This window comes from Achromobacter sp. FW305-C-30-7 (genome assembly GCF_058783105.1).
This window is the reverse complement of record NZ_JBYSYI010000012.1, coordinates 56,169-108,855: the sequence shown is the minus strand read 5'-3', so window position 1 is coordinate 108,855 and position 52,687 is coordinate 56,169. Positions and strand designations below refer to the sequence as shown.

The window sequence follows — 52,687 nt, the reverse complement described above, 5'->3', positions numbered from 1 at the left end:
AGCAGCAGGCGCGTCAGCAACAGCAGCGCGACCAGCAGGCACAGCAGCAGGCGCGTCAGCAACAGCAGCGCGACCAGCAGGCACAGCAGCAGGCGCGTCAGCAACAGCAGCGCGACCAGCCGCGCGGGGATGGAAACGGCAATGGCCGCGGCGGGCCCGGGCGTGACTAGCCCCGGCCGCGGCCGCCAGGCCGCGCGCTGGACCCTCGCCGCTCACAGGGCTACAGTAGGCCTGTTGCCGCCCGGCCCCTGAAACTCTGGAGATTCCGATGAAGCGCATTGCCCCCTGGTTACTGCTCTGCGGCCTGCTGGCCGGCCCTACGGCCCAGGCCGCGCTGGACGTGGGCGCCCCTGCGCCGGAATTCAGCACCGAGGCTTCGCTGGGCGGCAAGGTCTATACGTTCTCGTTGAGCGAGGCGCTCAAGCAAGGTCCGGTGGTCCTGTATTTCTTTCCCGCCGCATTCACCCAGGGCTGCACGATAGAAGCGCACAACTTCGCCGAAGCCACGGACGAATACAAGTCCCTGGGCGCCACCGTCATCGGCGTGTCGACCGACAACATTGATACGCTGAACAAGTTCTCGGTCAGCGAGTGCCGCGGCAAATTCGCGGTGGCGGCCGACGGCGACGGCAAGATCATGAAGGCCTACGACGCCGTCCACGACAAGCGCCCGGAATACGCGCAACGCATCTCCTACGTGATCTCGCCGCAAGGCAAGATCCTGTACGAATACACCGACATGAATCCGGATTCCCACGTGGCCAACACCATGCGCGCCCTGCGCGACTGGAAGGCCAGGCAGTAGGCGGCGCCGGCAGGCAGCGCGGCGCCAAGGCATACGCCGGGACCAGCCTGGCCAGAGCCTACGTGACTGTCTTGGCCGTCATGGCTGCGGCGGGGTGATGGCGCGTGACGCGAATTTCACGCGGACGGTCTTGCCCGGATCCGCCGCCACTGTCCTGGCGGTCAGCACCGCAGTACCGGCGGAAGTAGGCGCGCGCAGTTGAACCGTGGCCATACCGCGAGCATTGGTGCTGCTGGTGGCCGCGGCCAGGGTGCCGCGGTTGGTCGTCCAGTTGACGATGATGCCCGCATCCTCCAGATTGCCGTTGGCATCCTTCACGGTCGCAATGAGGGTCACGGTATCAGTCCCGTTGGCCCGCCCGGAGTTCTTGCTGGCGGTCAGGGAGGCAACCCCGGGGGATAGCGGGTCGGCCGTCAGAGTCACGCTAACGGTCGCGCCCGAATCCCCCGCTCCCGCCGTGGCGGTCACCGAGGCCAGGCCGGCGACGGTCCCTGCCGTCAGCACGGCCGTGGCTGCGCCGTTGGCGTTGGTTTTGCTGGTAGCACCATCCAGGGTGCCGAGGTCGGAACTCCAATTGACGACGAGGCCCTCGCCCCAAGGATTGCCATTGCCGTCCTGCACCATCGCCGTGAAGATCACGGAGTCGCGGCCATTGGCCACGATGCGGGTCTTGCTGGTGGCAGCACTGCCGACGCGAGGAGAGGATGGGCTGTGTTTGAAAGTCACCACGGCGAAACTGTTGTTCTCATCGTTGGCTCCCGCCTTGGCACTCACCGACACCTCGCCCGCCACGGTCGGCGCGGTCAGCACGATGCGGGCTGCGCCGGCGGCATCGGTCATGCTCGTGGGCGCGGCCAAGGTACCTCCCGTCGTCGTCCAGTGCACGGTGATGCCGGCGCCCACCGGGTCGTTAAACTGGTTGCGCACGACAGCCGTGAAGATAGTGGTGCCGATGCCGTCGGCCACGCCCGTATTCTTGTTGGCGTTCAAGATATTGACGTAATCCCGGGACGGGTCCGCCACGTAGTTCATGACTAGGGTCTTGCCCGGATCCCCCGCTACGGCCTGGGCCTTCACCAAGACTGCGCCGGCCGAGAAATGCGTTACGGTGTTGGTAGCCGTTCCGTCCTGAGAAGTCGTGCTGGTAGCCTGATCGAAAGTGGCGGCGTCGCTGCTCCAAGTGATGGTGACACCCGCGCCGACAGGATTGCCATAGGCGTCTTGCACGGTCGCTCTCAGATTGACCCAAACGCCAGCCGGAAAGGTGGTGCTGGTGCTGCGCAAGGGAAGGAGCGAAACCACGCGGGCGGTGGACACATCGGCCGTGAAGGTGACGGAGGCGGTCTTGCCGGCATCCCCGCTTGCCGCCTTGGCAAGGATGGACGCCACGCCGGCCGCCGTCGGCGCGGTCAGCACGATCGTGGCCTGGCTGCTGGCGTTGGTCACGCTGGTCGCGCCCGCGAGGGCACCCATGGTGGCGCCCCAGTTGACCGCGACGCCCGCGCCCACCGGATTGCCCCCCGCGTCCGTAACCGTGGCCGTGAACGTCACGGTATCCCTGCCGTTGGCCACGCCGGTGGTCTTGCTCGGGCTGAGCTCGATGACGTGCGCGCTGGACGTGTCGACGGTGAAGGCGATGGCAGCGGTCTTGCCAGGATCGCTGCCCAGGCTCCTCCCCTGCCGGACAGGCGCGCACTTGGCGGTGACGGTCGCCTGACCAATCATGGTCGGCGCCGTCAGGACGACCGTAGCCTGGCTGCTGGCGTTGGTGACGCTGGCGGCGGCAATGGTGCCCCGATCGGTGGTCCAATTGACGGCGACGCCCGCCCCCACCGGACTGCCGCGGCCATCATCGACTGTGGCCGTGAGCGTGACGGTGTCGGTGCCATTGGCCAAGCCGCTGGTCTTGCTTGGCGTCAGGACGGCCACGCGCGCCCTCAGCACGTCGGCGGCGAAGACGGCCGAGGCCGTCTTGCCAGCATCGCCATCCGCAGCCTTGGCAGTAATGGTCGCCATGCCGGGGACGATGGGCGCGGTCAGCAGCACCGTTGCCTGACTATTGGCGTTGGTGACGCTGGCGGAGGCGATGACGCCCAGATTGGCGGTCCAATTGACGGTGATGCCGGCGCCGACCGGATTGCCACGGCCATCTTCAACCGTGGCCGTGAAAACCAGGGCATCCGTGCCATTGGCCACGCCACTGGCCTCGCCGGGCGTAAGCAGGACCACACGGGCGCTTGAGGGATCTACCACGAAGGCGATCGCAGCAGCCTTGCCCGCATCGCCGCTTGCGCCCCTGGCGCTGATGGCCGCCACGCCCGCCACGGTGGGCGCTGTCAGCACGATCATGGCCTGGCTATTTGCATCGGTGCTGCTGGAGGCGGCGCTCAGTGTGCCGAGGCTGGCGCCCCAATTGACGGCGATGCCCGCGCCCACCGGATTGCCCCGGCCGTCGGCAACGGTGGCTGTGAGAGTCACGGTGTCAATACCGTTGGCCAGGGCTGTGGTCTTGGCGGACGTGAGCAGCACGACCTTCGCATCGGATGCGTCGAGCAGAAAATCCACGGACCTCGTCTTCCCCGGATCGTCGACCCCAGCCTTGGCGGTGATGTCCGAGGTGCCCGGAACGTTGGCGGAAAGCAGTTCCGCCACCGCCACGCCGCTCGCATCGGTATTGCTGCTGCCGCTGGAAAGCCGGCCGCCGGTGGCCGTCCAATTGACCGCCACCCCCGCGCCTACCGCGTTGCCCTTGCCATCCTTGACTGTCGCCGTAAGCACGGTCTTGTCCCGGCCGTTTGCAAGGATGGACACTGGAGTCACATCGAGCTGCGCGACGTTCGCCGAACTTGTCGCTGCAAGGAATTCGGCCTCGCTGCGGCCCTTGAAGCCTTGAGCTTCCGTTGCCTCGACTTCGACCATGGCGGCGACCTGGCTGCTGACCATGACGAACGCCAGTCCGTCCGCATCGGTCCGGTCCGAAGACTCCTTGATGGCGCCGGGCCCGTGCAAGGTCCAGGCAATGGCGCGCCCGGCCATGGGTTCCGCCTGGACGCCGCGGACCTGGGCCGTAAACCTGACGCTGTCCATGCCGTCGGCCAGAGCCACGGCTTTCGAGCGCGCGACGCTGAGGCTGAGCGGATTGACGCTTACCTCCATGACGTTCGAACTGATTTTCCGTCCGTGCGCATCGATGGCCGTTGCCGTCAGGCGATAGGTGTTGACGCCGCCGATGTTGTAGGCAGGCAGCGTCATCGCCCCTGACGCGCCGCCGCCATAGGGCATGGTAAAAGCCGCCGCCGAACCGGACCATTCGACCGTGGGTGCCTCCCCGGCCCCCACGATGGTCACCGGAAAACTGAGCACCGTCTGCGGATAGCCTCTGGTGGCCGCTGGCAGCTGGATCGTCAGCGGGGCGTTTTTCTTGTATTCCAGGACGATTTCGTTATTGCGCTCGACCAAGTCCATGTGCATGCCAGCCAATTGGCGGCTGCTCGCGACGCCGCCCGGCTCCAGCTGCTTGGCCAAGGGCACGCCTATCGCGTACTTCACGCCCAGCTTGAAGCTCGTGTCGGACTTTCCGCCCTGCCCCATGCGATGGTCCAATCCCAAGGTGACGGCCGGCGCCGGCGTATACGACACGCCCAGGGTCCAGGCACGGGGATTCTTCTGCCGGTTGCTGGCGCCGAACAGGCCGACATCATCGCCGTAGTACTTCTCGAACATCAGCTTGCCGCCCAACTGCGGATACCAAGGCAAATAGCCTTCGGTCCTGATATCCCAACCGCTGGCCGGGCGTTCCTGGTAGCCGCGCTCATCGGGCGAACGCTTCCAGTCGCTCAGGCGGAAGTAGCCGTTCAGGCTGAGCTTGAGATAATCCGCCCACCATTCACCGCCCAGGCCCAGCCGCCGATGGCCGCGCGAAACGTCCTGATCCAGGAAGGCGTTGCCGCCCACCATGAAGCCGTCGGCGAAATGGCGGTATCCCAGGCCAAGGTTGACCGTGGTCCGATAGGACTCTTGCAGCAGGTTGGTCCGGCGCGCGCCGAACTGCGAAAAAATCAGACCGGTCCCGGCATCGTGTAGCGGGAACAGCATGTCCAGGGCGCCCCCATGGAAGCTGCCCAGCAGGTCCAGCCTGGCGGTGCCGAACTGGCCCAGCCAGCTTTCGGCCGCCCGCTTTGCTACGCCGGTGGCCTTGCCGCTGGCCAGCGATCTGGCGTCGGCACTCGCCATTTGATTGGGATTGGCCGGCAAGGGACGGCCTTCCAGATCGGGCGCGGGATCCAGCGTGCCCGCGGCCCGGCTCCGCGCCTGCGCGGCATCCGGGTCCGGCGTTTCGCCGGCGGCTTCGGCCCTGGCCGTCATGGGTGGAGCGTTGCGTTCGGAACTGGGTAGCGGCTTGCGCAGCTCGCCGGCTAGCGGCGCTGCGCATCCCTGGAACAGCAGGAAAACCGAAAGCGCGATGCAAAACGCCCTTCTGGCTTGGCCTGCAGCCGATCTCCGCCAAGCAAATGACTTGGTTGGTTTCAGCATCGTCATGACCTTGTCTCAAAGAATCCCGCGGGCCGGGTGCGCCGGCCGGACAAAGTCGCCAAGCTACTGAATGGCGGCATCGGCGAATCCGTTCTGGTTCAGATCCAGGACGGAATTACATGCGCGCTCGCAGCGAGCCTTGCCCGAGGGATTCGTATAGTTATTTAAAAAATGACAAAATATGACGACATGCTATTTATATGACTGTTGATATCAATATGTAATTTATTGAATCGCCAACAGAAAACCTGAATACCAGATCAATCCGCGTACAACGGAAGCCAGACAGGACTGGCGGGGAAAACGCGATGGAGGCGGTTCAGGCGTGGCTGAACGCTGGAAACGCGGGCCGTGTCGAACAGACAACGCCCAGCGGGCCGTGTTGCGGCGCTTGGATCAAAGTGGGACGGAACCGCAGAAACATCCACGGTCCGAAGAGGCCGCCCGCCCCCGGGGCAAGCGCCTCATGGCGCGCTGACGCGCGCCCGTGGCCCTAGTTGAACGGCCAGACCGGGGGATGGGTGCCCGGCGGGCTGGATGGACGCGTCCACCGGGCCGGGGTTTCCGAAAACTGCGCGGCGTGGCGCAATGCCACCAGCTCACCGAAACCGGAGGGCTCGGTTTCCAGCAAGCCTTCGAAGCCCGGCATCGGACAGGCCAGGCCGCCCTCGACCCGGCCCAGGCCGCGCAGCCAATGCGCGGTTTGCGCCAGCGACACGCGCACATGCCAACTGCCGCCTTCGGTCGCCTGCCGCGCCAGCGCGACCTGCGCGCCGAAGGCCATCAGGTAGCCCGAGACGTGATCCAGGATCTGCAAGGGCATGGGCTTGGGCTCGTCCTGGCCCGCAGCCTGCGCCTCGGCATGATTGAAGCCGGTGGCGGTCTGCACCAAGGAATCGAAACCGCGGCGACCGGCCCAGGGACCTTTGTCGCCATAGGCCGACAGCGACACGTAGACAATGCCAGGGCGGATGCGCGCCGCGTCCTGCGGGCCGAAGCCCAGCGCGGCCATGGCGCCGGGGCGGTAGCCCTGTACAAACACGTGCGCGCTGCGCAACAGGTTGCCCAGCGCGATGCGGCCGTCGGCCGTGTCCAGGTCAGCCTGCACGGACAGCTTGCCGCGGCTGGTGTCGATGATGTTGTCGATGTTGGGCAGGTGCGGCGAGTTCAGCAGCATCACGTCGGCGCCATACGCCGCCAGCGCCCGGCCGCAGACCGGCCCGGCAATGATGCGCGTCAGGTCCAGCACGCGGATGTCCTTGAGCGGCCGGGCGCCATTGCCGTACTTGGGCAAGGGCCGAGGATCGGCCTCGCCGATGCGCTCGATGGTCAGCAAGGGTTGCGCGGCCACCGCCGTGGCTTGCGGATGGCGGTCCCATTCGTCGAAGCTGCGCATGGCCGCCACCGGCAAGCCCGCATCGGCAGCCACCTGTTCGAAGTCCAGGGCCTTCCAGCGGCTCAGGGCGCGTTCCACCGTTGCGCGGGAGGTGTCTTCACCGACAGGACAGCCCAAAAGCGCTAGGGCGCCATCGCGGTGATGGGCGAAATTGGCGTGTATGCGGACCCAGCCGCCGTCGCCGCAGCGGTACAGGCCGGTGATGGGGTCCCAGGGATTGGGGGTAACGCCGTTGATGGTGTAGTGGCTGCGGCACTCCTGCGCCGCATGCAGCATGTCGACGCCGACTTGCTGCCTGGCGCCGCCGCGCAAATTCCAGATTTCGGCCGCGGCCAGCGCGGCCGCAGCCATGCTGGTCTGCGCCGCCGTGCCAACGGCGAAAGACGAGGGAAGTACCGGGTCGGCGCCAGTCAACACCACGTGGTCCAGCGATTCATCGGGCAGATCCACCGAGCGCCAGAGCTTTTGCAAAACGTCGCGGGACGCATTGCCTGCGGGTGTGCGGCCCCTCAGAAAAGACGGGCGTAGGTCCATCAGATTTCCCATAGCGTTCATCTTGCTCTAGTCGTTTACTTGAATTACATGGCGGGGCCCAGGCCGCGTCAATATGCCCAGCGCGCCAGCGTGTTTCATGGTTTGACCGCAAAGCGCCGCGATTGGGCCGCGCCGCGCGAATTCCCCTGCGAGGCCCGCTGCGCGGGCCTGTGCAGGCAAGGACACATCTACTCGTAGTTTTTACATCGTCTTCCAAGCCCGCGCCGTCCGTGCGCCCGCGCAGCGGACGCAATATAGAATGCCAGCCTCGCCGCCTCCTGCCTTGGACCGCCCATGAACACGCTGCTCTGGCTGCGCACCGACCTGCGCGCGCACGACAATCCCGCCCTGGCTGCGGCTGCCGAAGCCGGCACGGTCACCGCCCTGTTTCTGGCCGCGCCCGGCCAATGGCGGCTGCACGGCGATGCGCCGACCAAGGTCGATTTCTGGCTGCGCAATCTGCGCGAACTATCGCGGGAACTCGGCCGCCTGGGTATTCCGCTGCGACTGTTGACCGTGCCTGACTGGAGCAATGCGCCGGACGCGCTGGCCGATTTCTGCCGCACCCACGCCATCGGCCAGGTCCACGCCAACGCCGAATGGGCCGTCAATGAACGCCGCCGCGATGCCGCGGTCGCCGCCCGTCTGCAGGCCCTGGGCGTGGACTGGACGCTGCATCACGGCGCCTCGCTGCTGCGGCCCGGCACCGTGCTGACCGGCAAGGGCGAGTGCTACCGCGTCTATACGCCATACGCGCGGGCCTGCCGCGAACGCCTGCGCACGGCGCCTCTGCGGGCGCTGCCCGCGCCGCGCGCCCAGACGCCGCCGCCGTGGCCGGCGGACCCGCTGCCCGCGGCTTTCGAGGGTTTCGAGGCGCCCGCCGACCCCGTGCGCGCACTATGGCCCGCTGGCGAGGACGCCGCCAGCGAACGGCTCGAAGCCTTTGCCGATGGCGTCATCGATGCCTACCAGGAGCAACGCGACTTTCCCTCGCTGCCCGCCACCAGCTGCCTGTCGCCCTATCTGGCGGCGGGCGTGCTGTCGCCGGGGCAGGCCCTGCGCGCGGCGCTGGCGGCCAATCACGGCGAGGTGGACGGCGGCAAGCGCGGCGCGGCCACCTGGATCAACGAGCTGCTGTGGCGCGAGTTCTACCAGCATCTGCTGGCCGCCCACCCCAGCCTGTCGATGCACCAGCCCATGAAGCCGGAGACCGCCGCCGTGCCCTGGCGCGACGCGCCGGATGACCTGCGCGCCTGGCAGCAAGGCCAGACCGGCATTCCCATCGTCGACGCGGCGATGCGCCAACTGCTGGCGCTGGGCTGGATGCACAACCGTCTGCGCATGGTGACGGCCATGTTCCTGTCCAAGAACCTGCTGATCGATTGGCGGCTGGGCGAAGCCTGGTTCATGGCGCAGCTGGTGGACGGCGACCTCGCCGCCAACAACGGCGGCTGGCAATGGAGCGCGTCCACGGGCGCGGACGCAGTACCCTACTTCCGCATCTTCAATCCGCTGTCGCAGTCGCGCAAATTCGACCCCGACGGCGTGTTCCTGCGCGAATGGCTGCCGGAATTGGCGCATCTGGACAGCCGCGCCATCCACGATCCCAGCCCGATGGAGCGCGCGCAGGCCGGCTATCCGCTGGCCATCGTCGATCTGGCCCAGAGCCGGCTGCGCGCGCTGGAGGCGTTTGGCGGCCTGCCACCCGCCTGAGGGGCGACCGGCCGCGGCGGCACGCGGGAACGGCTTGGGCGCCGCTTGACCTAGGTCAACGCCGATTCCTGCCGCGTCCCGGATGATCGGTCTGCGACTCCCCGCCAACGCCGATCGCAGGACGACACAGCATGCGCGACCATCCGCAGGTCCACGACCAGGAATACACGCTGCACGACGAGCAGTGCCTCATCACGCGCACCGACGCGCGCGGCCGCATCATCTATGCCAACCCCGCGTTCCTGGAGGTCAGCGGCTACACGCAAGCGGACCTGATGGGCAAAGGCCATGACACCATGCGCCATCCCGACATGCCGCTGGCCGCCTACGACGACCTGTGGCGCACCATACAACGCGGCAAGTCCTGGACCGGCGTGATCAAGAACCGGCGCAAGCATGGCGGCCACTATTGGTCGCTGGCCAGCATCACTCCCGTGGTGGAACGGGGTGTGACCGTCTGCTATGCCTGCGTGCGCGTCAAGCCGACGCGCGCCCAGATCGAGACCGCCGACAACGCCTACCGGCGCCTGCGCACCGGCATTACCGGCGGCTTGCGGCTGAACGCCGGACGGATTCTTCCGGGAGGCCTGCTGGCGCGCCTGCGCCACTGGCCGGTGGCCGGCATACGCACTCGCATGCTGGCTTGGGCCGGGCTGTCGTCCGCGTTGTTCCTGGCCGCAGGCGGCTTCGCGCTGCATGGCTTGGCGGCCAACCTGGACGCCGAGCAACTGGCCCTGGCGGCCGCCGTGCTGGCCGGCGGCGCCAGCCTGATCTTCGCATCGGGCTGGGCCTACGCCCGCACGCTTTCCGGCTTGTTGGCCACCGCCACCGACTTCACGCGGCAGATCGCCGCCGGCAATCTGGGCACGCCGCTGGCGCCCGGCAATCCCGATGATGAAACCGGCGCGCTGCGGTTTTCGCTGGAGGCCACGCGCAGGAACCTGGTCGGCCTGGCCCGCGATGTGCACAGCGGCATTGCGGACGCGCCTGGCGCGGCGCCGGAGCGCGGCGCGCAGCCAGCCGGGACCGAAGACTTGCGCCATGCCATCGAGGTATTTCGGCTCGCGCGCGCCCAACCACTGCCCGCGCGTCAGGCCAGCTAGGTCTGTTGCGGGAATGGCCCCGCGCAGGGCTTGCCGCGCCGCGCGCTTCAGCCGCCGGCCGCGGCTTCCTTGTCCAGACGCTTGATGAACACCTGCAATTCCTTCACCACCTGTTGATCGCCGCGCGCCTGCGCGGCCTGCAGGCCCGACTCCCAGGCGGCGCGCGCGCCGCTCTTGTCGCCCTGCCCCAGGCAGGCCTTGCCCAGCCATTTCCAGGCCACCGAATAGGCGGGATCGAACGCCAGCGCCGCGCGCAGATGGGGCTCGGCGTCGGCGAAACAATCCTGTTCCGCATAGGCCTTGCCCAAGGAAAAGCGCAGCAGCATGTTGTCCGTGCCCTTGGCCAGCATCGCTTCCAGGCGTTCGATCATTCCTTCCATTGCCAATTCCTCCTGCACGCGCGCGCATTTCTATCCGATGCCGTCATGATAGGACGAGCGCGCGCGAATTCCGGCAATGGCCCCGCGCGGCGCAAGCCCTTGCCGGTGTGGCGGACAACGTTCGACGTGCGCTGACTTCGCCTCAAAAATCCGGGTATACCCTTATTTGCAATAGGGCCTTCCGCAAGCGTCCACGCGACGCTGTCCTAGAATTCCGCCCTTGCCTTTTCTTTGCCGCCGGACCTTCCCTCAAGCGCCGGCCCCCGCTCCCATGCCCCTGCACCTCATCGCGCTGGCCGCTGCCGCTTTCGGCATCGGCACCAGCGAGTTCGTCATCATGGGCCTGCTGCCCAACGTCGCCGCGGACTTGCAGGTCAGCATCGACGTCGCCGGCCTGCTGATCACCGGTTACGCGATGGGCGTGGTGATCGGCGCGCCCATCATGGCCATCGTCACCGCCAGGCTGCCGCGCAAGGCCACGCTGATCGGGCTGGCCAGCACCTTCGTGGTCGGCAATCTGCTGTGCGCGCTGGCGCCAAACTATGGGCTGCTGATGGCCGCGCGCGTGTTCACCGCGTTCTGCCATGGCGCTTTCTTCGGCCTGGGCGCCGTGGTGGCCGCGGACCTGGTGCCGCGCAACCAGCGCGCCAGCGCCATCGCGCTGATGTTCACCGGACTGACGCTGGCCAATGTGCTGGGCGTGCCTCTGGGCACGGCGCTGGGCCAGGTGGCCGGATGGCGCTCGACCTTCTGGGTGGTCAGCGGCATCGGCCTGGCGGCCGTGGCGGCGCTGGCCGCCTGGCTGCCGGCGCGCATCCCCATGCAGCCCGGCAACATCCTGCGCGAATTCAAGGTGCTGCGCGACGTGCGCGTGGTCTGGCCGCTGGCCGCCAGCGTGCTGGCGTCCGCCGCGCTGTTCTGTGTGCTGACCTACATCGCGCCGCTCTTGCGCGAAGTGACCGGCGTGTCCGAGCGCGGCGTGACCGGCGTATTGCTGCTCTTCGGCGTGGCGCTGACAGTGGGCAGCACCTTGGGCGGCAAGCTGGGCGACCGCAACCTGGAAGTGTCGCTGCGCCGCATCTTCCTCGGCCTGCTGCTGGTGTTCCTGGCGCTGAGCCAGGCCATCCACGCCTTGGCGCCCATGCTGGCCGTGACCTTCATCTGGGGCGTGCTGGGCTTTGCCGTGGTGCCGTTGTTGCAGATGCTGATCGTGGACCAGGCAGCCGACGCGCCCAATCTGGCCTCGACCCTGAACCAGGGCGCGTTCAACCTCGGCAATGCGGGCGGCGCCTGGCTGGGCAGCGTGGCGCTGGGCCATGGCCTGCCGCTGACGGACCTGCCCTGGATGTCGGCCGGCATCACCGCCGCCGTCCTGCTGCTGACCTTGTGGGGCACGCGCTACTACGGCCGCGGCGCCGGGGCTACACTCGCTGGACAACAAGCCGACGCGCTGACGCCCTCGCGTTCGGACGCCTGATCCAAGGAGCACGCATGAGCACCCTCTACGATTTCTCCGCCCGCGCCATCGACGGCACGGAACAGTCCTTGGACACCTACCGCGGCCGCGTGCTGCTGGTGGTGAACGTGGCCTCCAAGTGCGGCTTCACGCCGCAATACACCGGCCTAGAAGAGCTCTACCGCTCGTTCCACGACGACGGCTTCGCCGTGCTGGGCTTTCCCTGCGACCAGTTCGGCCACCAGGAACCCGGCGACGAAGCCGAGATCCGCAATTTCTGCAGCACGCAGTACGACATCACCTTCCCGCTCTACGCCAAGATCGACGTCAACGGCGACGGCGCCCATCCGCTGTACCGCTGGCTCAAGGGCGAAAAGCCCGGCGTCTTCGGCACCGAGGGCATCAAGTGGAACTTCACCAAATTCCTGGTGGGCCGCGACGGCCAAGTCATCAAGCGCTACGCGCCCACCGACACGCCGGCCGGCATCCGGGACGACATCGAAAAGGCGCTGTCCGCGCCAGTCTGAGCGGGTTTCATCGCAACGGCGGCAGCCGGCGGCGCACCGTGTGCGCCTTGACGATGGCGGTGTTGGTTTCCGCGAACTCGGTCACGCGCTCCAGGATGCCGTCCAGGTGCGAGATCGAGCGCAGCACCACCCGGGCGATGAAGCAGTCGTCGCCCGTGACTTTGTCGCACTCGACGAATTCCGGAATCTGCTGGATCAGGCCTTCCACGTGGCGCAACTGCCCGGGCAAGGGACGGATGCGGACGATGGCCTCCAGCGTGTAGCCCAGCGCCACCGGGTCCACGTCCAAGGTGTAGGCACGGATCACCCCCGATTCTTCAAGCCTGCGCAGGCGGTCCGCCACACTGGGCGCGGACATCCCGACCTGGCGCGCCAGGTCGGCCGTGGTGGTGCGCGCGTTGGCCGTCAGCGTCTCCACCAGACGACGATCGATACCATCCAGGACCGGGTTTTCACTTTTTAGGTCGTTTTGCATAAATTCCACCTAAACAAAGGTTTCGGAATCGATTCACCACATCATGATCATATAACCAGCTTGATCCGCCTGGGATAATTTCTCCATCGAATATCGTGGCCGCGAGGCCCCTGGAGAACCCTCATGAACCCCTCATCAGAACGCGTGGGCCTGGCCCAGATGGCCGCCGCGATGACCTTGTCCGGCACCCTTGGGGTGTTCGTGCTGGAGTCGGGCCAGAGCGCCTGGAACGTGGTTTTCTTCCGCTGCGTGTTCGGCGCCCTGTCGCTGTTCCTGTATTGCTGGGCGCGCGGCCTGCTCAAGCCCGGCCTGTTCACCGTCCGCACGCTGGCACTGGCCCTGGCGGCCGGCGCCGCGCTGGTGCTGAACTGGGTGCTGCTGTTTTCCGCCTACCGGCTGGCGTCCATTTCGCTGGCCACCGCGGTCTACAACGTGCAGCCCTTCTTCCTGATCGGCCTGGGCGTGCTGTTCCTGGGCGAACGGCCCACGCGCGGCAAGCTGGCCTGGTCGGTGCTGGCCTTTGCCGGCCTGATGCTGGTGTTGCGCCTGTCCGAAGCCGGCGGCGCGGACAGCCGCGCCTATTTGTCGGGACTGATGCTGGGGCTGGGCGCGGCGGCGCTGTATGGCGTCACCGCCATCATCGTCAAGCGGCTCAAGCACATTCCGCCGCAGGTGTTGGCGCTGGTGCAGGTCACGCTGGGCGCCGTGATGCTGCTGCCCATGGCGGACTTCAACGCCCTGCCCGCCGCGCCGCTGCAATGGGGCTATCTGGTTGCGCTGGGGCTGATCCATACCTGCCTGATGTACATCCTCATGTACTCGGCCATCCAGAAGCTGCCGACCACGTCCACCGCCGCATTGAGCTTCATCTATCCTGCCGTGGCCATCCTGCTGGACTTCGTGGCCTACGGGCACCGCATGGACGCCACGCAGATCGCCGGCGTGGCCATGATCTTCGTGGCGGCGGCGGGCGTCAGCCTGAACTGGACCTGGCGCATGCCTGGCCGGCCGCGCGCCGGCGCGGCCTGAAAATCGGCTGACAGGCCGGGGGACGCCCAAGGGACAAATCCGTACCCGCCCCCCGGTTATTGGGGCCGGCGCGAACCCGGCCCCGCTATCATGGCTTTTCCCTGCGCCGGCCGCCGCCGGCGCAACGCACAGGACATCCCATGATCGATCTCTATTACTGGACCACCCCCAACGGCCACAAGATCACGCTGTTCCTCGAAGAAACCGGCCTGCCCTACAAGATCCATCCGGTGAACATCGGCCGCGGCGATCAGTTCAAGCCCGAGTTCCTGGCCATCGCCCCCAACAACCGCATTCCGGCCATCGTCGACCAGGCCCCGGCCGGCGGCGGCGCGCCGATTTCCTTGTTCGAGTCGGGCGCCATCCTGCTGTATCTCGCCGAGAAGACCGGCCGCTTCCTGCCCGCCGACCTGCGCGGCCGCGCCGAAGTGTCGCAGTGGCTCTTCTGGCAGATGGGCGGCCTGGGCCCCATGGCCGGCCAGAACCACCATTTCTCGGGCTATGCGCAGGAGCGTATCGCCTACGCCATCGACCGCTACGTCAAGGAAACCAACCGCCTCTACGGCGTGCTGAACAAGCGCCTGGCGGACCGCGAGTTCGTCGCCGGCGACTATTCCATCGCCGACATGGCGGCCTATCCCTGGATCGTGCCGCACGCCAAGCAGGGCCAGGACCTGAACGACTTCCCGCATCTGAAGCGCTGGTTCGACGCCATCGCGGCGCGCCCCGCCACGCAGCGCGCCTATGCGCTGGCCGACACCATCAATACCGCCCCGTCCATCAGCGACGATGAATCGCGCCGCATCCTGTTCGGCCAGACCGCCCAGAACGTCGCGCGCTGAAGGAGCCGCCATGCCCGAACCGCAACTGGTTTTCCGCCGCGCGCGACTGGGGGATCTGCCTGGCATCGTCGCCCTGCTGGCCGACGACGAACTCGGCGCCACGCGCGAGAATCCCGCGCTGCCGCTGGACCCGCGCTATGCTGCCGCCTTTGCCGCAATCGGCCAGGATTCCAATCAATTCCTGGCCGTGGTCGAACAGGGTTCCAACCTGGTCGGCTGTTTGCAGTTATCGTTCATACCCGGCCTGTCGCGGCTGGGCCAGTGGCGCGGGCAGATCGAGAGCGTGCGCATCGCCTCGTCGTCGCGCGGCGCCGGCCTCGGACGCAAGATGTTCGAATGGGCGATCGAGCAATGCCGCATCCAGGGCTGCAGCCTGGTGCAACTGACCACCGACCGCGCCCGGCCCGATGCGCGCAGGTTCTATGAAAGCCTGGGCTTCAAGGCCAGCCACGACGGCATGAAGCTCAGCCTGTAGTTTTTGGCACTGATACAGCAAGGAGCGCCCATGCATGGCGAATACAAAGTCCCCGGCGGCAAACTGGTCGTCGCGGATCTGGAAGTGCGCGATGGCCGCCTGGCCGACGTGCGCATCAGCGGCGATTTTTTTCTTGAGCCGCCCGAGGCCCTGGACGCCATCAATAGCGGCCTGAACGGCCTGCCGGCCGACGCCGGCGAACTGGAACTGGCGCTGGCCGTGCAGTCGGCCCTGCCCGCCGATGCCGAAATGTTCGGATTCTCGGCCGAAGCCGTCGCCGTGGTGCTGCGGAGGGCGCTGGCATGACGCGCACCGACTGGAACGACTACGACTGGCAACTGATCCATGAAGGGCCGCAAGACCCGGTGCTGCACATGGCGCTGGACGCCGTCATCACCGACGAGGTCGGCGCCGGCCTGCGCCCGCCTACCCTGCGCATCTGGGAATGGGCCGCGCCCGCGGTCGTGATCGGCCGCTTCCAATCGCTCAAGAACGAAGTCGACCCCGAAGGCGCGCGCCGCCACGGCATCCAGGTCGTGCGCCGCGTCAGCGGCGGCGGCGCCATGTTCATGGAACCCGGCAACTCCATCACCTATTCGCTCAGCGCGCCTCAGGCGCTGGTCCACGGCATGAGCTTCCAGGAGTCCTACGCCTTCCTGGACGCCTGGGTGCTGACCGCCTTGCAGGGACTGGGCATCAAGGCCTGGTACCAGCCGCTCAACGACATTGCCTCCGACATCGGCAAGATCGGCGGCGCTGCGCAAGCCCGCCGCGGCGGCGCGGTGCTGCATCACGTCACCATGTCCTACGACATCGACGCGGATAAAATGGTCGAAGTCCTGCGCATCGGCCGCGAGAAGCTGTCGGACAAAGGCACCACCAGCGCCAAGAAGCGCGTCGACCCTTTGCGCACCCAGACCGGGCTATCGCGCGAAGTCATCATCGACCGCATGGTGGAAACTTTTGCCGGCCTGCACCGTCTCACCCCCGGGCAGATAGGCAGCGACACCCTGGCCCGCGCGCAGGCGCAGGCGGCCGAGAAGTTCGCCACGCCCGAATGGACCGGCGTGGTGCCTTGAACCGCCCGGCACCGATTTTCTGGAGGTAGTTTCAATGCGTCGCACATTCACGCCGCAAGGCGCGATAAGCGGTCTCATCCTGGGCGCGGCCCTGCTGGCGCTGGCGGGCTGCAGCAGCACGCCGCCGGCCGACATCACGCTGGCCACGCAGGGCCCGGCCTCGGCATCCACGCCGGAAAAAGTCGGCGACCTGTCCACCGAGCGCATCAAGTGGGCGTCTAGCAAACCGGGCTGCGAGGGCGACTGCCCGCGCATCGAAATCGACAGCGTCGCCTTCCCGGGCATCCCCAAGCTCACCGCGCTGGTGGACCACGTGCTGGCCTACATGACCGGCACCGATGCCAACCGCCGCGGCCCCTACGACACGCTGTCCGAGTACACGCAGTACTTCTGGTCGGTGGCGCGCGCGCGCGACGCCACCTATTTCAAGGCCAGCGTGAAGGACACGGTCGGCGACATCGTGGCGGTCGAACTGCATACCGAACAGTTCCTGACCGGCGCCGCGCATGGCATCCCCGCCACCCAGTACCTGAACTGGGAGCGCAGCCATGGCCGCGTGATGAGCCTGGAGGAAGCGCTGATACCCGGACGCCATCCGCAGTATGTGGCCGCGTTGCGGCAGGCGCATGCCAAATGGCTGGCCAGCAATCCCGATGCGCGCCGCGATCCGGCGGCCTACAACAAGATGTGGCCGTTCCAGGAAAGCGACAACTACGCGCTGACGCGCGACGGCATCGTGGTCAAGTACGACGCCTATTCCATCGCGCCATACTCCCATGGCGAACCCGAGCTGAGCATTCCCTATTCGGAACTGCGCGGGATCCTGAAGCCTGAACTGCTGCCTGCCGCATAAGCCGCATGCGGGAACGCCCGCGGTCTACGCGGGCGTTCGATACGGCATCAAACCGGGGTTCGGTTGAGCGGACTGAGGATGGAGCTAGGGAGGTGGCCGCTTTTTTCGCGTCTGTGGCCGGGTAAGACGCCCAGTCCGCTCAGTGCAACCGCGGCGGCAGGGCGACGCTGACGCGCCGCCCTTGCGCGCCTTTCGTCTTAGAAGCGGTGACGCACGCCCACCATGGCCACGGTGCTCTTCACGCCGTCGGTGAACGCGAAGTTGGTGGCATACGAACCCAAGGCGTACAGATTGGTGCGCTTGGACAGGTTGTAGGTGTAGCCCAGGCTGTAGATGTTCATGGTGGCGTCGTCGCCGGTCAGCTTGGTGCTGTCCGTATCGGCGCGCTGCCACGAAGCCAGGATGTTGCTGGCGCCGCCGATCGGCACGCTCAGGCCCACCAGGTAGGAATTGGCCTTGAAGCCCGACACCGCCACGTTGGTGCCGAAGCCCTTGGCTTCGGGGCTGCCGCTGCCGAAGGCGTTGGCGCCCTGGCCGGTGAACCAGCCGTCGCGCGTCTGGCCGTAGGCCAGCGCCAGCTTCAGCACTTCGAAGTCGTACGAGCCGCCGATCATCCACGACTTGGGCGTGGCGTCGTTGTTCAACTGGTTCGCGGGGTTCAGCTGGTCATAGGTCAGCGCCACGTTCACCGGGCCGCTGACATAGCGCAGGCCGGCCGTAATGGCGCGGGTGTTGTCGGCGGTCTTGAAGCCGGTTTGCGCGGTGGTCGTGTCGGCGGCGTTGAACGAGTAGCCGATGCCGAACTGCACGCCGCTGAACGACGGCGTCGAGTACTGCACCATGTTGTCGTAGCGGACCGTGTTGGCGGCACTGAAGGCTACGCCAATGTTGGCCTGGCCGTAGCTGCCGCCGAACGGATCGATCGCGGCGAAGTACTTCGAAGCGATGTTGGTCTGACGGCCCAGTTCCAACAGGCCCCACGAGGTGCTCTTCAGGCCGATGGTGGCTTGGCGGCCGAACAGGCGGCTGCTCTGGCCCGACGTGCCGTTGGCCGAGTTGAAGCCGCTTTCCAGCGTGAACACGGCGCTCAGGCCGTCGCCCAGGTCCTCGGCGCCGCGCAGGCCCCAGCGCGAACCGCTGGACACGCCGTTGACCATGCCAACCTTGGACTCATGGTAGCCATCACCCTTGATGCGCTGGTAGCCGATACCGGTGTCGATCAAGCCGTACAGCGTCACCGAGGTTTCCGCCTGCGCCGTTGCGCCGAACGCGGCCAGCATGGCGGTGACGAACAAAGTCTTTTTCATTGCAAATTCCCATTGATTGAACAGACATGCGCATCCGGGCTGGCACGCATCGCGTGCGGCGCGCCCGGCGCATGGCAGGAACGAATTCTAGGGACGCAATGTGTCAGTTCTGGTTACGCAAGCTGGGAAATTCCCTAGGCCATGAAAAAGGCGCGGAATGTCGCGCCTTGCCGACAACCCGCAAGCGCGGGCGCGGCCCGCGCAGGCCTGCAACGTCGATGTGCTATTCATGCGCGGTGCGCGCACGGACGCGCAAATGGAAATCGCCCCTTGCGGGGCGATCTCCGTTTTTGCCACCGGCCATGCCGGACAGGCGCGGCCGGGGCGGTTCTTGTCTCCCTGCCCTCCTCGGCGCGGCGTCCAGGGACGCCTCGCCGTATCGGGTATCAGGGGTACAGGCCGCGCACCTGGCGCGCTTGCAGAATGCGCGTGCAAGCGACGATGAACGCCGCCGTGCGCAGCGTGACCTTGTGCTCCTTGGCCACTTGCGACACCGCCGCGTAGGCTTCGCGCATGAGGCGCTCCAGGCGCTGGTTGATCTCGTCCTCGCTCCAGAAGAAGCTGGAGAAGTCCTGCACCCATTCGAAGTAGCTGACGGTCACGCCGCCGGCGTTGGCCAGCACGTCCGGCACCACGTACACGCCGTGTTCGGCCAGGATGTCGTCCGCTTCGGGGGTGGTCGGGCCGTTGGCGCCTTCCACCACGATCTTCGCGCGCACCTTGGCGGCGTTGGCGGCGGTGATCTGGCTTTCCAGGGCGGCCGGGATCAGGAACTCGGTTTCCAGGGTCCAGAACTCAGCCTTGTCCATGGCCTGGCCGCCGGAGAAGCCGCCCACGCCGCCATGCTGCGACACGTAGGACAGCAGCTTGTGCACGTCCAGCCCTTCGGCGTTGTGGACGGTGCCGGTGTGGTCCTGCGCGGCGATGACCTTGGCGCCGGCTTCATGGAACAGGCGGGCGGCGGTGCCGCCCACGTTGCCGAAGCCCTGCACCACCACGCGCGCCTTGGAGACGTCGATGTTCAGGTCGCGCGCGGCTTCGCAGCCCACCACGAACACGCCGCGGCCGGTGGCCTCGACGCGGCCCAGGCTGCCGCCCAGCGCGATCGGCTTGCCGGTGACCACGCCGGTGGCGGTGGCGCCTTCGTTCATGGAGTACGTGTCCATCATCCAGGCCATGGTCTGGGCGTTGGTGTTCACGTCAGGAGCCGGGATGTCCTTGGAGGGTCCGATGATGACGCCGATTTCCGAAGTGTAGCGGCGCGTCATGCGCTCGAGTTCGGAAGCGGACAGCTTGCGCGGGTCGACCCGCACGCCGCCCTTGGCGCCGCCGTAGGGCAGGTTCACCGCGGCGTTCTTGATCGACATCCAGGCCGCCAGCGCCATCACTTCGGACAACGTGACGTCCTGGTGGAAGCGCACGCCGCCCTTGCCGGGACCGCGCGAGGTGTTGTGCTGGACGCGGTAGCCCTCGAAGTGGGCGATGCTGCCGTTGTCGAGTTCGATCGGCACGTCGACGATCAGCGAGCGCTTCGGGCGCTTCAGGGTCTCGACCCAACGCGCCAGCGAACCAAGATACGGGGTGACCCGGTCGACTTGCTGCAGGTAGTTGCCCCAGGGGCCGAGGTCCTCGGCGTTCAGATAAGACGGCAATGCGTGGGTGGGAGTTTGAGACATGAGCTGGCTCTCCTGACAAAGTTGCGCCATTTTATCCACGAAAGTTATAACGTCCCCATTTAAAACAAAAATATTTTAATTAGGGACGCATAACTGTTGCGGCTATTGAACGGGCCGCAAACCGAAGCCTGATGCTGCCCTTATCCTAAGCCGCCAAGCCGGCAGCGTCCAGCCTGCCAGCCGTAAGCCGCAAGCCCTGCCACCCGCCATACGGGGGATGAAAAACGGGGCGGTTTCCTGCCAGGAAACCGCCCCGCCTGATCCTGCCCCCCACCCGAAGGATGAAGGCGGGTCCGCTCAATCGCTCAACAACTGCCACGCCAGGCGCGCCGCCGCCCGTGCGCCATGACCGTCCTGGTCGTAGCGCGGATTGAACTCGGCCATGTCGGCCAGGCGCAGCTTGCCGCTGGCCTTGACCCGCAGCACGATTTCCTCGATCACCGTCAGCGGCACGCCATAGGGCGCCGGCGCCGACACGCCGGGCATGACCGCCGCCGGCAGCACGTCCAGGTCTATGGTCAGGTAGACGTGCCGCGCCCGCGCCAGCAAGGCGTCGACGTTGGCCAGGCGCGCCGCCAGGTGGCGCTCCTGCATGTCGCGGTCCTCGACCCAGATGGCGCCGACTTCGGCGGCGCGCGCGTACAGCGCCGGCGTGTTGGCCAGCCGCGATACGCCAAGGCAGGCGTATTGCAGGGCCCGGCCGCGTTCCTCGCAGTAACGCGAGATCTGGTCGAACGGCGTGCCGGAACTGCCGGGCCGCCCGGTGCGCAGGTCGAAGTGCGCGTCCAGGTTCAGCACCAGCACCGGTTCCGTGTCGCCGCGGGCATCCAGCCAGCGCGCCAGGCCCTGGAAACTGCCCCAGGCGATCTCATGGCCGCCACCCAGCACCAGCGGCCGGGCGCCCTGTTCCATCAGTTCCGCCACGCGCAGGCCCAGTTGCTCCTGGGCGTCCTCGAGCCGGTCGCCCTCGCAGGCCACGTCGCCGGCGTCCAGCAGGCGCGTGAGGCCGTGCGCCGGAAGGCCCGCCAGGAACTTGCGGATGACTTGCGGGCCTTCGGCCGCGCCGATGCGGCCCTGGTTGCGGGCCACGCCGGCGTCGCAGGCAAAGCCCAGCAGCACCGCCTCGCCCTTGCGGGCCTGGCCCGCGGCCGCTTCGACGATATGCGCCAGGCGGCGCGTATCGCCTTGTTCGGCGCTGTCGTCGCGGGCCTTCCACAGGCTTTTGTCGAATTGCGCGGCGTTCATGCAGCCCCCTGCCCCGCGCTCAGCACCGCTTGCAGGAACTCGCGGGTGCGCGCCTCGCGCGGCTGGGTAAAGATCACGTCGGGCGAACCGGACTCCAGGATCACACCGCCGTCCATCACCGCCACCATGTCGGCCACGTCGCGGGCAAAGCCCATTTCGTGCGTGACCACCATCATGGTCATGCCTTCGCGGGCCAGCAGCTTCATGACCTGCAGCACTTCGCCCACCAGCTCCGGATCCAGCGCCGAGGTCGGCTCGTCGAACAGCATGACCTTGGGCTGCATGGCCAGGGCGCGGGCGATGGCCACACGCTGCTTCTGCCCGCCCGACAGGCTGGCCGGCATGGCCGACATCTTCTGGCCCAGGCCAACCTTGTCCAGCAGGTCCGCGGCCAGGGCATGGGCTTCTTCGCGGCCCATGCCGCGCAGCTTGCGCGGACCGACCGTGACGTTGTCCAGCACGGACAGGTGCGGGAACAGGTTGAAGCCCTGGAACACCATGCCCACCTGCATGCGCAGCTGGTTGAGTTCGGCTTCGGGCAGCAGCTTGCCGTGGTCCAGCAAGGTCTGGCCGCAGATGTCGATGGTGCCGGCTTGCGCCACTTCCAGGCCGTTGCAGCAGCGCAGCAAGGTGCTCTTGCCCGAGCCGCTGGGCCCGATCACCACCACCACCTGGGACGGCAGCACGTCGAAGTCGATGCCGCTCAGGACCTCGTGGTCGCCGTAGGATTTGCGCAGGCCGCGGATGCGGATCATTTCTTGCGGGTCCGCGGCCCGGGCCGCAGCGGAGTTCATTGCGGAGTTCATTGCACCATCCCCCCCGCGCGCAGGCGGTGTTCAACCTTGCGCAGCACCAGCATGGTGGCCGTGGTCAGGATCAGATAAATCAGCGCCACCACCAGATAGGTTTCCAGCGAGCGATAGGACACGCTGATGATCTTCTGGCCTTCATGCATCAGGTCGTGGATCGTCAAGAGCGACACCAGGGCCGAGTTCTTGATCAGCGCGATGAATTCGTTGCCCAGCGGCGGGATCATGCGCACCACTGCCTGCGGCAGCACGATGATGCGCATGGCCTGGCCGGACGACATGCCGAGCGAGCGCGCCGCCTCGGTCTGGCCGCGGTCCACCGACTGGATCGCGCCGCGCACGATTTCCGACACGTAGGCGCCGGAGTACATGCCCAGGCCCAGCACGCCGCAGGCGAACGCCGGCAAGGTGATGCCGAAGTGCGGCAGGCCAAAGAACCAGATGAACAGCTGCACCAGCAAGGGCGTGCCGCGGAACAGCAGCAGATAGACGCTGCACAGGTTGTAGATGACGTAGCGCTTCGGGTTGAGGCGCCCCACGCCCACCAGCAGGCCGATGACGCAGGCCAGCAGCAAGGCGCCCGCGGTCACCTCGACGGTGACCACGGCGCCATTGATCAGCGCGCCGAAGTCGGCAAAGACGGGAGAAAAATCCAGGTTCATTTCGCAGGAGCCTCGAACCACTTGTTGACGATGGCCTGGTAGCTGCCGTCGGCCTTGAGCTTCTGCAGCGCCGCGTTCAGCTCACGGGTCAGCTCGGGCTTGTTCTTCGGCACGGCGATGCCGTAGTCCTCGGTGGTGATCTGGTCGTTCAGCACCGTCAGGTCCGGCGTGCTCTGGGCGAACAGCTTGGCGGCGGGCTTGCCCGTCACCGCGGCTTCGGCGCGGCCGATCTGCACCAGGTTGAACATCTCCTGGTTCTTCTCGACTTCCACGCGCTGCACCGCCGGGTAGTGTTCCTTCAGGTAGTTGACCGACTTGGTGCCCACCTGCACCGACACCTTGCGGCCGTCCAGGTCCTTCAGCGTCTTGACCGGGCCGTCCTTCTTGGTCATCACGACCAGGCCGCCCGCGTAGTACGGATCGGTGAAGTCCACGACCTTGGCGCGCTCAGGCGTGATGTAGATGGCGGACACGGCGATGTCGGCGCGGCCGGCCTGCAGGGCGGGAATCAGGCCCTTGAAGTCGATGTCGATCCATTCGACCTTCTTGCCCATGGCGCCGGCCAAGGCTTCCACCAGTTCGATGTCGAAGCCGGTGCGCTTGCCGTCCTTGACGAACTCCATCGGCGGGAAAGTCGCGTCGGTCACGGCGCGGATGGTTTCCTGGGCGAACGCCGGACCGGCGCTCCAGGCGAGGCCCAGCGTCAGGGCGGCGGTCAGCAGTGTGCGGCGAGTGGTCATGGTGGGTCCTCTAAGGAATGTGGGTACGGCGGTCGGTGGGTACGGTGGAGCGTGGAAGAAAAAAAGTGCTCTCAATGAGCCTGCAACTTCGCCGAGATGCGCCGGGCCGCGGCCACGGCCATTTCGGTCAATGCCTCGGGCCGCTGCGCGGCCCGGGTCGAAGGCGCCATCAGCGTGATCGAGGCCACGGCCTGATTGGCGCGTTGAAAGATCGGCACGCTCACGCCCCAGACGCCAGCGTCGACCTCGCTGTCGGTCATGGCGTAGCCCTGGGCGCGGATGGTTTCCAGCTCGTGTCCGAGTCGATCGGCGTCCACGCCGGCCTCGGCCGCCAGATAGGCCAGCGCGGCCTGCAGGCGGGCCAACGGCATGAAGGCCAGCAGCGACTTGGCGGAGGCTCCGCGCGCCAGCGGCAGGCCGCGCCCCTTGGTGAAGGAGCAGCGCAGCGGATGCTGGCTTTCGATCATGTCCAGGCACACCGCCTGGTCCTTGACCGCCACCAGCAAGCCTATGGTTTCGCCGGAGGCGGCGGCCAGCGCGGCCATGTCGGGCTGCGCTTCGTGGATCAGGAACGAGGACTGGTCAAAGCCCCAGGCCAGTTGCACGCACAGCGGGCCGGGGCCGTATTCGCCGTCATGCTCGGCGACGAAGCCCCAGCGCTTGAGCAGCGCCACCTGGCGGTACAGAGTGCTTTGCGCCAGGCCGGTCTGCTCGGCCAAAGCGGCGATGCTGAGGGGGCCGTCATGCCTGGCCAGGGTGGCCAGCACATACAGCACGCGATCCGCACCTGCCCCGACTGAGTGATCCGCTTTCAACATTTGGCTCCAAGCTAACGGAGCGCAGATTATCAATTTATGGTTCTTTCACTGCTTTTTATTCCCGAATATTGAGAATTACTCGGGAAAACCCCAGAGCGCAGACGCAAAAAAGGCGCCCGAAGGCGCCGAAGAATCCGCCGCGCCCCGGCGGCGCGCAGCGGATCAAACCCGGCGAGAGCCCGGTCAGGCCTGGTGCGCGGTGGACCCGAGGATGCGCTCCGCGCAACGCGCCCAGTACAGCAGGCGCGCGTCCTCCTTGACGAAACCGACCATCTGGAAGCCCAGCGGCAGGCCGTTGGGGCCGCGCGCCACGGGCAAGGTGATGGACGGGTTGTGCAGCAACGACCAGATGCGGATGAAAGCCGAACTGCCGGTGGAGCTGGCCGGCGGCGCTTCGCCCAGCGTGGAAGGCATGGCCACCGCGTCGACTTCGCGCGCGACGTCGTAGAAGGCGCGGCGGCAGGCGTCGGCGGCGTCCAGCGCCCCCGCGTAATCGGCCGCGGACAGCCCTTCGCCCATGGTCAGGTACTCGATCAGGCCCGGATCGCACAGCGCCGCGTGGTCGCGCTTGATGGCGGCGTACTCGCGCGCCAGGTCGTAGGCCATGATCACGTCCTGCGCCTCGCCCATGGTGTCGAAGGCCGGCGGCATGGCCAGTTCAGTCACCTTCACGCCGGCGGCCGACAGTGCGCGCAGATTGGCTTCGAAGCTATCGCGCATGCAGGGCTCCGTGTCCGCCCAGTCCTTGGGACGCCACACGCCCAGGCGGAAATCGCTGCGCAGCGAAGACGCAGGATCAAAACGGGGATCACCCGTGAAGGCGCGCATGAATAGCGCCGCGTCGGCGACCGAGCGCGAGATCGGTCCGATCACGTCCAATACCCGCGAATAGCGCCGGATCGACACGTAGGGGATGGCGTCCAGCGTGGGCTTGAAGCCCACCGCCCCGCAAAAGGCCGACGGCCGCAGGATGGAGCCCGCCGTCTGCGTGCCGATGGACAGCGGCGCCATGAAGTCGGCCACGGCGGCCGCCGACCCCGCCGAGGACGCGGCCGGCGTGCGGCTCAGGTCGTGAGGATTGCGCGCCGGACCGGGCAACATGATGGCGTGGCGCGACACGGTGTTCTTGCCCAGCAGGTTGAAGCCCAACTCCTGCGCCTGCGTCACCACGGGCGCGTCGGCCTCGGGCTGGCGGCCCGGAAAGATTTCGGGGTCGCCCAGTTCGGTCGGCATGGCCGCCGTGTCGATGGTGTCCTTGATGCCCAGCGGCACGCCGTCCAGCGCCCGCCGCCGGCCATGGCGGTCCCATTCGCGGGCGCGGGCCAGCGCGCCTTCGGCGTCCACCCGGACCCAGGCCTTGACGCCGCCGTTGCGTTCCTCGATGCGGTCCAGGCAGGCGCGCGCCCAGGCCTCGCAGGTCAGTTTGCCCTGCTCCAGCGCGGCCAGGCCCTCGGTGGCGGTAAGGGCGGCGATGGCGCCGGGCGCGGGGCGGCGCGCAGCGGATGCCGGGGAAACCATGGTTTCGGAAGTAGGCAAGGAAGTAGGCAAAGTACGGCTCCTGCAAAGAATCATGGAAAAGTAGACTTGCCATCCGCGCCAGCAGCCGCCGGCGGGACGGTCCAATCGGTTTCAGGCGGGAGCATTGCCAGCGGACGAACGAGCGCCCCCAGCGTGGCCGCCCCCCGCATGCCCTCCCCGCCCGATATACAGATCGCTCATATGCTGGTTGGCCAGCAGCGCCTGCCCCGTATCGGTCAGCACGATACGGCCGGAATCCAGGATGTAGCCGCGGTCGCTGAACGCCAGCGCCTGGCGCGCGCGCTGCTCCACCATCAGCACGCCCACGCCGATCTGCGGCAGGCGCCGCACTTCGGCGAACACCTGCTCGGTCAGCGCCGGCGACAAGGCGGCCGAGGGCTCGTCCAGCACCATCAGGCGCGGCGAGGACATCAGCGCGCGGGCGAAGGCCAGCTGCTGGCGCTCGCCGCCGGACAGGTTCTCCGCATGCGTCTTGCGCCGCCCGGCCAGCGCGGGAAACAGCTCGAACATGTCGCGGATGCGCTTTTCGCGCGCCTGCACGTGTTCGACCACTTGCAGGTTCTCCAGCACGGTCAGCGCGCCGAACACATTGCGTACCTGCGGCACGTAGGAAATGCCGATGCGCACCCGCTCCTCGACCGGCAGCGCGAGCAGGTCGCGGCCGTCGAAGGTCATGGTGCCGGCGATGCGCGGCAACAGCCCCATCACCGCCTTGACCAGCGTCGACTTGCCCGCGCCATTGGTGCCGGCGATGGTGACGATCTCGCGCGGTGCGACGTGCATGTCGATGCCGCTGACGATATCGACCTCGCCGTAGCCGCCGGACAGGCCTTGCATGACGAGTTGGCTCATATCACTCCCCCCATGTACGCTTCGCGCACCTGTTCATTGGCCAGGACGCTGTCGGGCGTCCCTTCGGCGATGACGCGGCCGCGGTCCATGACGTACATGCGCGGCACGATGCGCGACAGCTCTTCCAGGTTGTGCTCGATGATGGCGACGGTCAGGCCGCGCTGGTTCAGCTCCACGATGCGCGCCGACAGTTCTTCGATCAGCACCGGATTGACGCCCGCGAACGGTTCGTCCAGCAGGATGCAGCGCGGCTCCAGCATCAGCAGCCGCCCCAGTTCCAGCAGCTTCTTCTGGCCACCCGACAGTTTCCCGGCCGGCTCATCGGCCACGCGGGTCAGGTTCAGGAACGCCAGCAATTCGTGCACGCGTTCGGCGTTGCGCGCTTCCTCGCGCGCCACCTCGCGGCGGGCGAACACCAGCGCCGCCAGCTTTTCGCCGCGCTGGTCCGGCGCGGCGGCCATCATGTTGTCGAAGACCGTCAGCTGGCTGAACTCGCGCGGCACCTGGAACGTGCGGGCCAGGCCCCGGCGCACGCGCTGGTGCACGGCCACGCCCGTGATGTCCTCGTCCGCAAAACGCACGGACCCGGAACTGGGCGGGATGTAGCCCGTGACCACCGAAAACAGCGTGCTCTTGCCCGCGCCGTTGGTGCCGATCACCCCGACCATTTCGCCCTTGCGCACTTCCAGCGACACGTCGTCAAGCGCCTTGAAACCGCCGAAGCTGGCGCTCAGCCCTTTGATGGAAAGCAGCGTCATCCCTTATCTCCTGCGCGTGGCCGAGGTGTTGCCGAAAATGCCCTGAGGCCGGTACAGCACCACGCAAATGAGCGCCAGGCCGATGACGCCGATGCGCACGCTGGCCATCTGTACCTCCGAGATGCCGCCGACGAAGTCGCGCACGAAACGCGATCCTTCCAGAAAGCCGACCAGCAGCACCGTGCCCGCCACCACGCCGCTCAACCGCCCCACTCCGCCCAGGATGATGGCGATCCAGATGTAGAAGGTGATCAACGGCACGAACTGCTCGGGGCTGATGAAGGTCAGGTAGTGCGCCTGGAAGGCGCCCGCCAGGCCGGCCAGGCCCGCGCCCAGCATCAGCGAACGGGTCTTGAAGCGGGCCGGATCCTTGCCCAGCGCCCGCACCGCCACCTCGTTGTCCCGCACCGCTTCGATCACGCGCCCGAACGGGCTGCGTATCACCAGATGGATCAGCAGCAGCGCCCCGGCGTTGACCGCCACCAGCAGCAGCATGATCCACAGGTCCACGGTCTGCGGCGAGGCCCAGCCCGCGAACAACCGCGGGATGCCCGGCAGGCCGTGCATCCCACGCGTCAGCCATTCCTCGGTCTGCAGCATCATGCGCACCGACTCCGAGAAGCCCAAGGTCACGATGGCCAGGTAGTCACTGCCCAATCGCAAGGCGATCATGCCCAGCGGCCAGGCCGCCAAGGCAGCGACTGCGGCGGCTGCCACCATGGATATCGGTATCGGCACCCCCTTGAGCGACAGCAGCGCCGAGGTGTAGGCGCCGATGGCGAAGAAGCCGACGTGGCCGAAGTTGATCAGTCCGGTGAACCCGTAGTGCAGCGACAGGCCGAAGGCCAGCAGCATGTAGATCAGGATCCCGATGGCGATAGCAATCAGATAGGCTTCCATGACTCACCTCGCCGCCATCGGACGGCCGAAGATTCCCTGGGGACGCAGCAGCAGCACGCACAGCAGCACCGCGAAGGCGAATACGATCTTGTAGGCCGGCCCGACCACCAGGCTGGCGACTTCCTGCGCAATGCTGAACACCATGATCCCGACGATGGCGCCCACCGGATTGCCGATGCCGCCCAGGATCACGGCCGCGAACATGGGCATCAGCAGTTCCCAGCCCAGTTCGGGGATCACCACCGCCTTGATGCCCAGCAGCACGCCCCCCAGCCCGCAATACGCGCCGGCGATGCTCCACAGTGTGATCATCACGCGCCGTCCGCGTATGCCGCTGGCCGCGGCCAGCTCGGGGTTGTCCGCCACCGCCCGCATGCGCCGCCCGGTGGGCGTCATGTGCATCAGCGCGAACACCAGCGCCAACGCCGCCACCGCCGTGCCGACGATGTACAGGTCGGTGGGCAGGATGCGCACGCCGCCGAAATTCCAGGCGCGCGTCAAGGGCATGTCGAAGGTGTACTGATCCTGCCCGGCGAAGAAGGTGATCGTGCTGCGCAGCGCGAAGGCCACGCCGATGGACGCGATCAGGCGCGACACGTTGGAGCGCGACTCCAGCGGCCGGAATACCCAGGCATAGAAAAACAGGCTGACCAGGGTGGTGCCGGCGACGGCCGCCAGGCCGCCCGCCAGCATCGAGCCGCCGGCCAGCGCCTGGGTGAAGACGGCGGCGTAGGCGCCCAACGTCATGTAGTCGCCGCTGGCGGCGTTGGGAAAGCGGGCGATGCCAAACACCAGCGTGATCGCCAGTGCCGGCAAGGCCAGCAGCATCCCGATCACAACGCCGTTGATCGCGGCGTTGATGACGGTGATTCCATCCATACTTGTGTTCCCCTAGTGTTTTTATCGTCAGACCTGGCCGGCGATGACTTCATTCAGCACCAGCTTGCCGTCGCGGATGTCGAAGACGCCAAAGTCCGGCACGGTCTCGCCCTGCTTGCCGAAGTCCAGGCGCGAGGACGCGCCGTCGTAGTCCACCGGCTTGCCGGCGCGCAGCAGCGCCTGGCCTTGCGCGAAACCGTTGACCTTTTCGCCGCCGCCCTGCGCGGTCACGGCGCGGATCTTGCCGTTGATGGCGGCCACGTCCGCGGTCGGCCCGGCCGCCTCGATGGCGAGCGCCAGCGTGATCACCATGTCATAGGACTGCGAAGCAAAGATGTCCGGTTCGCGCTTGGTGCGCTTGCGGAATTCGGCGGCGAAGGTCTTGTAGGCCTGGTGCTCGTGGGCGGCCACGTTGGAGATCGAGATGATCCCCTCGGTGGCTTCCTTGCCCAGCGCCTTCACCAGGTCTTCGTTGGCGGTCCAGCCCGGCATGATGAACTTGCAGTCCTGGCCGGTCTGGAACCATTCCTTGAGGATGATGGTGGCGTCGGGCCGGTAGGCGCTCAGCGAGATCACGTCGGGCTTGGAGGCCAGCACCTTGGTCAGTTCGGTGCGGTAGGTGGTCTGGTTGGGTTCATAGATGGTGAAGGCGCTGACCTTGCCGCCCTTCTCCTGCCAGGCATCACGGAAGTAGTTAGCCTGCCCTACGAAGGTGGAGTTGTTGAAGGCCATGACCGCCGGCCGCTTGAAGCCGCGCTGCCGCGCCACTTCGGCGAAAGCGCGGCCGAACACCGCGTTGGAGGCCTGGAACATCCAGGCCAGCCCCTGCTTGTTCTCGGTCAGCATTTCCGGCGCGCCGCAGGTGTTCATGGTGATGAGGCCCGCGGCATTGGTGATGGGCATGGCGGCCAGGCCCACCGACGACGGCCAGATGCCGACCACCGCCTCGACCTTGTTGATCTCGATCAGCTTCTTCACCGCCAGCACGGCGGCGTCGGGCTTGGTCTGGTCGTCTTCGGCATAGAGCTGGATCTTGCGGCCGGCAGCGCCGCCGGCGGCGTTGACCTCGTCGATGGCGATCTTGATGGCTTCCAGCATGGCCGGGCCATAGGGGCCGCCGACGCCGGTGATGGAATTGAGCGCCCCCAGCCGGAACGGCTGGGCCGATTGCGCCCGGACCAGGGAGGGAACGGCGCCGCAAGCGGCCAGCGCGGCGCTGGCCGCGATGAAGCCGCGGCGGGAAAGATGGATGGGCTGTGTCATGAAGGTTCCTTGCGGCGTGAACATCTTTGTTCAACTTCGAATAGCCGCCGGCGTGCGTGACGCCGGCGTCCCCTTGTAGCTTGGATGCGACTTCGATACTGCCTGCTGCGGTTGGTCTGTTACGCGATGACTCCTCGGGCGCGCATGCCTGCAATGCTGTCCTCCGCCACCCCGAAACGGCGCAGCACCTCGTCCGTGTGCTGGCCCATCAGCGGCGCGGCCGTGCGCAAGGCGCCAGGCGTCCTGGAAAACTTGGTCGGGATGCCTATGGTCTTCATCTTGCCCAGCGCGGGATGGTCCAGTTCCTGCACCATGCCGCGCGCCAGGTAATGCGGGTCCTGCATGGCCTGGCCGAAGTCGTTGATCGGGCCGCAGGGCACGGAGGCCTTCTCGCAGCGCGCTATCCATTCGGCCGCGTCGGCGCGCGCGAATTCCGCTTCCAGCAAGGGTTCCAGTTCGGCGATATTGGCCAGCCGGTCAGAGTTGGTGATGAAGCGCGGATCGGTGATGAGTTCGGGGCGCTCCAGCACGTCGGCGCACAGGCGCTCCCAGGTGCGCTGGTTGGCGGCGCCTATCATGATGAAGCCCTGGCGCGTGCCGAAGGCCTGGTACGGAGCCGACACGCGGTGGCGGCTGCCGGTGCCTTCCGGCACCGTGCCGTCGGCGAAGTAGGCGGCGGCTTCCCAGACGAACCAGGGCAATCCGCATTCGGCCAGCGCGATGTCGATGTGCTGGCCCTCGCCCGTCTTCATCTGGTGGATGCAGGCGGCCAGGATGGCATAGACCGCCGTCAGGCCCGCCCCCACGTCATAGATGGCGATGCCCGACTTCAAGGGCCGCCCGCCGGGCTCGCCGGTCATGCTCATGATGCCGCTCATGCCCTGAGCCACCAGGTCGAAGCCGCCCTTGCCCGCGTAGGGGCCGGTATGGCCATAGCCGGAGATCGAGCAATACACCAGGCGCGGATTGATGCGCGACAGCGTTTCGTAGTCCACGCCCAGCGACTTGGTCACGCCGACGCGGTAGTTCTCCACCACCACGTCGGCCCAGCGCGCCAGCTCGTACAGCACCTCGCGGGCCTCGGGATCCTTCAGGTTCAGCGCCACGCCCTGCTTGTTGCGGTTGATCTGGGCGAAACAGGTGGACTCGCCGTTCACATAGGGGCCCATTTCGCGGGAGTCGTCGCCGGTGCCTGTCTTCTCGACCTTGATGACCTCGGCGCCCAGGTCGGCCAGCACCATGGTGCAGTACGGCCCGGCCATGATCTGCGAAAGGTCCAGGATCTTGATGCCTGCCAGGGGGGATGCAGCTTGCGTCATATGCAGTCCGTCTCGGGTCGGTGGCCGCTTCAGCGGCCGATGAATTCGGGGATGCGCTTGGCGGCGAAGGCTGCGCGGCCGCGCCGGTAGTCCTCGGTGCCGAAGCATTCATAGGCTTCGCTGCGCTCTTGCGCGCTTAACGCGCGCCCTTCCCGCAGCTGGCCTACGAAGCGTTTGTGCCAGCGGTTGACCAAGGGCGCGGCCGCGGCGATGCGGCGGGCGGTGGCGTAGGCCTGCTCGGCCACGCGCTCGTCGTCCACTACGCGGCTCAAGAGGCCCTTGGACATGGCTTCGTCGGCGCCGAATATGTTCCCTTCCAGCAGGATTTCCAGCACCCGCGCGGCGCCGACCACGCGGATCAGGTCGGCCAGTTCCTGGTGGTCCACGGTCAGCCCGATGCGGTTCACCGGGATGCCGTAGCGGCTGTTGCGCCCGCCGATGCGGATGTCGCACAAGGCGGCCAGTTCCAGCCCGCCGCCCACGCACACGCCTTCGATGCAGGCCACCGTGGGATGGCGCAGATGCTTGAGCGTGTCGGTCATGGACAAGGTGAAAAGCGCGTACTCGGCCGCCTGCGCCGCGCCATCGCGGTCCTCCTCGAAGCCGCCGATGTCGCTGCCGGCGCAGAAGGCGCCGCCGGCGCCGCGCAGCACCACGCAGCGCACCGCGTCGTCGGCGTCGAGTTCGCGCATGACCCGGCCGAACTCCCGGTACATGTCCAGCGTGAACGCGTTGCGCTTTTCCGGGCGGTTCATCAGCACGGTGGCCACGCCGTCGGCGTCGCGGCTCAGGTCTATGCTCATGCCGCTTCCTCCAGGCGCAGTTCGGTGCCTTGCAGCACCACCCTGCCGTCCAGTTCCAGCGTCGCGTCGGTAACGATGGTGTCGTAGTGCGCCGCAGCCTTGACCGTGCCGCCAATGTAGGCGCTGGTGCCCAGCGCCAGCTGGATCGAGCCGTAGACCGATTCATCGGACAGCATGGTGCCGTCCAATTGGCAGCGCGGGTTCATGCCCACGCCCAGTTCGCCCAGGTTGTAGACCAGGGGGTCGTTGAAGCTGGCCAGCAGGTCGCGGAACTGCCGCGCCACCGCCCCGCCCTCGATCGCCACCGCCATGCCCTTCTCCATATGGATGCGCACCGGCTCGTCGCGGATCAGCGAGACGCCAGGGATGCTGGCGTTGACCACGATCACGCCTTCGGCCGTGCCTTCGACCGGCGCCAGGCTGGACTCCAGGCAATAACCCGCCGAAATATCGGTGGTGTTGGCAAAGCCGTGCAGCGCGCGGCCCTGGCGGCCGGCGATGCTCATGGTCACGTCGGTGCCGAGTTCGCTGGTGACGCGGGCCGTGTCGGCGCGGGTCAGCGCGTCGGCCAGGCCCTGGATCTGCGGACGCAGCGCGTCGAAGTCGCAGTCCCAGCCTTCGGCCAGGAAGAAATCGGGCAGATGGGATTCGGGCAGTACGATCACGCCGACCCCGGCGCGCGTGGCCTGCTGGCGCGCATCGGTATGCGCGGCGTTGGCCCGCGTCAGGGCGATGACCAGGTCGGCCCCCTGCATGGCCTGGGCCACCACCGGCGACAACTGCCGGCCGTGGCGCGCGGAACCCGCGATCTGCAGCAGGTGCAGGCCGGCGCCCGCCTCGTCCACCGCGATCGCCAGGGGCTCGATGTTGTGGTGGGTGTGCAGGTCATACAGCACCAGCACTTCCATGCCCGGTTTCGCCGCCCCCAGCTGGCTGACGACCTTGCGCGCGTTCTTCAGTTTCAACAGCGTATGCATGGTGCGCTCCTCAAGCCGTTTGCGACGTGCGGGCGTCGGCGATGCGCTGGGCGTCCGCCACCGCGCGTCCAAGGATGTCCAGGCCGCGGGCCAGTTCCTCGTCGGTAATGGAGAGCGGCGCCAGGAAGCGGATCACGTTGCCGTAAAAGCCCGCCTTCACCAGCACCAGTCCGCCCTGGTAGGCGGCCTGCACGATGTGGGCCGCCAGATCGCCGGCGGGACTGTCGTCGCCGTTGCCGCGCACGACTTCAAAGGCCACCATCGCGCCGAGGCCGCGCACGTCGCCGACGATGCCGTACTGTCCGGCCCAGGCAGTAAAGCGTTCGCGCACGCTGGCGCCAAGGCCGCGGGCGCGCGCCGCGTAGTCTTCGCGCCGCATCACCGCGATGGTGGCAAGCGCCGCGGCGCAGGCCAGCGGGTTGCCGCCATAGGTGCCGCCCAGGCCGCCCACGGCGGGCGCGTCCATCAGGTCGGCGCGCCCCACCAGCGCCGCTATCGGCAGGCCGCCGCCCATGGACTTGGCCAGGGTGTAGAGGTCGGCCTCGATGCCGGCATGCTGGGTGGCGAACCATTCCCCGGTGCGGCAGAAGCCCGACTGGATCTCGTCGGCGATCAGCACGATGCCGTGTTCGGTGCAGTAGGCGCGCAGCGCCTGCAGAAAGGCGGGCGGCGCGGCATGGAAGCCGCCCTCGCCCTGCACCGGCTCGATGATCACCGCGGCGACCTGCTCCGCGTTGATCTCGGTTTCGACCAGGCGGCGGAATTCACTGAAGGCCGCCTCGGCACATTCGGCTTCGGTAAGCCCGGAGCGGTAGCGCACCGGAAACGGCGCGCGGTAGACCTCGGAGGCGAAGGGGCCAAAGCCAGTCTTGTACGCGGGCGCCTTGGCGGTCAGCGACAGCGCCATGTAGGTGCGGCCGTGGAAGGCGTTCTCGAACGCCACCACCGCCTGCCTACCGGTGGCGCGGCGCGCCACCTTGATGGCGTTTTCCACGGCCTCGGCGCCGGTGGTCTGCAGCATGGCCTTCTTGGGCCAGGATCCGGGCACCAGATCGACCAGCGCTTCGGCCAGCTCGATGTATTCCGGATACATGACGATGTTGAAGCAGGTGTGCAGATAACGCGCGGCCTGCGCCTGGACGGCGGCCACCACCTCGGGATGCGCATGGCCGACGTTCAGGGTGCCGATGCCGCCGGCGAAGTCAATGTAGGCATGTCCGTCCAGGTCGGTCAGCGTGGCGCCGCGGGCAGCGGCCGCGAATACCGGGGGGCCATTGGCCACGCCCAAGGCGACGGCGGCGTTGCGCCGGGCCAGGTATGCCTGGCACTGCGGACCGGGAAGTTGAGGGGACTGCGCGGCGTCTTTCATTGCCCTGGGCTCCTTGGATGCGTAGGTACGGCGACGAAGTGCAGCCACTATATTCTTGTGCGTTTTATTGTGTCAATGCTGATTTACAACTACGCACTCTAAATTGTGCACAATCTTGAGTTCAAAAAAATGCTATGCTTCCCGCCATTCAACCCAGGTGCCTACATGCCCAATAAACGCGCGACTGCCTCAGCTGACGCCGCCGCCAAGGAAACACGCAAGGCGGCTTCCACCCACGAAGTCATACTGGATATGCGGGAACGCATTGCGTCGCAGGCCTTGCTGCCCGGCACCCGCGTGCCGGAGGAAGACCTGGCGCAGGCCTACGACATCCCCCGCGCCAAGGCGCGCGAAGTGCTGGCGACGCTGGAAGACCGCGCGCTGGTGGAACGGGTGCCCAACAAGGGCGCCGTCGTGGCCCTGGTGGACATGGAAACGACCTATCGGCTGTACCAGGTGCGCGAGGCGCTGGACGGCCTGGCCGTGCGCCTGGCCATCGCCAATGCCACGCCCGACGATTGGGCAGCGATGCAGGCCCTGCTGGGAGAGCCCTTCGAGCACAGCCTGAAGAGCGGCGACATCGAGGCCCACGTGGCCACGATCGAGCAGTTCCGCAACCATATCAAGGAACTGGCGCGCAATCCGGTACTCAGCGACATGATCGAGCGCATCTACGACCGCACCCGCGTGTCGATGCGCCGCGTGGCCCTGTTGCCGGGCCGTTCAGAGATGGGGATCAAGCAGTACCGCGCCCTGCTGGACGCAATGGTCCGCGGCGACGCCGACGAGGCCGAGCGCTGCGTGCGCGAATTGAACGGCAGCGCCCGCGACTACATCGAGCGCTACAAGAACTACGTGATCTGAATCGGGCCGGCCCCTTGCGGGCCGGCCTCGGGCAAGCCCGCGCCTCAGGGCGCGGCGGGCTCGTCGTAGTTGTTGAGCTTCACGCCCGAAACGCCCTGGACCGCGGACGACGCGGCCGGGGCTTTCTTTTCGGCGACCGGAGCCTGTGCCGCTGGCGCGCCCTGGTCCGGAGCCACCGGCACCGTTGCTGCGGCGCCCGCCCCTGCTCCCGCCTCAACGCCTTCCTCGGCTGGACGCGACGCGCGCAGCTTGCGGCGGGACTCCTCCTGCTGCGCAATCAGCTTGTCCAATTCGGCCGCCACCGCCGTGGACTTGCCCGTCCTGGCCCAATCGGCCGGGGTCTGGCCCTTGGTATCGCGCGAGCCGACGTCAGCCCCGGCCTTCAGCAGCAGGTCCACCATGGGTTTGCGGCCGGAAAGCGCGGCCATCATCAGCGGCGTTTCGCCATTGGGCGCGGGCGCGTTGACCATGGCCTGGTGCGCCAGCAGCAGGCGCGCCATTTCCAGCTGCCCCTTCGACGCCGCGTAGTGCAGCGGCGTCCAGCCCAGGCGGTTGACCTGGGCGCCGCGGGCGATCAGCTTCTTGGCGCGCTCGGTCTGGCCGGCAATGGCCAGGTACATCAACGGCGTCTCGCCTGCCGGGTTCTCGGCGTTGACGTCGGTGCGCTTGTCGGCGGCAATCACGTCGAACACCTTCCAGGCGCCGTCGACCACCGCGCGCATCAGCGCCGGTTGGCCGTTCTTGTAGCGCACGTTCGGATCTTCGCCGCGCGCCAGCAGTTCCTTGATGTCATCCGGATAGTCGTTGGCGACATAGACCCACCAATCGCCGGGGTTGGCCGCCTGCGCCGCGGCCGGAACCGCCACACCGATGGCCAGCGCCAGCAGCGCTCCACGGCAACACGACAATAGGGTGTTCTGGAAGGAAGCGTTGCGGGCGGCCATTGTTTTCCTATAAATTACTTTAAATAAATTAGATCAGATTATTTCTTTATCTTATTGAAAAGACGGAAGAAATTATCCGTAGATGCCTTGGCCACATCGGCCACCGGTATGCCCCTGAGATCCGCAATCTTTTCCGCGACGTGGATCACCTTGGACGGGTCGTTCAGCTTGCCACGATACGGCACCGGCGCCAGATACGGCGAGTCGGTCTCGATCAACAGACGATCCAGCGGTACCTTGGCGGCCACTTCATGCACGACCTGGGCATTCTTGAAGGTCACGATGCCGGACAGCGAAATATAGAAGTTCTGGTCCAGCGCGGCCTGTGCCACTTCCCAGCTTTCGGTAAAGCAATGCATCACGCCGCCGACCTCGGCCGCCCGCTCTTCGCGCAGCATGCGCACGGTGTCCTCGGCGGACGAGCGCGTGTGCACGATCAGGGGCAGGCCCGTGTCGCGCGCGGCGCGGATGTGGCGGCGAAAGCGCTCGCGCTGCCAGTCCAGCGGTTCGGACAGGCGGTAATAGTCCAGCCCGGTCTCGCCGATCGCCACGACCTTGGGATGCTCGGACAGGCGCGCCAGCTCTTCGGGCGTGGGGTCGGGCGTGTCTTCGTAATCGGGGTGCACGCCGACCGAGGCCCACAGATTGGCCTGCGGCTCGACCAGGGACATCAGGCCGGGCCATTCCGGCATGTTGACGCTGACGACCAGCGCGTGGGTGACCTGGTTGGCGGCCATCCGGTCAAGAATGGCCGGCAGATCGGCGGCCAGTTCCGGAAAGTTCAAATGGCAGTGGGAATCGACGTACATGATGAGTCTGGATACAAGTGCCGCGGCGCTGCACCCGTTGCCGGATGAAGCGCCGCCGGATCAAGGGCTTACGCCAGGCAGGATAGCACCACGCGCTGCAAGGTCGCGTGGGCGAAGAGCTTGGCGTTCAGGGGATGGGTGGCCAGCGCGCGCTGGCGCGTCAGCCAGCGCGCGGCTTCGGCCACCTTGGCCGGGTTCATGCGCGCGGCGACCTTCGCGACCGCGCCGCCCAGGGCCGGGAAATAGCGCGCGGGCGCGCCCGCGCTGGCCAGCATCAGGTCGGTGTACAGGCGCTGCAAGGCGTCGATCCACTCAGTGGCCGCCACCTTTTCCAGAGCCTCGGCCAAGGTGCCCACGTCGGGCGACTGCCCCTGGGACAGCGGTCCGACCAGTTGGGTCAGCCAGGGCGGACAAGCGGCTTCGCCCGACTGCGCCAGCCGCAGCGCCGCCAGCGGCGCGCCGCCCGCGGCGGCCAGCCATTCGCGAGCCGGCTCCACGCTCTGTTCGCGCAGCCATTGCAGCGCGGTGTCGGAATCCGGCGCCGGCAGCGGCAGGCGGCGGCAACGCGACACCAGGGTGGGCAGCAGGCGGTCCGGCGCGTCCGCGACCAACAAGAAGACCGTGTGTGGCGGCGGTTCTTCCAGCACCTTGAGCAAGGCGTTGGACGAGACCACGTTCAGCGCATGGGCCGGATACAGCAACGCCACGCGCCAGCCGCCGCGGTGCGTGGCGGTGTTGAACCAGGATTCCAGCGAGCGGATCTGGTCTATGCGGATTTCCTTGGACGGCGCGCGCTTGGCCGTGCCCGTGGCCGGCTCGGCGTCTTCCGACGGTTCGGCGGCGTCCGCCCCCTCCTCCACGGCCACGGCTTCGGGCCGGATGCGGCGCAGGTCGGGATGGTTGCCGCTGGCGAACCAGGCACAGGCGGCGCAATGGCCGCAGGCCAGGCCGTTGTCCGGGGTCTCGCACAGCAGGCTGGCTGCCGCGGCGACCGCGAAGTCCAGCTTGCCGATGCCGGCCAGTCCGTGAATCAGCCAGGCGTGGGCGAAGCGGTCGCGGTTACCCAGCCAGGTGAGCGCCGTCTCCGCCTGCCAGGGCAGGAATTGCGGCGCGTTGGACGCCGTGGCGTCCTCCTCTTTGGCGGCGCGGGTCGCGTTCATGCCTGCTGCCCTAGAAGTTCCAGCAGCCCCGCCTCGAGTTCCACGCGGATCTGGGCGATGGATTGGGTCGAATCGACGATGCGGATGCGCTTCTGATCAGTCGCGGCGCGCGCATGGTAGGCCTCGCGGGTGCGTTCGAAGAAAGCCGCCCCCTCGCGCTCGAAGCGGTCGGGTTCGCGCGCGTCGGCCAGCCGGGCGCGCGCGACTTCCAGCGGCACGTCGAACAGCCAGGTGCGGTCGGGCTGGCCGGCCTGCATCCAGTCTTCCAGCGCGGCCACGCGCGAGGCGCCCAGGCCGCGGCCGCCGCCCTGGTAGGCGTAGGTGGCGTCGGTGTAACGGTCGCAGACCACCCACGCGCCGCGCGCCAGCGCCGGTTCGATGACTTGATGCAGGTGTTCGCAACGGGCGGCGAACATCAACAGCGTCTCGGTGTCCAGCCCCATGGGGTCGGTCAGCAGCAAGCCGCGCAACTTCTCGCCCAGGGGCGTGCCGCCGGGTTCGCGGGTGGATACCACGTCCAGCCCCTGCGCGCGCAGGAAATCGGCGATCCAGACGGTATGCGTGCTTTTGCCCGCGCCGTCCACGCCTTCCAGCGTGATAAAGCGTCCGCGCGTGGTCATTGGTCTTGTCCTTGTGCTTGTGCCTGGTCCGGCTCGGGCGCGGCTTCCGGCGTCGGCGCCGGGCTTGCGCTCGGCGCGGCTGCGGGCGTGCCGTTGGCCGGATTGCCATTGGCTGCGCCGCGGCCCGATGCCGGGCTGGGCGCGGCGTTCTGGCCCTGGCCCAGGATATAGCGGGAAACGTTGCGGTTGTGCTCGTTCAGATTGACCGAGAACTCGCTGGTGCCGTTGCCGCGGGAAACGAAAAAGAGAAACTTGTGCGTCTCGGGCTGCACCGCCGCCAGCAGCGCCGCGCGGCCCGGCGCCGCGATCGGCGTGGGCGGCAGGCCCGGCCGCGTGTAGGTGTTCCAGGGCGTGTCGGTCTGCAGGTCGCGCTTGCGGATGCGGCCCTGGTAGCCGTCGCCCATGCCGTAGATCACCGTCGGATCGGTCTGTAGCAGCATGCCGATCTTGAGGCGGTTGGTGAACACGCCGGCCACGCGGCGGCGGTCCGGGCCGTGGCCGGTTTCCTTTTCCACGATGGAAGCCAGCACCAGGGCCTCGTAGGGCGTGGTCACCGGCAGGTCCGGCTGGCGCTTGGCCCAGGTGTCCTGCAGGATGCGCTGGCCTTCCTGGTAGGCGCGGCGCAACAGGTCGTAATCGGTGCTGCCCGGCGTGAAAATGTAGGTATCCGGGAAGAACAGCCCTTCCGGCTGCTTGATGTCGGAACCCAGGCGTTCCATCAATTCTTCATCGGTGGTCTCGCCCAGCGTCTGCTTGACGTCGGGATTCGCGCGCAGCGCCTGGCGGATCTGGCGGTAGGTCCAGCCCTCCAGGAAGGTGATCTGCCGCTGCGTCATGTCGCCGCGCGCCAGGCGTTCCAGCAGCTGCCAGGGCGAGTCGCCATTGATGGCCTGGTAGCCGCCGGCCTTCATCTGCTTGTCGCGTTCGGACAGGCGCGCCATCCAGATGAAACCGGGTTCCCAGACCGGCACGCCGGCCTCGTTCAGCGCCCGCGCGACCGTGCGCGGGCTGCTGCCCGGATCCACCACGAAATCTATCCTGTCGGCTTTCAGCTGCATGGGCTTGTGCGCCCAATACCAGGCGCCGCCCACGGCTGCGGCGGCAGCCAGCGCGATCAACAGGGAGAACCACAGGACGAAAAAAAAGAGTCGCTTCTTCATAAGTGTCGGAAGTTTAATTGATCGCGCGGACCTGTCGCGGCTAAAGAGGGGCAGAACGTCGTGCGCGCCCCTGCGCGCGGCGGGGACATGGCCCAGCCCGGAGGGGAACACGGCTATCATCAGCACTTTGATGACGCGATAACACCGCCTCCATGCACGCTTTCCATTCTTCGATTCCCGCCCGCGCGGAAGGTTGCGCGCAAGTCGCGCCGCTGGACGATTTCCTGATCTTCGCGGCTACCGGCGCGGACGCGCTCACTTTCCTGCACGGCCAGCTCACGCAGGACGTCACCGGGCTGCCCCAGGACGCCGCCCGCCTGGCCGGCTACTGCACCGCCAAGGGCCGCCTGCTGGCCACCCTGGTGATGTGGCGCGGCGCCCCCGGCGGCGCGGACGATGCGCCCCAACTCTACGGCCTGGTGCGCCAGGACTTGTCCCAGGCGCTGCTCAAGCGTCTGTCGATGTTCGTGCTGCGCGCCAAGGCCAAGCTCGCCGCCACGCCGCTGCATGTGGCGGGCGTGACGGCCTCGGCCGCCGAAGCCGCCGCGCTGGAAGCCGCGGCCGGCGCGCTGCCGCGTGCGCCCTGGCAACGCGTCGATCTGCCGTCCGGCACCTGGATCGCCGCGCCGTCCGCCGATGCGCGCCTGCGCTGGTGGTGGATCGCCTCCGACGAACAATTGGCCCAGTCGGCCGCACTGGCCGGCGCGCTCGGCCTGGCGCCAGCCGCGCAATGGCATACCGCCGACCTGGCCGCGGGCATCCCGTGGATCACAGCGGCCACGCAGGACATATTCATCCCGCAAACGGTCAACCTGGACCTGATCCAGGGCGTCAGCTTCACCAAGGGCTGTTATCCGGGCCAGGAAGTGGTGGCGCGCAGCCACTATCGCGGCACGGTCAAGCGGCGCATGGCTTACGGCACCATCGCGGATACTGCCGTCCAGGATCAGGCGCTGGCCGGCGTGGACGTCTATGACGCCACGCAGCCCGGCGAGCCCATCGGACGCGTCGTGGACGCGGCCGGCGAACACGGCCTTGTATCGGTGCTGTTCGAAACCACGCTGGCGGCGCTGCCCGAAGGCGACCTGCGCCTGGGCGCCGCGGACGGTCCGCGCATTGGGGCGGTTCCGCTGCCCTATTCCATCACGCCGTAAGCCCACGGTCCGCGAGGCCGCGCTGGCGCGGTTCCCAAGCCGTCGCGGCGCGCCCCTGCCGGCGCGCGCTCGCGCTGGCTGGTACTAGACCGCCACGCCGAACAGCGCGCCCACGCCCGCCGTCGCCGCCATCGCCAGACCGCCCAGGATCGTCACCCGCAACGCGGCCGGTCCCTTGGGCGCGCCGCCCGCGCCCGCCGCCAGGGCGCCCAGGCCGGCCAGACAGGCGACCGACGCGCCAATGACCCAGACGATCAATTGCGGCATGGGCGCCGTCGCCGCCACGGCCAGCGGCAGCGCCGCGCCGCCGGCGAACGATGCCGCCGACGCCACGGCGGCCTGCACCGGACGGGCGCGGTTATGCATTGATATGCCCAGCTCGTCTCGGGCATGCGCATCCAGCGCATCGTGGCTGGTCAATTGCCGCGCCACCTGTTCGGCCAGCTCGCGGGTCAGGCCGCGCGCCACGTAGATGTCGATGAGTTCGGCCAGTTCTTCGCTGGAATTGCGCTTGAGTGAGCGCTGCTCCAGGCGCAGGTCCGCGGCCTCGGTATCGGCCTGCGACCGCACCGACACGTACTCGCCCGCCGCCATCGACAGCGCCCCGGCCACCAGCCCGGCCACGCCCGAAGTCAGGATGGCGTCATGCGTGGCCTGGGCCGCCGCCACGCCGGTAATCAGGCTGGCGGTGGACACGATGCCGTCGTTTGCGCCCAGCACGGCCGCGCGCAGCCAGTTGCTGCGGAAAATCCGATGATGTTCTTTTGGAGGCATTGCCAGAAACCCATGCACCGCGCGATGAACGCGCCGCGGATCCGCCGACCAGGCAGGACCCGCAGCGCGCGGAATTCAACGCGGCGTCACGCGCACCGCGGTGAGCAAGCCTATCACGCAAAGCGTGGCCTGCTCGCCGTCGTAGGCATGCACCTCGACCTGGCAGACCGACAGGCGCTTGCCAGGCTTGACCACGCGGCCGCTGGCGACGTAGCGGCTACCCTTGGCGGGCGCCAGGAAGTTCATCTTGAACTCCGAGGTCAGCACGTCCTCGCCCGGCGCGAACAGCGTATAGGCGGCATAGCCGCCGGCGCTGTCGGCGATGGTCGTGGAAATGCCCGCATGCAGAAAGCCGTTCTGCTGGCACAGGTCGGCGCGGTAAGGCAGCACGATGTCCACCCTGCCCGGCTCGACCACGTCCAGCGCCGCGCCCAGCAAGGTCATGATGCTCTGCCGGGCGAAGCTCTCCTGGACCCGCGCGGCCGGGTCCAGCTGCGCTTGCGATGGCGCCATGTCAGTCCTGCTCGCGCTTGACCAGGTTGACGATGCTGGAGAAGTCCAGCTTGCCCGAACCGCCGGAACTGTGCAGCGAATACAGATTGCGCGCCAGTTCGCCCAGCGGGATCGAGGCCCGCGCCGACAAGGCGGCCTCGGCCGCCAGGCCCAGGTCCTTCAGCATCAGGTCCACGCCAAAACCGCCCGCATAGCCCTTGGAGGCCGGCGCATGCTCCATCACGCCGGGCCAGGGGTTGTAGAGTTCCGTGGCCCAGTTGCGGCCGGAGCTCTTGGCGATGATGTCCGACAGCACCTTGGGATCCAGGCCGTTGGCCACGCCCAGCGCCAGCGCTTCGGAGGTGCCTGCCATCAGGATGCCCAACAGCATGTTGTTGCAGATCTTGGCCACCTGGCCGGCGCCGGCCGGACCGGCGTGGAAAATGTTCTTGCCCATCTTTTCGAGGACGGGACGGGCGCGCTCCAGCGCCGCGGCCTGGCCGCCGACGATGAAGGTCAGCGTGCCCGCGGCCGCGCCACCGGTGCCGCCGGAAACCGGGGCGTCGATCATGGCGATGCCGCGTACCTCGGCTGCCTGCGCGACCTTGCGCGCCGAGTCCGGCGCGATGGTGCTGCACTCGATGACCAGCGCGCTCGAAGGGATCTTGCCCAGCAGGTCCTCGCCCAGGTACAGCCCTTCGACGTGCTTGCTGGCCGGCAGCATCGAGACCACCACCTCGGCGCCCTTGACCGCTTCCGAAGCGGACGCGGCGGCCTTGGCGCCGGCGTCCGTCAGGATCTTCACGGCCGCCGGCATCAGGTCGAAGACCGTCACACTATGGCCGGCCTTGACCAGATTCAATGCCATGGGCGCGCCCATATTGCCCAAACCGATAAACGCGATGCTGCTCATGATGTCTTGTCTCCTGTTGCTATTGCTATAGGTGTGAAACCATCGTGTACTGCGTTGCCGTGCCGGCGGGCGGCGGCGGATCCGCCGCCGCGGGCCCTAGCGCCCTTCCTGTCCCAGGTCCGCCAGCGGATGGGGTTCGCCCTCGGGCCAGGGCTCGTCAAAGAATTTCTGCACCCAGGCGTCGGTCGCCATGTCGATCACGGCGGGATTCCAGCGCGGCTTCTTGTCCTTGTCGATCAGCAAGGCGCGGATGCCTTCGGCGAAGTCGCCATGGCCGGTGCAGGCCAGCGCCGCGATGTATTCGGCACGGAACACGTCGTCCAGCGAACGCAGGCGCAGCCGCTGCTGCAGCGCGAACGACAGGCGCACCGATCCGGGCGAGCCGGCCAGCATGGTCTGCGCCGCGCGCGCCAGCCACGGATCCTCGTGGTCCTTCAGCGCGGCCAGTTCTTCGTAGATGTCGTCCAGGCGGTTGCCGTTGCACAGACTGTTGATCAGGAACGAGTGATGACGCAGGCTGCCCGGCGCCAGCGGCGTCTTGGGTTCCAGCGCCGTCAGGGCGCGGCGCAGCAGGCCGTCGTTGATCGCGCGCGGGGGAATGGCGTCCTCCGCCGCGTCCGCCCCCTGGCCAGCCCAGGGCTGCTCCTCGAGCGAGGCCAGCAGCTTGGGCCAATCCGCGTGGTCCAGGCGGAAGTCCGCCAGACCGGCGAAAATCGCGTCCGACGTGCCCAACTGCGCGCCGGTCAGCGCCAGGAACAGGCCGAGGCGGCCCGACATGCGGTTCAGCAGCCAGCTGCCGCCCACGTCCGGGAACAGGCCGATGGTGACCTCCGGCATCGCCAGCCGGGAGGCTTCGCTGACCACGCGGTGGCTGGCGCCCATCATCAGGCCGATGCCCCCGCCCATGACGATGCCATGGCCCCAGCACAGCACCGGCTTGGGATAGGTGTGGATGCGGTAGTCCAGGCGGTACTCGTGCTCGAAGAAGCGGCGCGCGTAGGCGTTGTTCCAGCCCGGCTTGCCGGCGTTTTCAGTCATGCTGCGGTACAGGCCGTGCAGGTCGCCGCCCGCGCAGAAGGCCTTTTCGCCCGCGCCCTGCAGCACCACCAGGGCCACGCCGGGATCGCGTGCCCAGGCATCCAGCCGCTCGGCCAGTAGGTCCACCATTTCCAGCGACAGGCCGTTCAGGGTCTGCGGCGAATTCAGCGTCGCGATCCCGAACCGTACTCCATTGGCAGCGGTTTTTTCTTCGAACAGCACCGGTGCATTCATCTTATGTCGGCTCCTTTTTCCAACAATTGGCGGGCGATGATCACGCGCATGATCTCGTTGGTCCCTTCCAGAATCTGATGAACGCGAGTATCGCGCACCAGACGCTCCAAGGGATAGTCCCGCAGGTATCCGTAGCCACCGTGGATTTGTTGCGCATCCAGGCAGATCTGGAAACCCATGTCGGTGGCGAAGCGCTTGGCCATGGCGCAGTAGGTCGCCGCGTCGGGCGCCCCGGCGTCCAGCTTGCAGGCCGCCAGGCGCACCATCTGGCGCGCCGCCACCAGGTGCGTCGCCATGTCGGCCAGCTTGAACTGCAGGGCCTGGAACTCGGCCAGGCGGCGGTTGAACTGGCGCCGCTCGTCCATGTAGCGCCGGGCGGCGTCCAGCGCGCCCTGCGCCGCGCCCACCGAGCAGGTGGCGATATTGATGCGGCCACCGTCCAGGCCCTTCATGGCGATCTTGAAGCCCTCGCCTTCCTGGCCCAGCATGTTGGCCGCCGGCACGCGCACGTTTTCAAAGGTGATGGGACGGGTGGACTGGCTGTTCCAGCCCATCTTCTCTTCCTTGCGCCCGTAGCCTATGCCCTCGCTGTCGGCCGGAACGGCGAACGCGCTGATGCCGCCCGCGCCCTCGCCGCCGGTGCGCGCCATGACCACCAGCAGGTCGGTGTCGCCGCCGCCAGAAATGAAGGCCTTGGCGCCGTTGAGGATGTAGTCATCGCCCTGGCGCTGCGCCCGGGTCGACAGGGACGCGGCGTCCGAACCCGCGCCCGGCTCGGTCAGGCAGTAGGAGGCCAGCTTCTGGCCGCTGGCCAGCAAGGGTCCCCAAGCCTCGCGCAGCGCGGGCTGGCCCCAGTTGCCGACCATCCAGGTAGCCATGTTGTGGATCGTGAGGAAGGCCGTGGTCGACGGGTCCACCGCCGCCATTTCCTCGAACACCAGGGTGGCGTCCAGGCGCGGCAGCCCCAGGCCGCCGATGTCCTCGCTGGCGTAGATGGCGCAAAAGCCCATCTCGCCCGCCCGCGCGAAGGCTTCACGCGGGAAGATGCCCTCGGCGTCCCAGCGCGCCGCGTTGGGCGCCAGTTCGCCCTCGGCGTAGTCGCGCGCCGCCTGCGCAAAAGCGCGTTGCTCGTCGGTCAGTTCCAAGTCCACAGCCTGTCTCCTGTTGTACTGAGTATTGTCTGTTGGCGTTGCTGCCGTCTCGTGAACGCCAGCCCGTCGATTTTGACATGACGTTGACGTAAACGTAAATGCGTGACGATGTTTATGTTACGCCGGAAGCGGCAGCAGAATTTGTCCTATTTGCGACATTGTGCGGGGCGGCACGCCGCCCCTCGGAGCGCTGCCCTACAGCAGCCCGGCCGGGCGGACCCTGCCGTTCTTCGCCGTCTTGGCGCGGCGGTGTTCGGCGCGGCGGCGGCGCGATTCCTTGGGATCGAAACTCAGGCCGCGGTAGATTTCCACGCGGTCGCCGTCGGCCAGCCTGGCCTGCGGCTCGGTGGCGTGGCCGAAAATGCCCACGCCCCGGGTCCAGGGCTGCACCACCGGAAAGGCCTGGGCGAAGCCGCTGGCCGCCAGCGCATCGGCCACGGTGGCGCCATCGGGTAGGCGCAATTCACGCAGCCAGACGTGGCCCGGCAAGGCATAACAGACGCTGACGCCGATCTGCGCCACGGACGGCTCATTCGCCATACTTGGCCTGCGCGCGCTTGGTGAAGGAATCGATGAAGCTGGTGGCGATGCGGTTGAAGACCGGCCCCACCACCATTTCCAACGCCCGGTTGGAAAACGCGTACTCCATGGTGAACAGGACCTTGCAGGCGTCTTCGGCCAGGGGCTGGAACTCCCAGTGTCCCACCAGGCTGGAGAACGGGCCATCGACCAGCTCCAGGTCGATCCGGTCGGGATAGACATGGGTGTTGCGCGTGGTGAAGCGCTGCTTCATGCCCGCGAAGCTGATCAGGATGGAGGCCTGCATGCCGTGCTCGTCGCGGGTCTGCACCTCGGCGCCGCCGCACCAGGGCATGAACTCGGGGTACTTCTCCACGTCGGCGACCAGATCGAACATCTGGGCGGCGCTGTAAGGCACCAGGACGGATCGTTGTACTTTGTGCATCGACTATCGCAAATGGCTAGAATGGCACGATTTTACCGGCACAACACGACCTGGGGCCAGAACACGCCTCGCGGCAGGCTGCGGCACCCAGGCACAAGGGCTTTATGAGCATTATCGACAATCGCAAGGCCACGCACGACTATTTCATCGAAGACCGCTACGAGGCCGGCCTGGTGCTGCAAGGCTGGGAAGTCAAGGCGATCCGCGATGGCCGCGTGCAGCTCAAGGAAAGCTACGTCATCGTGCGCGACGGCGAGCTGTACCTGCTGGGCATGCACGTCAGCCCCCTGCCCACGGCCTCCACCCATATCCACCCCGATGCCATGCGCACGCGCAAGCTGCTGCTCAAGGCCGAGGAAATCAGCAAGCTCATCGGCAAGGTCGAGCAGCGCGGCTACACGCTGGTGCCGCTCAACCTGCATTACAAGAACGGGCGCATCAAGCTGGACTTCGCGCTGGGCCGCGGCAAGAAGATGTTCGACAAGCGCGACACCGCGCGCGAAAAAGACTGGCAGCGCGAAAAGGAACGCATCATGAAGCACGACACCCGCGCCCCGCGCAAGAGCAAGGACGATTGATTCAGGCGGCCTCGGGCAACGGCTGGCGCTCAGCCTCCTGCCCCGGGCCCGTGATGCGGTTGCGCCCTGCAGCCTTGGCCGCATACAGCTTGCGGTCGGCACGTTCGAAAAATGCCTGCAGGCTCTCCCCGGGCATCCAGTCCGCCACGCCGGCGCTGAAGGTATAGGAAATAGTGCTGCCACCGTGCGCACAGGGCGTGCGCCGCACCGAATCCAGCAGGCGCTCCGCCACGTCCATCACCGCATCGCTGCGCATGTCGGGAAACAGCACCGCGAATTCCTCGCCGCCGACCCGCCCGACGTGGTCGCCGGTGCGCAGCGTGGCGGTGGCCAGCAGGCCGAAATGCCGCAGCACCGCGTCGCCGGCCGCATGGCCGTGAGTATCATTGATGCGTTTGAAATAGTCGATGTCCAGCAACAGCAGCGTCAGCGGCCGCCGCGTGCGCAAGGCCTGGGCGCAATAGCGCTCGGCCTGCAGCCACCACGCCTTGCGCGACATCAGGCCCGTCAGGAAATCCGTGCTGGCCTCCTGTTCGCGGTCCGCCAGCATCCGGTCGTGGATGATCATGATGGTGCCCAGGGTCAGGCATGGCATCGTCAGCACGCCCAGCGTCATGAACGCGATGTTCCACGCCGTGGGCTGCAGCAGGGCCTGCGCCGTCGCGATATCGAACAGGTAGACGGCGGCGCGCGCCGCGCACACCGCCGCGGACACCAGCGCCACCACGCGCACGAAATGGTAGCTGTAGCGGGACCGGTTCATCGGCATGCCGCGCTTGACCGTCATGGCGATGGCCGCCATGAACCCGAACATCAGCCCGGACATGACCACCATGCGAGGTCCGACCTCGGGTTCGATGTAGGTGTAGAACGCCAGCACCAGCAACGTTGCGCTGGAAGCCAGCGCCATGAGGCGCCTGGGCACGGTAAGGCCCACCAGCCGGCGCAATCCCGTGTAGTACGCGCATAGCGCCAGGACCACGGCGGTATTGCTGGCGATCACCGACACCCACAACGGCGCCTCGGTGACCTGGAAGGCATAGAGCCCGAACGCTGCCAGCGTCAGCAGGTTGGCGCGTATCGCCTCCTTGATGCCCGCCATGCCGCTGCGGGCCAGGGACCCCAGCACGCACAGCGCAAGCACTCCCGCCAATGCCGCTATCAAAAGCAAGTTCACGGGAGCGATCATCGCCAGGCGCCGCCAGACGCGGTTATCAGCTGTTGCGGGTGGACTTCACGATGGTCATGGCGGAAGCAATCATGCCGCCCACATCCGCCAGGTTCGCCGGCAGAATCAGCGTGTTGCCTTCCTTGGCGACGTTGCCGAACGCCTCGACGTAGCGCTCGGCGACCTTCAGGTTCACGGCTTCCATGCCGCCGGGCTGGCGCACGGCGTCGGCCACCTGGGTGATGGCCTTGGCGGTGGCCTCGGCAATCGCCAACACCGCAGCGGCCTCGCCCTGCGCCTGGTTGATCTGCGCCTGCTTTTCGCCTTCGGAACGGGCAATCGCGGCTTCGCGCTCGCCGGTGGCGATGTTGATCTGCTCCTGGCGGCGGCCTTCGGAGGCCGCGATCAGGGCGCGTTTTTCACGCTCGGCGGTGATCTGGGCCTGCATCGAACGCAAGATCTCGTTGGGCGGGGTCAAGTCCTTGATCTCGTAGCGCAGCACCTTCACGCCCCAGTTCAGCGCCGCCTCGTCCAGCGAAGCGACGATGTTGCTGTTGATGGAATCGCGCTCTTCGAAGGTGCGGTCCAGCTCCATCTTGCCGATGACCGAACGCAGGGTCGTCTGCGCCAGCTGCGTGATGGCCGAGATGTAGTTCGACGAACCGTAGGAGGCGCGCATCGGGTCGGTCACCTGGAAGTACAGCACGCCGTCGACCTGCAGCTGCGTGTTGTCACGCGTGATGCAGACCTGGCTGGGCACGTCCAGCGGAATTTCCTTGAGCGAATGCTTGTACGACACGCGCTCGATGAACGGGATGACAAAGCCCGCGCCGGGCGACAAGACCCGGTCGAACTTGCCCAGGCGCTCGACCACCCAGGCGTGCTGCTGGGGCACGATGGCGATGGCCTTGATGACTATCAGTATCGCCAACGCGACGATGACAAGCAGGACGATGGTGGATGTATCGATCATCATGATTCGGAGCCTCTCCTTCTGGTAAATACACTCGCGGGAATAGCCCGAAAACACGGACGCCCGCTGCCGGCCCCGCCCGCGGCGGGTCGGCGCTGATCAGGCCGAACCCGGCGTGCCCCTGGGGGCCAGCACCAGAATCGAGCCGCGCATTTCGATGATGGTTTGTTCGCCAGCCACCGGCGCCTGGCCCTGGGCCAGCTCCGCCTGCCAGTGCGCGCCGCGGTACCAGACGCGCGCGGTGCCCTGGTCGGACCAGGCCTCGACCGACACGGTCTGGCCGATGTCCAGGTTCACATCGGCATTGCGGGCGGAATCGACCTCGCGCTTTTTCAGCACGCGCGTCTTGCGCAGGACCAGCAGGCCCAGCAGCAGCACGATGCCGCAGCCCACCAGTTGCCACTCCAGGCCCGCGCCCAACCATGCGGCCACGCCGCCTGCCGCCAGGCCCAGGGCCACCAGCAGCAGATAGAAAGTCCCCGTCGCCAGTTCCCCGATCAGGGCCAGCGCGGCCAGTCCCAGCCAGATCCACATAGTCTTTGTTCGCCCGAAAGGATGAGTATGTGAGCGGAATTGTACGTATTTCCGGGACGGAACGGGAAAGGCGCTTGAGTCGCGGACCGGAGCGCTGGATTATGATGTGCGCTGGCGGTGGAAATCCCTGTGGAACCCGGCGCCCGCATCCTTTACGCACAAGCCTCCAATGACCGCTGCAATACCCTCCGCTCTACCCGTCCTGATCCTGCACACCGGCGATCCGGACGATACGCTCAAAAGCCAGTTCGGCGGCTATGCCGAACAACTCGCGCAGGCCGCCGGCCTGAGCGCCGAGGCCATGGAAATCGTGCCCGTGCACGAAGGCAAGCGGCCGCAGGCCCCCGCCCGCTATCGCGCCGCCCTGATCACGGGCTCGCCCGCCATGGTGACCGACAAGGAACCCTGGAGCGAGGACACCGCCGCCTGGCTGCGCGAAGCCGCCGCGGCCGGCCTGCCCATGTTCGGCGTGTGCTACGGCCACCAGCTCCTGGCCTACGCGCTGGGCGGCAAGGTCGGCTACAACCCCGCCGGACGCGAGGTCGGCACCCAGACGGTCGAACTGCTGCCGCCCGCCGCCGGCGACAAGCTGCTGGCGGGACTGCCGCCCACCTTTCCCGCCCAGATGCTGCACGCGCAGACCGTGCTGCAACCGCCCCCCGGCGCCGCCGTACTGGCGCGCTCGGACCTGGACGAGCACCAGATGATCCGCATCGGCCGCAACGTGTTCTCGACCCAGTTCCATCCCGAATTCGGTCCCGACTTCATCCGCGCCCACCTGGAACGCTTCGGCCGCCGCTACGCGGCTGAAAACCTGGACGTCCCGGGGCTGTCCGCCAATGTCCGCGCCACTCCCGTGGCCGGCGGCCTGTTGCGGCGCTTCCTCGACGCCTACGCGCCCGCGTAGCCGCCCCGCGCGGCCGCCGCGCAATATACGGAGTGCGGCGGCGGCAGGCTTTTGAGACGATAAGTCCAAGCGCGCAAATCCACGCGCAACAGGAGCTTTTCCATGAACCAAGCCGCCGCCCTGAGCAAACAGCACGCCGCCGCCATCGAACGCGCCTGCCGCGCCCTGGAAGCCGAGCAGCCGCCGGATCTGTCCACGTTGGCCGAGCAGGCCGGCATGAGCCGCTTCCATTTCCACCGCGTCTTCAAGGCGGCCACCGGCATCACCCCCAAGGCCTACGCCGACGCCCTGCGCGCCGGCCGTACCCGGCAGCAGCTCAAGCAAAGCGCCAGCGTCACGGACGCCATGTATGACGCGGGCTTCAATTCCAGCGGCCGCTTCTACGAAGCCGCCCCCGCCATCCTGGGCATGACGCCCACCGCCTTCCGCAAGAACGGCCAGGGCGTGGAAATCCGCTTCGCGGTGGCGCAATGCTCGCTGGGCGCGCTGCTGGTGGCGGCCAGCGACACCGGCATCTGCGAGATCGCCCTGCATGAAGATCCCGAGCAACTGGTGCGCAACCTGCAGGACCGCTTCAAGGCCGCCCGCCTGATCGGCGCCGACGCGCAATTCGAAGGCTGGGTCGCGGCCGTGGTCGGCTTCGTCGAAGACCCCTCGCGCGGCCTGGACCTGCCGCTGGACGTGCGTGGCACGGCCTTCCAGCGGCAAGTGTGGCAAGCGCTGCGCGAGATCCCCGTGGGCGAGACCGCCACCTACACCGACATCGCCGAACGCATAGGCTCGCCGCGCGCCGTGCGCGCCGTGGCGCGCGCCTGCGCCACCAACAACATCGCGCTGGCCATTCCCTGCCACCGCGTGGTCCGCACCGACGGCTCGCTGGCCGGCTACCGCTGGGGCATAGACCGCAAGCGCGAACTGATTGCGCGCGAAGCGCTGGCGGCATGAAGCCTGCCAGCGCCCTCGGCATCCTTGGCGACAGTCGTCAAAACTGAAACACCGAAGATGCACGAATGTTGTTGAATTCCTTGATCGCGGATTCAAACTGCGCCGTCTCGGCCGAGGACAGTATGAAAGTGTCCGACGCGTCCTGGCGCTTGATGATCGCCGCCAGGTTCGGTGCCGATATGCCCTGCG

Annotated in this window: 53 protein-coding genes (1 of these 53 running past the window's edge); 16 read left to right on the top strand and 37 right to left on the bottom strand. The window is 67.3% G+C overall.

Features of this window, described 5'->3' with window-relative positions:
- The first annotated feature begins 268 nt into the window (after positions 1-268).
- Positions 269-805 (top strand): peroxiredoxin, encoded by a 537-nt coding sequence (locus AC3WOB_RS28360; RefSeq protein ID WP_013393508.1) that lies wholly within the window; start codon positions 269-271, stop codon positions 803-805.
- A gap of 78 nt (positions 806-883) precedes the next feature.
- Here AC3WOB_RS28360 and AC3WOB_RS28355 read toward each other — a convergent pair whose 3' ends face one another.
- Together AC3WOB_RS28355 and AC3WOB_RS28350 are read right to left on the bottom strand one after the other, a co-directional pair.
- Entirely contained in the window at positions 884-5,170 is a 4,287-nt protein-coding gene (locus AC3WOB_RS28355; RefSeq protein ID WP_013393507.1) for an inverse autotransporter beta-barrel domain-containing protein, read from the bottom strand.
- A 661-nt stretch (positions 5,171-5,831) separates the two neighbouring features.
- The gene (locus tag AC3WOB_RS28350) at positions 5,832-7,280 is read right to left on the bottom strand and encodes a CoA transferase (RefSeq protein WP_041653478.1); all 1,449 of its coding nucleotides are present in this window, start codon (positions 7,278-7,280) and stop codon (positions 5,832-5,834) included.
- A 282-nt stretch (positions 7,281-7,562) separates the two neighbouring features.
- Between AC3WOB_RS28350 and phrB the strand changes: the two genes are divergently transcribed.
- Together phrB and AC3WOB_RS28340 are read left to right on the top strand one after the other, a co-directional pair.
- Positions 7,563-8,981, top strand: coding sequence for a deoxyribodipyrimidine photo-lyase (gene phrB / locus AC3WOB_RS28345; RefSeq protein ID WP_013393505.1), 1,419 nt, complete (start codon positions 7,563-7,565; stop codon positions 8,979-8,981).
- Positions 8,982-9,112: 131 nt separating this feature from the next.
- Positions 9,113-10,084 (top strand): methyl-accepting chemotaxis protein, encoded by a 972-nt coding sequence (locus AC3WOB_RS28340; RefSeq protein WP_013393504.1) that lies wholly within the window; start codon positions 9,113-9,115, stop codon positions 10,082-10,084.
- Positions 10,085-10,131: 47 nt separating this feature from the next.
- On the opposite strand, the gene AC3WOB_RS28335 is transcribed toward AC3WOB_RS28340, so the two are convergent.
- Positions 10,132-10,464, bottom strand: a complete 333-nt coding sequence (locus AC3WOB_RS28335; RefSeq protein WP_013393503.1) for a tetratricopeptide repeat protein — start codon at positions 10,462-10,464, stop codon at positions 10,132-10,134.
- Between the two features lie 271 nt (positions 10,465-10,735).
- Between AC3WOB_RS28335 and AC3WOB_RS28330 the strand changes: the two genes are divergently transcribed.
- On the top strand, positions 10,736-11,941 hold the full coding sequence (locus AC3WOB_RS28330) for an MFS transporter (RefSeq protein ID WP_013393502.1): 1,206 nt from the start codon (positions 10,736-10,738) through the stop codon (positions 11,939-11,941).
- 14 nt (positions 11,942-11,955) lie between these two features.
- Entirely contained in the window at positions 11,956-12,447 is a 492-nt protein-coding gene (locus tag AC3WOB_RS28325) for a glutathione peroxidase (protein WP_013393501.1), read from the top strand.
- A gap of 7 nt (positions 12,448-12,454) precedes the next feature.
- Here AC3WOB_RS28325 and AC3WOB_RS28320 read toward each other — a convergent pair whose 3' ends face one another.
- Positions 12,455-12,922 carry an Lrp/AsnC family transcriptional regulator gene (locus tag AC3WOB_RS28320; RefSeq protein WP_013393500.1) on the bottom strand — a complete coding sequence of 156 codons (468 nt, stop codon included), beginning with the start codon at positions 12,920-12,922 and terminating at the stop codon, positions 12,455-12,457.
- Between the two features lie 123 nt (positions 12,923-13,045).
- Here AC3WOB_RS28320 and AC3WOB_RS28315 point away from each other — a divergent pair, with 123 nt between their 5' ends.
- The 6 genes from AC3WOB_RS28315 (at position 13,046) to AC3WOB_RS28290 (ending at position 17,200) form a co-directional block, all read left to right on the top strand.
- Positions 13,046-13,951, top strand: a complete 906-nt coding sequence (locus AC3WOB_RS28315; RefSeq protein WP_013393499.1) for a DMT family transporter — start codon at positions 13,046-13,048, stop codon at positions 13,949-13,951.
- A gap of 140 nt (positions 13,952-14,091) precedes the next feature.
- A complete protein-coding gene (locus AC3WOB_RS28310) occupies positions 14,092-14,793 on the top strand; it encodes a glutathione binding-like protein (protein WP_013393498.1) in 702 nt (233 codons plus the stop codon).
- A 10-nt stretch (positions 14,794-14,803) separates the two neighbouring features.
- The gene (locus tag AC3WOB_RS28305) at positions 14,804-15,268 is read left to right on the top strand and encodes a GNAT family N-acetyltransferase (protein WP_013393497.1); all 465 of its coding nucleotides are present in this window, start codon (positions 14,804-14,806) and stop codon (positions 15,266-15,268) included.
- Positions 15,269-15,298: 30 nt separating this feature from the next.
- On the top strand, positions 15,299-15,574 hold the full coding sequence (gene lplB / locus AC3WOB_RS28300; protein ID WP_013393496.1) for a lipoate-protein ligase small subunit: 276 nt from the start codon (positions 15,299-15,301) through the stop codon (positions 15,572-15,574).
- The gene (locus AC3WOB_RS28295) at positions 15,571-16,347 is read left to right on the top strand and encodes a lipoate--protein ligase family protein (RefSeq protein ID WP_013393495.1); all 777 of its coding nucleotides are present in this window, start codon (positions 15,571-15,573) and stop codon (positions 16,345-16,347) included. The genes lplB and AC3WOB_RS28295 overlap by 4 nt, the downstream gene beginning before the upstream one ends.
- Before the next feature lie 34 nt (positions 16,348-16,381).
- Positions 16,382-17,200 carry an RsiV family protein gene (locus tag AC3WOB_RS28290; protein WP_013393494.1) on the top strand — a complete coding sequence of 273 codons (819 nt, stop codon included), beginning with the start codon at positions 16,382-16,384 and terminating at the stop codon, positions 17,198-17,200.
- 197 nt (positions 17,201-17,397) lie between these two features.
- On the opposite strand, the gene AC3WOB_RS28285 is transcribed toward AC3WOB_RS28290, so the two are convergent.
- The 17 genes from AC3WOB_RS28285 to gabT all read right to left on the bottom strand — a co-directional run bounded on the left by AC3WOB_RS28285 (position 17,398) and on the right by gabT (position 35,116).
- On the bottom strand, positions 17,398-18,507 hold the full coding sequence (locus AC3WOB_RS28285; protein ID WP_013393493.1) for a porin: 1,110 nt from the start codon (positions 18,505-18,507) through the stop codon (positions 17,398-17,400).
- Positions 18,508-18,893: 386 nt separating this feature from the next.
- A complete protein-coding gene (locus AC3WOB_RS28280) occupies positions 18,894-20,183 on the bottom strand; it encodes a Glu/Leu/Phe/Val family dehydrogenase (protein WP_013393492.1) in 1,290 nt (429 codons plus the stop codon).
- A 297-nt stretch (positions 20,184-20,480) separates the two neighbouring features.
- The gene (gene hutG, locus AC3WOB_RS28275; protein WP_492276861.1) at positions 20,481-21,428 is read right to left on the bottom strand and encodes a formimidoylglutamase; all 948 of its coding nucleotides are present in this window, start codon (positions 21,426-21,428) and stop codon (positions 20,481-20,483) included.
- Positions 21,425-22,183, bottom strand: coding sequence for an amino acid ABC transporter ATP-binding protein (locus AC3WOB_RS28270; protein WP_492276898.1), 759 nt, complete (start codon positions 22,181-22,183; stop codon positions 21,425-21,427). The genes hutG and AC3WOB_RS28270 overlap by 4 nt, the downstream gene beginning before the upstream one ends.
- Positions 22,184-22,230: 47 nt before the next feature.
- Complete coding sequence (locus AC3WOB_RS28265) at positions 22,231-22,899, bottom strand: amino acid ABC transporter permease (RefSeq protein ID WP_013393489.1); 669 nt, start codon at positions 22,897-22,899, stop codon at positions 22,231-22,233.
- Complete coding sequence (locus AC3WOB_RS28260; protein ID WP_013393488.1) at positions 22,896-23,639, bottom strand: transporter substrate-binding domain-containing protein; 744 nt, start codon at positions 23,637-23,639, stop codon at positions 22,896-22,898. Before AC3WOB_RS28260 ends, AC3WOB_RS28265 begins: the two co-directional genes overlap by 4 nt.
- A gap of 71 nt (positions 23,640-23,710) precedes the next feature.
- Complete coding sequence (locus tag AC3WOB_RS28255; protein WP_013393487.1) at positions 23,711-24,457, bottom strand: IclR family transcriptional regulator; 747 nt, start codon at positions 24,455-24,457, stop codon at positions 23,711-23,713.
- A 183-nt stretch (positions 24,458-24,640) separates the two neighbouring features.
- Positions 24,641-26,005 (bottom strand): amidase, encoded by a 1,365-nt coding sequence (locus tag AC3WOB_RS28250; RefSeq protein ID WP_013393486.1) that lies wholly within the window; start codon positions 26,003-26,005, stop codon positions 24,641-24,643.
- Positions 26,006-26,086: 81 nt separating this feature from the next.
- A complete protein-coding gene (locus AC3WOB_RS28245; RefSeq protein ID WP_013393485.1) occupies positions 26,087-26,848 on the bottom strand; it encodes an ABC transporter ATP-binding protein in 762 nt (253 codons plus the stop codon).
- A complete protein-coding gene (locus tag AC3WOB_RS28240) occupies positions 26,845-27,606 on the bottom strand; it encodes an ABC transporter ATP-binding protein (RefSeq protein WP_013393484.1) in 762 nt (253 codons plus the stop codon). Before AC3WOB_RS28240 ends, AC3WOB_RS28245 begins: the two co-directional genes overlap by 4 nt.
- A 3-nt stretch (positions 27,607-27,609) precedes the next feature.
- Positions 27,610-28,506 carry a branched-chain amino acid ABC transporter permease gene (locus AC3WOB_RS28235; RefSeq protein WP_013393483.1) on the bottom strand — a complete coding sequence of 299 codons (897 nt, stop codon included), beginning with the start codon at positions 28,504-28,506 and terminating at the stop codon, positions 27,610-27,612.
- A gap of 3 nt (positions 28,507-28,509) precedes the next feature.
- Positions 28,510-29,385 carry a branched-chain amino acid ABC transporter permease gene (locus AC3WOB_RS28230; protein ID WP_013393482.1) on the bottom strand — a complete coding sequence of 292 codons (876 nt, stop codon included), beginning with the start codon at positions 29,383-29,385 and terminating at the stop codon, positions 28,510-28,512.
- Between the two features lie 27 nt (positions 29,386-29,412).
- On the bottom strand, positions 29,413-30,648 hold the full coding sequence (locus AC3WOB_RS28225) for an ABC transporter substrate-binding protein (protein WP_013393481.1): 1,236 nt from the start codon (positions 30,646-30,648) through the stop codon (positions 29,413-29,415).
- A 119-nt stretch (positions 30,649-30,767) separates the two neighbouring features.
- Positions 30,768-31,967 carry a CaiB/BaiF CoA transferase family protein gene (locus AC3WOB_RS28220; protein ID WP_013393480.1) on the bottom strand — a complete coding sequence of 400 codons (1,200 nt, stop codon included), beginning with the start codon at positions 31,965-31,967 and terminating at the stop codon, positions 30,768-30,770.
- Between the two features lie 29 nt (positions 31,968-31,996).
- Positions 31,997-32,770 (bottom strand): enoyl-CoA hydratase/isomerase family protein, encoded by a 774-nt coding sequence (locus AC3WOB_RS28215; protein ID WP_013393479.1) that lies wholly within the window; start codon positions 32,768-32,770, stop codon positions 31,997-31,999.
- Positions 32,767-33,747 (bottom strand): aminopeptidase, encoded by a 981-nt coding sequence (locus AC3WOB_RS28210; RefSeq protein WP_013393478.1) that lies wholly within the window; start codon positions 33,745-33,747, stop codon positions 32,767-32,769. The genes AC3WOB_RS28215 and AC3WOB_RS28210 overlap by 4 nt, the downstream gene beginning before the upstream one ends.
- Before the next feature lie 10 nt (positions 33,748-33,757).
- Positions 33,758-35,116 carry a 4-aminobutyrate--2-oxoglutarate transaminase gene (gene gabT, locus AC3WOB_RS28205; protein WP_013393477.1) on the bottom strand — a complete coding sequence of 453 codons (1,359 nt, stop codon included), beginning with the start codon at positions 35,114-35,116 and terminating at the stop codon, positions 33,758-33,760.
- A gap of 165 nt (positions 35,117-35,281) precedes the next feature.
- Between gabT and AC3WOB_RS28200 the strand changes: the two genes are divergently transcribed.
- Entirely contained in the window at positions 35,282-35,980 is a 699-nt protein-coding gene (locus AC3WOB_RS28200; RefSeq protein WP_013393476.1) for a GntR family transcriptional regulator, read from the top strand.
- A gap of 44 nt (positions 35,981-36,024) precedes the next feature.
- Here the strand turns inward: AC3WOB_RS28200 and AC3WOB_RS28195 are convergent, their stop codons facing one another.
- The 5 genes from AC3WOB_RS28195 to mltG all read right to left on the bottom strand — a co-directional run bounded on the left by AC3WOB_RS28195 (position 36,025) and on the right by mltG (position 40,673).
- Positions 36,025-36,924 carry an ankyrin repeat domain-containing protein gene (locus tag AC3WOB_RS28195; RefSeq protein WP_013393475.1) on the bottom strand — a complete coding sequence of 300 codons (900 nt, stop codon included), beginning with the start codon at positions 36,922-36,924 and terminating at the stop codon, positions 36,025-36,027.
- A gap of 38 nt (positions 36,925-36,962) precedes the next feature.
- Positions 36,963-37,733, bottom strand: coding sequence for a TatD family hydrolase (locus AC3WOB_RS28190; RefSeq protein WP_013393474.1), 771 nt, complete (start codon positions 37,731-37,733; stop codon positions 36,963-36,965).
- Between the two features lie 68 nt (positions 37,734-37,801).
- The gene (gene holB / locus AC3WOB_RS28185) at positions 37,802-38,893 is read right to left on the bottom strand and encodes a DNA polymerase III subunit delta' (RefSeq protein ID WP_013393473.1); all 1,092 of its coding nucleotides are present in this window, start codon (positions 38,891-38,893) and stop codon (positions 37,802-37,804) included.
- A complete protein-coding gene (gene tmk / locus AC3WOB_RS28180; protein ID WP_013393472.1) occupies positions 38,890-39,513 on the bottom strand; it encodes a dTMP kinase in 624 nt (207 codons plus the stop codon). The genes holB and tmk overlap by 4 nt, the downstream gene beginning before the upstream one ends.
- Positions 39,510-40,673, bottom strand: coding sequence for an endolytic transglycosylase MltG (gene mltG, locus AC3WOB_RS28175; protein ID WP_013393471.1), 1,164 nt, complete (start codon positions 40,671-40,673; stop codon positions 39,510-39,512). The genes tmk and mltG overlap by 4 nt, the downstream gene beginning before the upstream one ends.
- Positions 40,674-40,825: 152 nt before the next feature.
- Here mltG and ygfZ point away from each other — a divergent pair, with 152 nt between their 5' ends.
- A complete protein-coding gene (gene ygfZ, locus AC3WOB_RS28170) occupies positions 40,826-41,827 on the top strand; it encodes a CAF17-like 4Fe-4S cluster assembly/insertion protein YgfZ (RefSeq protein ID WP_013393470.1) in 1,002 nt (333 codons plus the stop codon).
- 84 nt (positions 41,828-41,911) lie between these two features.
- On the opposite strand, the gene AC3WOB_RS28165 is transcribed toward ygfZ, so the two are convergent.
- From AC3WOB_RS28165 to AC3WOB_RS28135, 7 genes are all read right to left on the bottom strand, one after another.
- A complete protein-coding gene (locus AC3WOB_RS28165; protein WP_013393469.1) occupies positions 41,912-42,601 on the bottom strand; it encodes a VIT1/CCC1 transporter family protein in 690 nt (229 codons plus the stop codon).
- A 75-nt stretch (positions 42,602-42,676) separates the two neighbouring features.
- Positions 42,677-43,114, bottom strand: coding sequence for a PaaI family thioesterase (locus AC3WOB_RS28160; protein ID WP_013393468.1), 438 nt, complete (start codon positions 43,112-43,114; stop codon positions 42,677-42,679).
- Between the two features lies 1 nt (position 43,115).
- Positions 43,116-44,087, bottom strand: coding sequence for a 3-hydroxyisobutyrate dehydrogenase (mmsB, locus tag AC3WOB_RS28155; protein ID WP_158307676.1), 972 nt, complete (start codon positions 44,085-44,087; stop codon positions 43,116-43,118).
- 15 nt (positions 44,088-44,102) lie between these two features.
- Positions 44,103-45,278, bottom strand: coding sequence for an enoyl-CoA hydratase/isomerase family protein (locus AC3WOB_RS28150; RefSeq protein WP_013393466.1), 1,176 nt, complete (start codon positions 45,276-45,278; stop codon positions 44,103-44,105).
- Positions 45,275-46,429 (bottom strand): acyl-CoA dehydrogenase family protein, encoded by a 1,155-nt coding sequence (locus tag AC3WOB_RS28145; RefSeq protein WP_013393465.1) that lies wholly within the window; start codon positions 46,427-46,429, stop codon positions 45,275-45,277. Before AC3WOB_RS28145 ends, AC3WOB_RS28150 begins: the two co-directional genes overlap by 4 nt.
- 195 nt (positions 46,430-46,624) lie before the next feature.
- The gene (locus tag AC3WOB_RS28140; protein ID WP_013393464.1) at positions 46,625-46,969 is read right to left on the bottom strand and encodes an RnfH family protein; all 345 of its coding nucleotides are present in this window, start codon (positions 46,967-46,969) and stop codon (positions 46,625-46,627) included.
- On the bottom strand, positions 46,959-47,393 hold the full coding sequence (locus tag AC3WOB_RS28135) for a type II toxin-antitoxin system RatA family toxin (RefSeq protein WP_006223413.1): 435 nt from the start codon (positions 47,391-47,393) through the stop codon (positions 46,959-46,961). Before AC3WOB_RS28135 ends, AC3WOB_RS28140 begins: the two co-directional genes overlap by 11 nt.
- Positions 47,394-47,497: 104 nt before the next feature.
- Here AC3WOB_RS28135 and smpB point away from each other — a divergent pair, with 104 nt between their 5' ends.
- Positions 47,498-47,971 (top strand): SsrA-binding protein SmpB, encoded by a 474-nt coding sequence (smpB, locus tag AC3WOB_RS28130; protein WP_013393463.1) that lies wholly within the window; start codon positions 47,498-47,500, stop codon positions 47,969-47,971.
- Position 47,972: 1 nt separating this feature from the next.
- Here smpB and AC3WOB_RS28125 read toward each other — a convergent pair whose 3' ends face one another.
- The 3 genes from AC3WOB_RS28125 to AC3WOB_RS28115 form a co-directional block, all read right to left on the bottom strand.
- Positions 47,973-49,160 carry a GGDEF domain-containing protein gene (locus tag AC3WOB_RS28125; RefSeq protein WP_013393462.1) on the bottom strand — a complete coding sequence of 396 codons (1,188 nt, stop codon included), beginning with the start codon at positions 49,158-49,160 and terminating at the stop codon, positions 47,973-47,975.
- A gap of 25 nt (positions 49,161-49,185) precedes the next feature.
- Positions 49,186-50,112, bottom strand: coding sequence for an SPFH domain-containing protein (locus tag AC3WOB_RS28120; RefSeq protein ID WP_041655510.1), 927 nt, complete (start codon positions 50,110-50,112; stop codon positions 49,186-49,188).
- 99 nt (positions 50,113-50,211) lie between these two features.
- A complete protein-coding gene (locus AC3WOB_RS28115; RefSeq protein WP_013393460.1) occupies positions 50,212-50,646 on the bottom strand; it encodes an NfeD family protein in 435 nt (144 codons plus the stop codon).
- Between the two features lie 169 nt (positions 50,647-50,815).
- Here AC3WOB_RS28115 and AC3WOB_RS28110 point away from each other — a divergent pair, with 169 nt between their 5' ends.
- Both AC3WOB_RS28110 and AC3WOB_RS28105 read left to right on the top strand, forming a co-directional pair.
- Positions 50,816-51,553: a glutamine amidotransferase gene (locus tag AC3WOB_RS28110; protein WP_013393459.1), complete on the top strand. Its 738-nt coding sequence runs from the start codon at positions 50,816-50,818 to the stop codon at positions 51,551-51,553.
- A 102-nt stretch (positions 51,554-51,655) separates the two neighbouring features.
- Positions 51,656-52,498 carry a bifunctional transcriptional activator/DNA repair enzyme AdaA gene (locus AC3WOB_RS28105; RefSeq protein WP_013393458.1) on the top strand — a complete coding sequence of 281 codons (843 nt, stop codon included), beginning with the start codon at positions 51,656-51,658 and terminating at the stop codon, positions 52,496-52,498.
- Positions 52,499-52,535: 37 nt separating this feature from the next.
- Here AC3WOB_RS28105 and AC3WOB_RS28100 read toward each other — a convergent pair whose 3' ends face one another.
- Positions 52,536-52,687, bottom strand: the 3' portion of a protein-coding gene (locus AC3WOB_RS28100) for a hypothetical protein (RefSeq protein ID WP_492276860.1). The gene runs 952 nt beyond the window's last position; 152 of the gene's 1,104 nt are visible here — the last part of the coding sequence; the start codon falls outside the window, past its right edge; it ends in the stop codon at positions 52,536-52,538.

What these genes read in the sequence shown, in the direction of transcription:
- AC3WOB_RS28230 (WP_013393482.1), bottom strand. Translation starts at nt 29,385, where the DNA reads ATGGATGGAATCACCGTCATCAACGCCGCGATCAACGGCGTTGTGATC.
- AC3WOB_RS28255 (WP_013393487.1), bottom strand. Translation starts at nt 24,457, where the DNA reads ATGTTGAAAGCGGATCACTCAGTCGGGGCAGGTGCGGATCGCGTGCTG.
- AC3WOB_RS28225 (WP_013393481.1), bottom strand. Translation starts at nt 30,648, where the DNA reads ATGACACAGCCCATCCATCTTTCCCGCCGCGGCTTCATCGCGGCCAGC.
- AC3WOB_RS28340 (WP_013393504.1), top strand. Translation starts at nt 9,113, where the DNA reads ATGCGCGACCATCCGCAGGTCCACGACCAGGAATACACGCTGCACGAC.
- AC3WOB_RS28280 (WP_013393492.1), bottom strand. Translation starts at nt 20,183, where the DNA reads ATGTCTCAAACTCCCACCCACGCATTGCCGTCTTATCTGAACGCCGAG.
- AC3WOB_RS28135 (WP_006223413.1), bottom strand. Translation starts at nt 47,393, where the DNA reads ATGCACAAAGTACAACGATCCGTCCTGGTGCCTTACAGCGCCGCCCAG.
- AC3WOB_RS28295 (WP_013393495.1), top strand. Translation starts at nt 15,571, where the DNA reads ATGACGCGCACCGACTGGAACGACTACGACTGGCAACTGATCCATGAA.
- AC3WOB_RS28290 (WP_013393494.1), top strand. Translation starts at nt 16,382, where the DNA reads ATGCGTCGCACATTCACGCCGCAAGGCGCGATAAGCGGTCTCATCCTG.
- hutG (WP_492276861.1), bottom strand. Translation starts at nt 21,428, where the DNA reads ATGAACGCCGCGCAATTCGACAAAAGCCTGTGGAAGGCCCGCGACGAC.
- AC3WOB_RS28325 (WP_013393501.1), top strand. Translation starts at nt 11,956, where the DNA reads ATGAGCACCCTCTACGATTTCTCCGCCCGCGCCATCGACGGCACGGAA.
- AC3WOB_RS28160 (WP_013393468.1), bottom strand. Translation starts at nt 43,114, where the DNA reads ATGGCGCCATCGCAAGCGCAGCTGGACCCGGCCGCGCGGGTCCAGGAG.
- ygfZ (WP_013393470.1), top strand. Translation starts at nt 40,826, where the DNA reads ATGCACGCTTTCCATTCTTCGATTCCCGCCCGCGCGGAAGGTTGCGCG.
- AC3WOB_RS28305 (WP_013393497.1), top strand. Translation starts at nt 14,804, where the DNA reads ATGCCCGAACCGCAACTGGTTTTCCGCCGCGCGCGACTGGGGGATCTG.
- holB (WP_013393473.1), bottom strand. Translation starts at nt 38,893, where the DNA reads ATGAACGCGACCCGCGCCGCCAAAGAGGAGGACGCCACGGCGTCCAAC.
- AC3WOB_RS28335 (WP_013393503.1), bottom strand. Translation starts at nt 10,464, where the DNA reads ATGGAAGGAATGATCGAACGCCTGGAAGCGATGCTGGCCAAGGGCACG.
- AC3WOB_RS28310 (WP_013393498.1), top strand. Translation starts at nt 14,092, where the DNA reads ATGATCGATCTCTATTACTGGACCACCCCCAACGGCCACAAGATCACG.
- AC3WOB_RS28105 (WP_013393458.1), top strand. Translation starts at nt 51,656, where the DNA reads ATGAACCAAGCCGCCGCCCTGAGCAAACAGCACGCCGCCGCCATCGAA.
- AC3WOB_RS28315 (WP_013393499.1), top strand. Translation starts at nt 13,046, where the DNA reads ATGAACCCCTCATCAGAACGCGTGGGCCTGGCCCAGATGGCCGCCGCG.
- AC3WOB_RS28235 (WP_013393483.1), bottom strand. Translation starts at nt 28,506, where the DNA reads ATGGAAGCCTATCTGATTGCTATCGCCATCGGGATCCTGATCTACATG.
- smpB (WP_013393463.1), top strand. Translation starts at nt 47,498, where the DNA reads ATGAGCATTATCGACAATCGCAAGGCCACGCACGACTATTTCATCGAA.
- AC3WOB_RS28220 (WP_013393480.1), bottom strand. Translation starts at nt 31,967, where the DNA reads ATGACGCAAGCTGCATCCCCCCTGGCAGGCATCAAGATCCTGGACCTT.
- gabT (WP_013393477.1), bottom strand. Translation starts at nt 35,116, where the DNA reads ATGAAAGACGCCGCGCAGTCCCCTCAACTTCCCGGTCCGCAGTGCCAG.
- AC3WOB_RS28350 (WP_041653478.1), bottom strand. Translation starts at nt 7,280, where the DNA reads ATGGGAAATCTGATGGACCTACGCCCGTCTTTTCTGAGGGGCCGCACA.
- AC3WOB_RS28240 (WP_013393484.1), bottom strand. Translation starts at nt 27,606, where the DNA reads ATGACGCTGCTTTCCATCAAAGGGCTGAGCGCCAGCTTCGGCGGTTTC.
- AC3WOB_RS28360 (WP_013393508.1), top strand. Translation starts at nt 269, where the DNA reads ATGAAGCGCATTGCCCCCTGGTTACTGCTCTGCGGCCTGCTGGCCGGC.
- lplB (WP_013393496.1), top strand. Translation starts at nt 15,299, where the DNA reads ATGCATGGCGAATACAAAGTCCCCGGCGGCAAACTGGTCGTCGCGGAT.
- AC3WOB_RS28120 (WP_041655510.1), bottom strand. Translation starts at nt 50,112, where the DNA reads ATGATCGATACATCCACCATCGTCCTGCTTGTCATCGTCGCGTTGGCG.
- AC3WOB_RS28285 (WP_013393493.1), bottom strand. Translation starts at nt 18,507, where the DNA reads ATGAAAAAGACTTTGTTCGTCACCGCCATGCTGGCCGCGTTCGGCGCA.
- AC3WOB_RS28245 (WP_013393485.1), bottom strand. Translation starts at nt 26,848, where the DNA reads ATGAGCCAACTCGTCATGCAAGGCCTGTCCGGCGGCTACGGCGAGGTC.
- AC3WOB_RS28125 (WP_013393462.1), bottom strand. Translation starts at nt 49,160, where the DNA reads ATGATCGCTCCCGTGAACTTGCTTTTGATAGCGGCATTGGCGGGAGTG.
- AC3WOB_RS28265 (WP_013393489.1), bottom strand. Translation starts at nt 22,899, where the DNA reads ATGAACCTGGATTTTTCTCCCGTCTTTGCCGACTTCGGCGCGCTGATC.
- AC3WOB_RS28355 (WP_013393507.1), bottom strand. Translation starts at nt 5,170, where the DNA reads ATGACGGCCAGGGCCGAAGCCGCCGGCGAAACGCCGGACCCGGATGCC.
- AC3WOB_RS28165 (WP_013393469.1), bottom strand. Translation starts at nt 42,601, where the DNA reads ATGCCTCCAAAAGAACATCATCGGATTTTCCGCAGCAACTGGCTGCGC.
- AC3WOB_RS28200 (WP_013393476.1), top strand. Translation starts at nt 35,282, where the DNA reads ATGCCCAATAAACGCGCGACTGCCTCAGCTGACGCCGCCGCCAAGGAA.
- AC3WOB_RS28195 (WP_013393475.1), bottom strand. Translation starts at nt 36,924, where the DNA reads ATGGCCGCCCGCAACGCTTCCTTCCAGAACACCCTATTGTCGTGTTGC.
- mltG (WP_013393471.1), bottom strand. Translation starts at nt 40,673, where the DNA reads ATGAAGAAGCGACTCTTTTTTTTCGTCCTGTGGTTCTCCCTGTTGATC.
- phrB (WP_013393505.1), top strand. Translation starts at nt 7,563, where the DNA reads ATGAACACGCTGCTCTGGCTGCGCACCGACCTGCGCGCGCACGACAAT.
- AC3WOB_RS28270 (WP_492276898.1), bottom strand. Translation starts at nt 22,183, where the DNA reads ATGATCCGCATCCGCGGCCTGCGCAAATCCTACGGCGACCACGAGGTC.
- AC3WOB_RS28320 (WP_013393500.1), bottom strand. Translation starts at nt 12,922, where the DNA reads ATGCAAAACGACCTAAAAAGTGAAAACCCGGTCCTGGATGGTATCGAT.
- AC3WOB_RS28150 (WP_013393466.1), bottom strand. Translation starts at nt 45,278, where the DNA reads ATGAATGCACCGGTGCTGTTCGAAGAAAAAACCGCTGCCAATGGAGTA.
- AC3WOB_RS28190 (WP_013393474.1), bottom strand. Translation starts at nt 37,733, where the DNA reads ATGTACGTCGATTCCCACTGCCATTTGAACTTTCCGGAACTGGCCGCC.
- AC3WOB_RS28115 (WP_013393460.1), bottom strand. Translation starts at nt 50,646, where the DNA reads ATGTGGATCTGGCTGGGACTGGCCGCGCTGGCCCTGATCGGGGAACTG.
- tmk (WP_013393472.1), bottom strand. Translation starts at nt 39,513, where the DNA reads ATGACCACGCGCGGACGCTTTATCACGCTGGAAGGCGTGGACGGCGCG.
- AC3WOB_RS28215 (WP_013393479.1), bottom strand. Translation starts at nt 32,770, where the DNA reads ATGAGCATAGACCTGAGCCGCGACGCCGACGGCGTGGCCACCGTGCTG.
- AC3WOB_RS28140 (WP_013393464.1), bottom strand. Translation starts at nt 46,969, where the DNA reads ATGGCGAATGAGCCGTCCGTGGCGCAGATCGGCGTCAGCGTCTGTTAT.
- AC3WOB_RS28330 (WP_013393502.1), top strand. Translation starts at nt 10,736, where the DNA reads ATGCCCCTGCACCTCATCGCGCTGGCCGCTGCCGCTTTCGGCATCGGC.
- AC3WOB_RS28110 (WP_013393459.1), top strand. Translation starts at nt 50,816, where the DNA reads ATGACCGCTGCAATACCCTCCGCTCTACCCGTCCTGATCCTGCACACC.
- AC3WOB_RS28210 (WP_013393478.1), bottom strand. Translation starts at nt 33,747, where the DNA reads ATGCATACGCTGTTGAAACTGAAGAACGCGCGCAAGGTCGTCAGCCAG.
- AC3WOB_RS28260 (WP_013393488.1), bottom strand. Translation starts at nt 23,639, where the DNA reads ATGACCACTCGCCGCACACTGCTGACCGCCGCCCTGACGCTGGGCCTC.